Annotated in this window: 55 protein-coding genes (2 of these 55 cut by a window edge); 41 read left to right on the forward strand and 14 right to left on the reverse strand. The window is 44.8% G+C overall.

Going from position 1 to position 57,671, the window contains the following annotated elements; genetic code table 11:
• Positions 1 to 627, reverse strand: the 5' portion of a protein-coding gene (locus A9E74_RS02775; protein ID WP_342670160.1) for an SDR family oxidoreductase. Its footprint begins 66 nt before the window's first position; 627 of the gene's 693 nt are visible here — the first part of the coding sequence; the start codon lies at positions 625 to 627; its stop codon lies off the left edge, out of view.
• Between the two features lie 223 nt (positions 628 to 850).
• Between A9E74_RS02775 and A9E74_RS02780 the strand changes: the two genes are divergently transcribed.
• Positions 851 to 1,750 carry an AraC family transcriptional regulator gene (locus A9E74_RS02780; protein ID WP_069295128.1) on the forward strand — a complete coding sequence of 300 codons (900 nt, stop codon included), beginning with the start codon at positions 851 to 853 and terminating at the stop codon, positions 1,748 to 1,750.
• A gap of 10 nt (positions 1,751 to 1,760) precedes the next feature.
• Here the strand turns inward: A9E74_RS02780 and A9E74_RS02785 are convergent, their stop codons facing one another.
• Positions 1,761 to 2,222, reverse strand: coding sequence for a hypothetical protein (locus A9E74_RS02785; RefSeq protein WP_069295129.1), 462 nt, complete (start codon positions 2,220 to 2,222; stop codon positions 1,761 to 1,763).
• A gap of 309 nt (positions 2,223 to 2,531) precedes the next feature.
• Between A9E74_RS02785 and A9E74_RS02790 the strand changes: the two genes are divergently transcribed.
• Both A9E74_RS02790 and A9E74_RS02795 read left to right on the forward strand, forming a co-directional pair.
• Positions 2,532 to 3,446, forward strand: a complete 915-nt coding sequence (locus tag A9E74_RS02790) for a restriction endonuclease (protein WP_069295130.1) — start codon at positions 2,532 to 2,534, stop codon at positions 3,444 to 3,446.
• A 46-nt stretch (positions 3,447 to 3,492) separates the two neighbouring features.
• Positions 3,493 to 6,402 (forward strand): UvrD-helicase domain-containing protein, encoded by a 2,910-nt coding sequence (locus A9E74_RS02795; RefSeq protein ID WP_069295131.1) that lies wholly within the window; start codon positions 3,493 to 3,495, stop codon positions 6,400 to 6,402.
• 58 nt (positions 6,403 to 6,460) lie between these two features.
• Here the strand turns inward: A9E74_RS02795 and A9E74_RS02800 are convergent, their stop codons facing one another.
• Positions 6,461 to 6,970: a hypothetical protein gene (locus A9E74_RS02800; RefSeq protein WP_069295132.1), complete on the reverse strand. Its 510-nt coding sequence runs from the start codon at positions 6,968 to 6,970 to the stop codon at positions 6,461 to 6,463.
• A gap of 120 nt (positions 6,971 to 7,090) precedes the next feature.
• Positions 7,091 to 7,408 (reverse strand): HPF/RaiA family ribosome-associated protein, encoded by a 318-nt coding sequence (locus A9E74_RS02805; protein WP_069295133.1) that lies wholly within the window; start codon positions 7,406 to 7,408, stop codon positions 7,091 to 7,093.
• 228 nt (positions 7,409 to 7,636) lie between these two features.
• Between A9E74_RS02805 and A9E74_RS02810 the strand changes: the two genes are divergently transcribed.
• The 3 genes from A9E74_RS02810 (at position 7,637) to A9E74_RS02820 (ending at position 10,014) form a co-directional block, all read left to right on the forward strand.
• Entirely contained in the window at positions 7,637 to 8,959 is a 1,323-nt protein-coding gene (locus tag A9E74_RS02810; protein ID WP_069295134.1) for a PQQ-dependent sugar dehydrogenase, read from the forward strand.
• A gap of 178 nt (positions 8,960 to 9,137) precedes the next feature.
• Positions 9,138 to 9,329, forward strand: a complete 192-nt coding sequence (locus tag A9E74_RS02815; protein WP_069295135.1) for a hypothetical protein — start codon at positions 9,138 to 9,140, stop codon at positions 9,327 to 9,329.
• Positions 9,330 to 9,486: 157 nt separating this feature from the next.
• Positions 9,487 to 10,014, forward strand: coding sequence for a hypothetical protein (locus tag A9E74_RS02820; RefSeq protein ID WP_069295136.1), 528 nt, complete (start codon positions 9,487 to 9,489; stop codon positions 10,012 to 10,014).
• Between the two features lie 61 nt (positions 10,015 to 10,075).
• Here the strand turns inward: A9E74_RS02820 and A9E74_RS02825 are convergent, their stop codons facing one another.
• Entirely contained in the window at positions 10,076 to 11,230 is a 1,155-nt protein-coding gene (locus A9E74_RS02825) for a baeRF3 domain-containing protein (protein ID WP_069295137.1), read from the reverse strand.
• Positions 11,231 to 11,422: 192 nt separating this feature from the next.
• Positions 11,423 to 12,739: a mechanosensitive ion channel family protein gene (locus A9E74_RS02830; protein WP_069295138.1), complete on the reverse strand. Its 1,317-nt coding sequence runs from the start codon at positions 12,737 to 12,739 to the stop codon at positions 11,423 to 11,425.
• 211 nt (positions 12,740 to 12,950) lie between these two features.
• Here A9E74_RS02830 and A9E74_RS02835 point away from each other — a divergent pair, with 211 nt between their 5' ends.
• The 6 genes from A9E74_RS02835 (at position 12,951) to A9E74_RS02855 (ending at position 17,260) form a co-directional block, all read left to right on the forward strand.
• Entirely contained in the window at positions 12,951 to 13,526 is a 576-nt protein-coding gene (locus A9E74_RS02835; RefSeq protein ID WP_084002869.1) for a YqaA family protein, read from the forward strand.
• Between the two features lie 71 nt (positions 13,527 to 13,597).
• Positions 13,598 to 14,221: a LexA family protein gene (locus A9E74_RS02840; RefSeq protein ID WP_069295139.1), complete on the forward strand. Its 624-nt coding sequence runs from the start codon at positions 13,598 to 13,600 to the stop codon at positions 14,219 to 14,221.
• Between the two features lies 1 nt (position 14,222).
• The gene (locus tag A9E74_RS14630; protein ID WP_245652021.1) at positions 14,223 to 14,999 is read left to right on the forward strand and encodes a Y-family DNA polymerase; all 777 of its coding nucleotides are present in this window, start codon (positions 14,223 to 14,225) and stop codon (positions 14,997 to 14,999) included.
• Between the two features lie 5 nt (positions 15,000 to 15,004).
• The gene (locus A9E74_RS14635) at positions 15,005 to 15,493 is read left to right on the forward strand and encodes a DUF4113 domain-containing protein (protein WP_245652022.1); all 489 of its coding nucleotides are present in this window, start codon (positions 15,005 to 15,007) and stop codon (positions 15,491 to 15,493) included.
• Positions 15,494 to 15,565: 72 nt separating this feature from the next.
• Complete coding sequence (locus A9E74_RS02850) at positions 15,566 to 15,838, forward strand: glycine zipper 2TM domain-containing protein (protein WP_342670158.1); 273 nt, start codon at positions 15,566 to 15,568, stop codon at positions 15,836 to 15,838.
• Positions 15,839 to 16,018: 180 nt separating this feature from the next.
• A complete protein-coding gene (locus A9E74_RS02855) occupies positions 16,019 to 17,260 on the forward strand; it encodes an ArsB/NhaD family transporter (RefSeq protein ID WP_069295140.1) in 1,242 nt (413 codons plus the stop codon).
• A 3-nt stretch (positions 17,261 to 17,263) separates the two neighbouring features.
• Here the strand turns inward: A9E74_RS02855 and A9E74_RS02860 are convergent, their stop codons facing one another.
• Both A9E74_RS02860 and A9E74_RS02865 read right to left on the reverse strand, forming a co-directional pair.
• Complete coding sequence (locus tag A9E74_RS02860; RefSeq protein ID WP_069295201.1) at positions 17,264 to 17,590, reverse strand: BON domain-containing protein; 327 nt, start codon at positions 17,588 to 17,590, stop codon at positions 17,264 to 17,266.
• 62 nt (positions 17,591 to 17,652) lie between these two features.
• The gene (locus A9E74_RS02865) at positions 17,653 to 19,041 is read right to left on the reverse strand and encodes a diguanylate cyclase domain-containing protein (protein WP_069295141.1); all 1,389 of its coding nucleotides are present in this window, start codon (positions 19,039 to 19,041) and stop codon (positions 17,653 to 17,655) included.
• 376 nt (positions 19,042 to 19,417) lie between these two features.
• Here A9E74_RS02865 and A9E74_RS02870 point away from each other — a divergent pair, with 376 nt between their 5' ends.
• The 3 genes from A9E74_RS02870 to A9E74_RS02880 all read left to right on the forward strand — a co-directional run bounded on the left by A9E74_RS02870 (position 19,418) and on the right by A9E74_RS02880 (position 21,243).
• Entirely contained in the window at positions 19,418 to 20,137 is a 720-nt protein-coding gene (locus tag A9E74_RS02870) for a Crp/Fnr family transcriptional regulator (protein ID WP_069295142.1), read from the forward strand.
• 143 nt (positions 20,138 to 20,280) lie between these two features.
• A complete protein-coding gene (locus tag A9E74_RS02875) occupies positions 20,281 to 21,006 on the forward strand; it encodes a Crp/Fnr family transcriptional regulator (RefSeq protein WP_069295143.1) in 726 nt (241 codons plus the stop codon).
• Positions 21,007 to 21,084: 78 nt separating this feature from the next.
• A complete protein-coding gene (locus A9E74_RS02880; protein ID WP_069295144.1) occupies positions 21,085 to 21,243 on the forward strand; it encodes a DUF3309 family protein in 159 nt (52 codons plus the stop codon).
• Positions 21,244 to 21,286: 43 nt separating this feature from the next.
• On the opposite strand, the gene A9E74_RS02885 is transcribed toward A9E74_RS02880, so the two are convergent.
• Together A9E74_RS02885 and A9E74_RS02890 are read right to left on the reverse strand one after the other, a co-directional pair.
• Positions 21,287 to 22,387, reverse strand: a complete 1,101-nt coding sequence (locus A9E74_RS02885; protein WP_069295145.1) for an efflux RND transporter periplasmic adaptor subunit — start codon at positions 22,385 to 22,387, stop codon at positions 21,287 to 21,289.
• 10 nt (positions 22,388 to 22,397) lie between these two features.
• Positions 22,398 to 25,553, reverse strand: a complete 3,156-nt coding sequence (locus A9E74_RS02890; RefSeq protein ID WP_069295146.1) for an efflux RND transporter permease subunit — start codon at positions 25,551 to 25,553, stop codon at positions 22,398 to 22,400.
• Between the two features lie 156 nt (positions 25,554 to 25,709).
• Here A9E74_RS02890 and A9E74_RS02895 point away from each other — a divergent pair, with 156 nt between their 5' ends.
• Positions 25,710 to 26,381 carry a response regulator gene (locus tag A9E74_RS02895; protein ID WP_069295147.1) on the forward strand — a complete coding sequence of 224 codons (672 nt, stop codon included), beginning with the start codon at positions 25,710 to 25,712 and terminating at the stop codon, positions 26,379 to 26,381.
• Positions 26,368 to 27,720: an ATP-binding protein gene (locus tag A9E74_RS02900; RefSeq protein WP_069295148.1), complete on the forward strand. Its 1,353-nt coding sequence runs from the start codon at positions 26,368 to 26,370 to the stop codon at positions 27,718 to 27,720. Before A9E74_RS02895 ends, A9E74_RS02900 begins: the two co-directional genes overlap by 14 nt.
• Before the next feature lie 65 nt (positions 27,721 to 27,785).
• On the opposite strand, the gene A9E74_RS02905 is transcribed toward A9E74_RS02900, so the two are convergent.
• On the reverse strand, positions 27,786 to 28,799 hold the full coding sequence (locus A9E74_RS02905; protein ID WP_069295149.1) for a metal-dependent hydrolase: 1,014 nt from the start codon (positions 28,797 to 28,799) through the stop codon (positions 27,786 to 27,788).
• Between the two features lie 170 nt (positions 28,800 to 28,969).
• Here A9E74_RS02905 and A9E74_RS02910 point away from each other — a divergent pair, with 170 nt between their 5' ends.
• Complete coding sequence (locus tag A9E74_RS02910; RefSeq protein ID WP_069295150.1) at positions 28,970 to 30,562, forward strand: tetratricopeptide repeat protein; 1,593 nt, start codon at positions 28,970 to 28,972, stop codon at positions 30,560 to 30,562.
• A gap of 6 nt (positions 30,563 to 30,568) precedes the next feature.
• On the opposite strand, the gene A9E74_RS02915 is transcribed toward A9E74_RS02910, so the two are convergent.
• Both A9E74_RS02915 and bcp read right to left on the reverse strand, forming a co-directional pair.
• A complete protein-coding gene (locus A9E74_RS02915; RefSeq protein ID WP_176718899.1) occupies positions 30,569 to 32,632 on the reverse strand; it encodes a methyl-accepting chemotaxis protein in 2,064 nt (687 codons plus the stop codon).
• A 302-nt stretch (positions 32,633 to 32,934) separates the two neighbouring features.
• Positions 32,935 to 33,402 (reverse strand): thioredoxin-dependent thiol peroxidase, encoded by a 468-nt coding sequence (bcp, locus tag A9E74_RS02920; RefSeq protein ID WP_069295151.1) that lies wholly within the window; start codon positions 33,400 to 33,402, stop codon positions 32,935 to 32,937.
• Positions 33,403 to 33,520: 118 nt separating this feature from the next.
• Here bcp and dapA point away from each other — a divergent pair, with 118 nt between their 5' ends.
• From dapA to A9E74_RS03035, 23 genes are all read left to right on the forward strand, one after another.
• Positions 33,521 to 34,402: a 4-hydroxy-tetrahydrodipicolinate synthase gene (dapA, locus tag A9E74_RS02925; RefSeq protein WP_069295202.1), complete on the forward strand. Its 882-nt coding sequence runs from the start codon at positions 33,521 to 33,523 to the stop codon at positions 34,400 to 34,402.
• 18 nt (positions 34,403 to 34,420) lie between these two features.
• Positions 34,421 to 35,455, forward strand: a complete 1,035-nt coding sequence (gene bamC / locus A9E74_RS02930) for an outer membrane protein assembly factor BamC (protein ID WP_069295152.1) — start codon at positions 34,421 to 34,423, stop codon at positions 35,453 to 35,455.
• Complete coding sequence (locus tag A9E74_RS02935) at positions 35,455 to 36,222, forward strand: MBL fold metallo-hydrolase (RefSeq protein WP_069295153.1); 768 nt, start codon at positions 35,455 to 35,457, stop codon at positions 36,220 to 36,222. The genes bamC and A9E74_RS02935 overlap by 1 nt, the downstream gene beginning before the upstream one ends.
• Positions 36,223 to 36,233: 11 nt before the next feature.
• Entirely contained in the window at positions 36,234 to 36,944 is a 711-nt protein-coding gene (purC, locus tag A9E74_RS02940) for a phosphoribosylaminoimidazolesuccinocarboxamide synthase (RefSeq protein ID WP_069295154.1), read from the forward strand.
• Between the two features lie 629 nt (positions 36,945 to 37,573).
• Positions 37,574 to 39,079 (forward strand): O-antigen ligase family protein, encoded by a 1,506-nt coding sequence (locus A9E74_RS02945; protein ID WP_176718900.1) that lies wholly within the window; start codon positions 37,574 to 37,576, stop codon positions 39,077 to 39,079.
• A 158-nt stretch (positions 39,080 to 39,237) separates the two neighbouring features.
• A complete protein-coding gene (locus A9E74_RS02950) occupies positions 39,238 to 39,666 on the forward strand; it encodes a pilin (RefSeq protein ID WP_281198086.1) in 429 nt (142 codons plus the stop codon).
• 209 nt (positions 39,667 to 39,875) lie between these two features.
• Positions 39,876 to 40,373 carry an ATP-dependent zinc protease family protein gene (locus A9E74_RS02955; protein WP_069295156.1) on the forward strand — a complete coding sequence of 166 codons (498 nt, stop codon included), beginning with the start codon at positions 39,876 to 39,878 and terminating at the stop codon, positions 40,371 to 40,373.
• Entirely contained in the window at positions 40,370 to 41,275 is a 906-nt protein-coding gene (gene rimK, locus A9E74_RS02960; RefSeq protein WP_069295157.1) for a 30S ribosomal protein S6--L-glutamate ligase, read from the forward strand. The genes A9E74_RS02955 and rimK overlap by 4 nt, the downstream gene beginning before the upstream one ends.
• Positions 41,275 to 42,330: a succinylglutamate desuccinylase/aspartoacylase family protein gene (locus A9E74_RS02965; protein WP_069295158.1), complete on the forward strand. Its 1,056-nt coding sequence runs from the start codon at positions 41,275 to 41,277 to the stop codon at positions 42,328 to 42,330. Before rimK ends, A9E74_RS02965 begins: the two co-directional genes overlap by 1 nt.
• 109 nt (positions 42,331 to 42,439) lie before the next feature.
• Positions 42,440 to 44,389, forward strand: a complete 1,950-nt coding sequence (gene speA, locus A9E74_RS02970) for a biosynthetic arginine decarboxylase (protein ID WP_069295159.1) — start codon at positions 42,440 to 42,442, stop codon at positions 44,387 to 44,389.
• Between the two features lie 24 nt (positions 44,390 to 44,413).
• Positions 44,414 to 45,613: a saccharopine dehydrogenase family protein gene (locus tag A9E74_RS02975; RefSeq protein ID WP_069295160.1), complete on the forward strand. Its 1,200-nt coding sequence runs from the start codon at positions 44,414 to 44,416 to the stop codon at positions 45,611 to 45,613.
• Between the two features lie 345 nt (positions 45,614 to 45,958).
• Positions 45,959 to 47,125, forward strand: a complete 1,167-nt coding sequence (nspC, locus tag A9E74_RS02980) for a carboxynorspermidine decarboxylase (protein ID WP_069295161.1) — start codon at positions 45,959 to 45,961, stop codon at positions 47,123 to 47,125.
• Entirely contained in the window at positions 47,122 to 48,003 is an 882-nt protein-coding gene (gene speB, locus A9E74_RS02985; protein ID WP_069295162.1) for an agmatinase, read from the forward strand. Before nspC ends, speB begins: the two co-directional genes overlap by 4 nt.
• A gap of 347 nt (positions 48,004 to 48,350) precedes the next feature.
• Complete coding sequence (locus A9E74_RS02990) at positions 48,351 to 48,758, forward strand: ketosteroid isomerase-related protein (RefSeq protein ID WP_069295163.1); 408 nt, start codon at positions 48,351 to 48,353, stop codon at positions 48,756 to 48,758.
• Between the two features lie 84 nt (positions 48,759 to 48,842).
• Positions 48,843 to 49,430: a GNAT family N-acetyltransferase gene (locus A9E74_RS02995; protein WP_069295164.1), complete on the forward strand. Its 588-nt coding sequence runs from the start codon at positions 48,843 to 48,845 to the stop codon at positions 49,428 to 49,430.
• Positions 49,431 to 49,544: 114 nt separating this feature from the next.
• On the forward strand, positions 49,545 to 50,429 hold the full coding sequence (locus A9E74_RS03000) for a carbon-nitrogen hydrolase family protein (protein ID WP_069295165.1): 885 nt from the start codon (positions 49,545 to 49,547) through the stop codon (positions 50,427 to 50,429).
• A 138-nt stretch (positions 50,430 to 50,567) separates the two neighbouring features.
• Positions 50,568 to 51,650 (forward strand): iron-sulfur cluster carrier protein ApbC, encoded by a 1,083-nt coding sequence (apbC, locus tag A9E74_RS03005; RefSeq protein WP_069295166.1) that lies wholly within the window; start codon positions 50,568 to 50,570, stop codon positions 51,648 to 51,650.
• Between the two features lie 41 nt (positions 51,651 to 51,691).
• The gene (dcd, locus tag A9E74_RS03010; protein WP_069295167.1) at positions 51,692 to 52,258 is read left to right on the forward strand and encodes a dCTP deaminase; all 567 of its coding nucleotides are present in this window, start codon (positions 51,692 to 51,694) and stop codon (positions 52,256 to 52,258) included.
• 13 nt (positions 52,259 to 52,271) lie between these two features.
• Positions 52,272 to 53,303 carry a WD40 repeat domain-containing protein gene (locus A9E74_RS03015; protein WP_069295168.1) on the forward strand — a complete coding sequence of 344 codons (1,032 nt, stop codon included), beginning with the start codon at positions 52,272 to 52,274 and terminating at the stop codon, positions 53,301 to 53,303.
• 3 nt (positions 53,304 to 53,306) lie between these two features.
• Positions 53,307 to 53,624: a YqfO family protein gene (locus A9E74_RS03020; RefSeq protein ID WP_069295169.1), complete on the forward strand. Its 318-nt coding sequence runs from the start codon at positions 53,307 to 53,309 to the stop codon at positions 53,622 to 53,624.
• A gap of 4 nt (positions 53,625 to 53,628) precedes the next feature.
• Positions 53,629 to 56,280, forward strand: a complete 2,652-nt coding sequence (pepN, locus tag A9E74_RS03025; RefSeq protein ID WP_069295170.1) for an aminopeptidase N — start codon at positions 53,629 to 53,631, stop codon at positions 56,278 to 56,280.
• Positions 56,280 to 56,717: an HIT domain-containing protein gene (locus A9E74_RS03030; protein ID WP_069295171.1), complete on the forward strand. Its 438-nt coding sequence runs from the start codon at positions 56,280 to 56,282 to the stop codon at positions 56,715 to 56,717. Before pepN ends, A9E74_RS03030 begins: the two co-directional genes overlap by 1 nt.
• Before the next feature lie 25 nt (positions 56,718 to 56,742).
• Positions 56,743 to 56,922: a DUF2835 family protein gene (locus A9E74_RS03035; RefSeq protein WP_069295172.1), complete on the forward strand. Its 180-nt coding sequence runs from the start codon at positions 56,743 to 56,745 to the stop codon at positions 56,920 to 56,922.
• Here the strand turns inward: A9E74_RS03035 and A9E74_RS03040 are convergent.
• On the reverse strand, positions 56,919 to 57,671 hold the 3' end of the coding sequence (locus A9E74_RS03040) for a bifunctional diguanylate cyclase/phosphodiesterase (RefSeq protein WP_069295173.1). It continues 2,058 nt past the right edge of the window; 753 of the gene's 2,811 nt are visible here — the last part of the coding sequence; the start codon falls outside the window, past its right edge; it ends in the stop codon at positions 56,919 to 56,921. The genes A9E74_RS03035 and A9E74_RS03040 overlap by 4 nt on opposite strands.

Raw genomic sequence — 57,671 nt, forward strand, 5'->3', positions numbered from 1 at the left:
TTGCGAAATGGCATACAAAACGGCATCAGCAACGGCTTCGACATTTAACGATGTGTTGCGAAGCTGATCAACAAATTCAGCGGCAGATTCATCAGTAATATCGTGGCCAAGTTCCGTGGTGGTGACGCCGGGGGAGAGGACGGTTACCCGCAGATTGTTGGATTCCTGACGCAAGCCTTCGCTAATAGCCCGAACAGCAAATTTACTGGCGCAGTAAACAGCACAAGAAGGACCAACTGCACGTGCTCCAGTGGAAGCGGTGTTGATAATATGCCCGCTGCCTTGCTGATCCATGATTGGTAATACTGCAGCGATACCGTTCAATACACCTTTAATATTGATGTCGATGATGCTGTTCCACTCATTTGTTTTTAACGCCCGCATCGGTGCCAACGGCATAATGCCTGCGTTGTTAAACATCACATCAACTCGACCAAAAGTGTCTTTAGCAAAAGTCACAAACGCATTCACCTGTTCTGCATTGGCTACATCCAACTCATGATAGGCAGCCTGACCACCAGCTTGCTGGATGTCTCGGACAATGGATTCGAGGCGATCAGTTCGACGTGCACCAAGCACCACAATGGCACCATTTTTAGCCAGTACTCTGGCGGTGGCTTCACCGATCCCGCTGCTGGCGCCGGTGATTAAACTACTTTATTTTCTACGTTTTTCATTGGTTATCTCCATTTGAATTTGTCTGTAAGTGACGATTCAAATGGTAGAGACGAAGCTGCTTATTTTGGATACACAGAGCTACAAGAAAATTGCCTATTTCTACAAGTTAATGTATTTACAAAACATCATCAGCCTATAATCAGCATCAGTAACATATTGGGGTAATTAGGAAATGAACGAAACCCAACGCAAAGAGCTTGCGAGCCTGATTGATAAATTCTCCTCAGGGAACGGCATTCACAACACCGCAATAACCGGCGTGAACTGCATAAAGCTCAATGAAATAAATGACCGATTGCCCAGCGTTTATACACCTTCTTTGTGTGTCATTGTGCAGGGCAAGAAACGGGTGTTACTCGAAGATGAAATCTATCAATACCAGCCTTCGGAATATCTGGTGGCCTCTGTCGATTTACCGGTGATTGGGCAGGTGATAGAAGCGAGTAAAGACAAACCCTATCTATGTTTGCAGATTGAGTTGGATCTGCACCAACTTACCGAGTTAATGGCACAGACCCGTTTGCCGTTTAAAAACAAAATACCAAGCCAGCGTGGCATTTTTGTAGGCGATGTGGATGCGTTACTGGGGGATGGCGTATTACGACTTGCCCGGTTATTGGAAGCTCCACAGGATATTGCGTTATTAGCGCCCATGATTAAACGTGAAATTCATTACCGGTTACTCAACGGCCAATATGGCGATGTCATTGCTCAAATGGCCCAAACCGGTAGTCACATGCAACGCATTTCAGAGGCGATTCAAATTCTCAAAGCCAATTACGACCAGCCAATCAAAATTGAGGATCTGGCTACCCAGGTGGGCATGAGTATTTCGTCTTTTCATAGCCACTTCAAAGCGGTCACGGCGATGAGTCCGTTGCAATATCAAAAACGATTCAGGCTGCTTGAAGCTCGAAAAATCATGATGACGGAGACGCAGGATGCTGCCAGCACGGCTTACCGGGTGGGATATGAAAGTCCGTCACAATTCAGTCGTGAATATGTACGGATGTTTGGCCATCCACCTAAACGCGATATGAGCATGTTGCTACAGCAGCAGTCCATTGCGTGACTACGCAAACTTAGCTTAACGCCTGACAATCCGCTGCCACTACCTCAATACGTCCGACATCTTCACTGTTCTTGTCTGAATAGACATAAACAATTTTTGCACCGGCCTGCAGAACTGGCTGCATTTCCGCATTATTGCAAAGATTCGAGAGCAATTTTGGCTTGATATTCTCTAGCACAGCAGCCGAATCCACTTCTTCTATCGTCACCGTGGTCAAGGTATAAAAATAGGTGATCATCTCCCCAGGGCCCGCCAACGCTTTTTCCAATCGGGTTTGATCATCAATTTTGATCGGTGCTTGGGCGTTAATGAAAACCTCAGCTTCCATAAAGCCTTCTTCAATAGACTGCAATTCAGATAATTGCCGTTTACTGTCAGTTGCAGATGATGGAGCATTTCGATTATTGAAAACGATTGCCAAAATGATAACGAGCGGTATCAAGCCGATAGCTAAAAGTAACTTCTTATTCATTATGCTGCCTGGGTTTTAGTTGGAATTAGAGAATATCTGTAGTCGCAAGCATACCGGTGGCTTGGTGAAAAACACAATAATCTGTTGCGGTAACCTAATTTGAAAATGCTTTACTCGAGTATGGTGCAGAGCGATTTCGCTTTGATACCGGCCATCAATATGCACCTCAAATTTGTTCATGACCTGAATATAAAACTTGATCGGCTCATATTCTGAGCCGATTAATCCCACGAATGAACATATTGATTGTCGCCCGCAAATCACTTGTATTTGTTATCCTTGCCAACTGCACAAAAAGAGAGCGTAAGGATGCCGATACCTGATTTTCAAACTGTGATGTTGCCAGTTATCCAATGCCTGAAAAATGGCTCCGTTATCCATGCTAAAGAAATTCGTTCGCAGATTGCTGTGGATTTCAATCTGACCGATGAAGAAAGACAGGAATTATTGCCATCGGGCAAGCAGACGGTGATTAATAACCGTATCGGTTGGGCTATTACCTATATGAAAAAAGCCGGTTTGATTAAGTCTGCAGGTAAGGCCCAATATCAAATTACCGAACTGGGCAAAAATATTCTGGCGAGCCAGCCCCAACGTATTGATGTGAAGTTTCTCAAGCAATTTGAAAGTTTCAAAACCTTTCATCAGTCAAAGCCAACCGATAAACCAGAAGATAACGAGCCAGCCAAACCGCTGTTTGATGCTGAAACACCGGACGATATTCTTAACCAGGCTTATCAGGTGCTCAATAAAAATCTGGCTGAAGAGCTGATAGAAAACATCAAATCCCTGACCCCAGCGGCCTTTGAACAACTGGTTATCGAGTTAATGGTCGCAATGGGCTATGGCGGTGCTCGCAACGATGCCACATTGCAAACGCCACTTAGTAATGACAACGGTATTGATGGCATTATTAATGAAGACAAACTTGGCCTCGACACCATCTATCTGCAAGCCAAAAAATGGGAAGACACCGTACATCGCCCAGAAATTGACAAGTTTATCGGTGCATTAACCCGGCAAGGTGCTCGCAAAGGCGTATTTATCACTACCTCCGAATTCTCCCAAGGTGCCAAAGACGCAGCCCGTGGATTGAATATTTCAGTGGTGCTGATTGATGGTAAAACCCTTGCCAAGCTAATGATTGAATATGACCTTGGCGTCAGCATTCAGGAAACCTATCACGTTAAAACCATGGATTCAGATTATTTCGATCGTTTCTAACATAAAATCGAATAATCATGAATGACATCAACCAGACAAAACTAATTTGAGCATTCAAACGTTTACCTTATCCCGCATTCAATTGCTCGCTGGAAAATTTCGTCTTGAGTTGTCGCATGTCGGTTTGACAGTGAATCACCGACATTTCAATTTTCCTGGGCCGGAACAGATCTGTTCGCTGCGTGAAACAGGTTTGCTGGTCATTATTGAATGGGGCGGCAAACGGTTCTGTTTTTTCCGACAGTCTGGTTTACATGACTTTTTAACCACAGCGTTACACGAGCGGCTAGCGTTTTGGAAAGCAGAATATTTACCAATTTATCAGCGACTAGCTGAAGCAGAAGCATTGTTTCGTCGCGAAATCAAAAACCATCAACGCTATTTTCGAGCTTCACACAGCAACGCGCTATTGGAAAAATATCAGGTTTATAAGCCGGATTTTTCCCACTTACAGGCATTTGATGATCTGGGGTTGAATTGTTCTGCAGTAGAAGGGCAGTTATATGACTTTCTGTTTCACACCAAGGATTTTCAGCAGCGGTTTAATGACGGCTGGTATCAATGGCAATTAGGGAAAAATCAGCAGCTATTTGATCAACTTGAAGCGCATCCCTTAACCGATAAACAACGTTTGGCCTGTGTGACCGATGAAGATGCAGTGCTAGTGATTGCTGGAGCCGGAACAGGTAAAACCAGCACCATGATCGCCAAAGCTAATTATCTGGTTGCAAATGGGCTGGCTAGGCCCGAAGAGATTTTGATGTTGGCGTTTGGCAGCGATGCCCGTGACGAATTACAGCAACGCGCTGATGAATATGCAGCGTTAACAGGTTTAAAGGTGAGTACCTTCCACCAAGCGGGTAGACAGATAGTCAGTTTCTGTGAAGGTGCTACGACAGTTAGTGTCCTGGCAACAGATGAACGTGAATACCAGAAGTTTGTGAATTTGCAGATTGTGGAGTTATTAAAAACAGATGGCATTCGCGATGATTTGAAACTTTTTTTTGGGCATTACTTTTATCCACAGCCAGATAATATTGATGATAAAACGTATGGCCAGTATCTAAAATATGTAAAAGATAATGAAGTCAGAGCCTTATCAGGCGACCTGGTGAAAAGTTTTGAAGAGCTGGAAATTGCAAATTACCTGTTTAGCAATGGTATTGCATTTGAATATGAGGCCGTTTATCCCGTTGCTGTAAGTGAGCCGGGCAGAAAAGCTTACCAACCAGACTTTTATCTGACTGACCTGGATGTGCATCTGGAGCATTTTGGCGTGGATAAAAATGGCCAAACGCGACAGGACATTGATGCTGAAAAATACCAAAAGGGTATGCAATGGAAACGTCAGGTTCATCATGACAATGGCACGGTCTTGTGGGAAACCTACAGCTGGCAATCCAAGCAGTCGGGTGGTTTGCCAAAGGCAGTGGAAGCATTAATTAAACGACATTGCAAACAGCACCGCATCCCCATTGAAAATGTTATTAGACCGATTGGCTACGACGATTTTTTTGCACAGACTACCCAGTTTAAAATGGATAACGGGTTTTATACGTTGATGTCGCAGTTTTTAAGTTTGTTCAAAGCCTCTGAAACGGGTGTCGATACCAAACATTTAAAAAAGATGAGCCGATACAATCAGACCCGTTGGTCCTTATTTCAGAAATTATTTAACTGGGTTTATGAACGCTACGAATCTGTTTTGCAAGCCAACGGCACAATCGATTTTGCCGATATGATCAGTCGGGCCACGTTTCATGCTCAGCAAGACTATTTTCATTCACATACCAAAGAATCCTTTCGACTGAAGTATCTTTTAGTTGATGAGTTTCAGGACATCTCACCGATTCGGGCATCCTTTATCAAAGCGATTCGAGCTGCAAACCCTGGCTGTGGTTTGATGGGGGTCGGGGATGACTGGCAGGCAATTTACCGCTTCACAGGCAGTGATGTCAGACTGACAACGCAGTTTGAGCAATTTTTCGGTGACGCTGAAATTTTATCGCTGGATAAAACTTTTCGTTTCAATGATCGCATTGAAACAGTGGCATCTAGTTTTGTGCAGAAAAATCCTCATCAGATTGCTAAACGGCTCAAAACTCACAGCAAAAGTGACCAACGTGAAGTCCATATCATCACTACCGGCAAAGATTCGGCGATTGAACAGGCATTGGCACAGATACAGAATCAGTTGAAAGGGCAAACCGCTTCAGTGATGTTTTTGGCTCGTTTTAAAAATTCATTACCGCCACTTAATACCTATAAATCACAGCATCGTAATTTGAAATTTTCGGGTATGTCTGTGCATTCCGCCAAAGGCAAACAAGCAGATTTTGTGATTATTCTGGATGTCATCAAAGGGAAATACGGCTTTCCATCTGAAGTACAGACGGAACCCATGCTGGAAATTTTATTGCCAAGGCTTGAAGATTTTCAACACGCCGAAGAGCGACGTTTGTTTTATGTGGCATTAAGTCGGGCCAAAAAAACTGTCTTTATTCATACACAAATGGGAATGGAGTCCAGTTTTATCAAAGAGCTCAAAGACATGCGTGAGGATGTCAGTGTGTCTTTGACTACTATACAGAATCACTATTTTGAAGAAGTACGCTGTCCAAGCTGTCTGGAAGGTCAACTGGTGCCGATTGAAGGGCAGTATGGTTTGTTTTATGCGTGTTCGCTGGGCAAAAAATATTGCCCAACCATCGTGAAAACTTGTCCAGAATGCAGTAGTGCGCCGTTCGTGATGAATGATACAGATTATCTATGTGCCTCAACTGAATGTGGCTTTAAAGCAGAACGGTGTCCTGCTTGTGAAACGGGCATGCTTATACAACGATTTAATTCTAAAACACACCAGCCATTTCTAGGGTGTACGAACTTCAGTATGCGTGGTGATGAAAAATGCTCTTTTACACGGAATGTGGGAACACAAAAAGACATGGTTAGCTAAAAATAAAATTATTTAAGCTCGTTCCCACGCTCCTACGAGGGAATAGCAGCGATAAGTATTATTTTGTTACAGCAGAAAGTGCTTTATATTCCGCACAAGCTTTATCTCGTTGAGTAGCGTGTTGCGGACTTCTGGTTTGTCTGGCTTGTAGTGTGAGCATTGAGCATGCTTGTTGGGCTTCGAGTAGTTCTGCTTCTTTTGCTGTGGGGATGGATATTTGTGCAATGGTCGGCTCATAACTGACGGCCGCTGAGCAGTACATGTTTTCCAGCTTTTTATGTTTCCAGTGATTTCGCTTGTTATTGGTGAGATGCGAGCAGGTTTCAATGAAAAATGACTTGGCGGCAACAGTACACTGCGAATATTCAGACACCAATTCATGTTTTGTCGTTGAGCAGACAGAAGCGGGTTTTATTTTCCAGAATTGATAGTGATAATCGATTTTATGATCTTGATATTCAATAATCTGAGTTTCTAAATCCCCACCCATCACATCTGAAACATGTAGTTGCATACCACCGGTGATGCTACTAAGAAAAATCGAAAACGCGACGCTGATGGACTCCATGTGCTGACCTCTTCCAAATAGTATTTAAAGACTTTACTTGAAACCTGTTTGGATGTGATCAAAAAAGGCCAAACAAATCGTTTTGTTTGGCCTTTTTAGGTATCGATTATTAACGAGCTATTAGCGTGACTGCATACGCTCAATGGTTGTGGTCAGTACACGTTTCATTTTATCGGTTGCGCCGGTAAAAGCTTGTTTGATGGTCGCGGCATCATGGGTAACCACATTGGGTTGAAGGCCTTCTATCCGTGCTTCAATCAGACAACGGATGTCATCAGCACCGCCACGGTTTTCACTGTTTTGATCACTTAAATGCACTTCGACACGAGTGACGTGCTCATCGAATCGTTTTAGAGAATGCTGTAACTCCTCACGAATAGAGTCTGTAAGCGTGTCATCACCTGGAATGTGGCGATCGGTATTCACTTGAATTTGCATGTAACCTCCGTTGGGTGAAATAAAACATCTGAAACTATGACAATGTGAACTGGCAAACATTCATCATTAATAACCAAAACACATAAGCCACTATAAAGCCAATTACTTCGAAGGCCTTTAACCCAAAGCAAGCCGTCCCATAGCCCACCTTGTTAGACTCAGTGAGTGATTTTCTAATCGGAATCGGTTGGAAGCGAAATCTATCTTAATGATTATCAGGAGTACGCTATGCAACATCCTTATGTGTATGGAACTTTAATTGGCGTGTTGGCCGTGAGTTTGAGTGGTTGTGGCGATACCGCTAAGGTACCTCCGCAAGCAGATTATGGTCCTGAGCCGACCTTGGTTGCTCCTAAACAAGGCTTGTTACCCACGCTGAAAATTGCTCCGGCCAAAGGTTGGCCGATTGATGGTGAACCCATTGCAGCAGATGGCTTAAAGGTGAACCGGTTTGCCATGGATCTGGATCATCCACGATGGATTTATGTATTGCCAAACGGCGATGTGCTGGTGGCCGAATCAAATGCGCCTGAAAGCGAAAAACCTGATACAGGTATTAAAGATTGGGTAAAAGGTTTAGTAATGAAACGTGCCGGAGCTGCTGTTCCGAGCGCCGATCGGATTACGTTATTGCGTGATGAGGATGGCGATGGTGTAGCTGAAACCCGTCATGTATTTCTTGAAAAGCTGCATTCACCGTTTGGCATGGAGTTGATTGGCAATGATTTCTATGTCGCCAATGCCGATGCGATTGTGCGTTTTCCTTATGAAGAAGGGCAGACTGAAATTACTGCTGAGCCTGAGCATGTAACTGATTTGCCAGGTGGGCCGATTAATCATCATTGGACCAAAAATATTATCGCCAATGAAGATGGCACATTAATTTACGCCACGGTGGGTTCCAACAGTAATATTGCAGAATATGGCATGGAGAACGAAGAGAACCGTGCTGCGATTTTAGAGGTCAATCCCGAGACTGGCGAAAAACGACTTTTTGCATCGGGTTTGCGTAATCCTAACGGTTTAGCCTGGCAGCCTGAAAGTGGAGAGCTGTGGACCAACGTTAATGAACGCGATGAAATTGGCAGCGATCTGGTGCCGGATTATATGACCTCGGTGCAAGATGGCGGCTTTTACGGCTGGCCTTATAGCTACTATGGCCAGATAGTCGATACGCGAGTCGAGCCACCAAGACCCGATTTGGTTGAAAAAGCCATCAAACCGGATTATGCATTAGGTGCCCATACTGCCGTATTAGGCTTGGCTTTTTATCAAGCGGATTTACTCGATGAAAAATATCAAAACGGTGCGTTTATCGGTCAACATGGGTCATGGAACAGAAAACCGTTAAGTGGTTATAAAGTGATCTTTGTGCCGTTTAAAGATGGTGAACCGGACGGTATGCCACAAGATATTCTGACTGGATTTGTTGACGGTAATGGCGATGCTATGGGCCGTCCGGTAGGTGTCGTTGTCGATAAACAAGGCGGCATTTTGGTTGCTGATGATGTCGGTAATACCATCTGGCGTGTGAGCCCGGAAACGGAGTGATTTAGTTTGACCTATTCGGTCTGGTTCCCACGCTGCAGCATGGGAATTTAAACAGGTTTGAGAGATTATTAAATAATGAAGCATTTTTGAATTTGTTCAGCGGTAGTTCAGTTTCATAGGTCTATAACGGAATCGTGGCTATTAAGTTAGCTCCCGCCGAATTTAACGGAGTCATCCTATGAACAGATTAAAGACGTTTCTCTCTATCAGTGCGTTAAGCCTTGCCAGTTCCGTCAGTGTGGCCGTAGCTGAAAATAAAGAGTTTGAGCACAAAAAAGTAGACAATTTGTCGACTACCATCGTTGATAGTCAGCAAAATAATACGCAACCAACCGACGCGATTTTCTGCAAAGATACATCAGATAAATAAAACCAGATTCAACAACCGTTACCGATAGCGCAAGTTATCGGTAACGGTTTTTTATTGCCTCAATATAATCAAACTTTCATGAGTATATTTTGATTAGCCATTAGGGTGCGTTACTCGTTATCCTATACAGCCAATTTACTGACCCGTTTCTTATCTCATGTCACATATTCTGCTCGACAAAACCCATCCGCCTATTATTCAGGCCGCCATTAATTTAGGCGATTGGCTTTTTAGTCTGGAAAACTTAACAGATGAAGATAAAGCTGCAATCAAGTCAGTGCAGGATGCGTTGAAGAAACTGCCGGAAATTGATGATGATATTTTGGCGATGTATGGTTTCAGTATCGAACGTGGTGATGCCGATAATGGTTTGGTGCGGGGATGGGATATCTCACTGGAATACAGTGCTAATGATCCAGAGCAGCAGGGTGGCTTAGAGATTTTTAGTTCGTATATTCCGCTGCCAGAAACGACTGATCCAGCCGTATTAGCAGAAAAGAAACAGCGCGAAGTGTATTTCCACTGGCCGATTGGCGATATCTGCAGTTTTATCAAAGCCGAACAGGCACAGCAATGGATTGATGATGTCAGTCAGCCGTTGCAGTTTATCGAAGCCGGCGATCGGTTACGGATTGAGATTGTGTATCAGCAATTTTATGTCGAACACGAATACCCGTTGAGTTGAATCCAACATCAAACTCTGCTGCCTAGTTAAGGCAACAGAGTTTGCTGATATTGAAATGGTTTTAATGTCGGTAAATAGCGGCTAGACCTGTTTTACCGGGCATTTGATCTGGCGGTAAAATCCAGACTTCGCCACCCATTTTTTCCACAAGCTCACCCAAATCGTCCAAGACATCATCGACTTCAGGATGACTGAGTTCGGCAGTTTTCACTTCGCCTGTTTCGGGATCCAGCCGACCTTCAATGTGATGGCCTTCTTCAATCATTAAAGTATCGACACGTCCGCTAGCGGCGGCAACTGCGACTTGGCGAAGATTATCATCGCCAAGTTGATGGGCTTTTGCCTCAGAAAAAGCTTCGGCTAAAGCGGCTTGACGCGCTAGGTGCTGAGGTTCAACGATTTCCCAGATCCGTTTGCGTAATTCATCCAGCGTAAAACCATCGGCATTTGCAGCCAGACCATCTTCCATCAAAAACGGGTTATGGCTGACCTTGTGAAACAAATGATGATGTTCTGTTACCGATGCCAAAATCAGCGGCAATTGTGATTTTTTGGAAAAATGCTCGTGTACCTGACGATCGACAAAGCGGAAAAAACGCTCATCATCAACATCCAGTGCGTCTTTGCGACCGCCGTGACCATGATGCATTGAACCTTTCATGGCACCAACACCACCGTATGAGGAAACCGAATGACGCGGATCGGTTAAATCATCTCCCAAAGCTTCTTGAATGGTTTGAGGGATATCGTCAGCAATTTCAATTTCATCCAGCGTATCGCGACTGCCTTCAAATAAACGGAATTTATCTCGACTCAGGGCTAAGACCTGATAGCGATCTACTGATTGCAAGAAGCGGCGTAATGGTTTGATATGGAAGCTGTCTGCTGCGACTGCCAGTTCTGGCATGGATTGCTGCAACAAATAAACACGGAAAAAGCCTGGTGCGGCAAACACGGCCAGCCCGTCCTGAGTGTAATTCCAAAACAATGGATCGCGAGCCAGTTTTTCGAACGGCTCAAGCAGTTTTTTGATTTCAGTGGCTGAGTATTGTTGTTGTAATGACTTATCCAATACTTTAACGAGATTACGAAAGCGGATAGGGTCCTGCTGGTTATCCGGCATCGAGCGGTGAGTGGGCTGAAATAAAGACAAACAGGGTGCATCGTGTGATGCAGTTAATTCAGCTAATGATTCTATGGTGAGTCTATCAGTCATGACTTCTCCTAAAGCGTACGTGTTAGGTTTGGGTCTGAAATGTGCAGAGGTGGGACAACTTAGAGATTTGGCGAATGCCAATAAGTTGACTCCATCCTAACAACTGCAGAGGCACACTTCAAGCTGAAAAAAGCTTTATTCCAGATTAAAATAAAATTTAATTTATTTTCTAGAAAACAAATTAATAATTTGTTATTTAAGAAGATTTTCTTCTTTTGATGTGCTTATTTCTTTGGCGAGTTGTTTGGTCATGGTTGGATCAGTTGCAATATCAACCGTCGCAGAACTGGCCGTAACGGCAGGCTGAATCGTGGGTTGTGGAAGATCGGGTTGAGCCTTTTCTTCCTTCGCTACAGACTCGATTGGCTCGGCTAATTGAACACGCTGAATGGGTTCGGACATATTAATTCCAGCATTATCAAAACCGATTTTTACCAGTCGAATAGCTTCACTACGTGCTTTGGCAAAATCACTTTCATGCTGATTTATCCAGGCGGTAAACGTTAAATCGACCATGTTCTCTCGTAATTCTGCAATCAACACTTGTGGAGCGGGTTCGGCCAACAGCCCTGGCATTTGTTGCAGAATCGTCAAACCAAGTCGACGAGTCGTACTGAGATCGACATTCGCAGAAATCGTGATGTTAAATTCAAAACGGCGTAGTGGATTGCGTGAGAAATTGGTCATCACAGAAGTAATCATCGTACTGTTTGGAATGCGTAAATGATTGCCATCACCGGTCATCAGCACCGTATCGCGAGAGGTCAGGCGAACTACATTGCCAGTAAATTCACCTATTTTGATGGCATCGCCGATGCTGAAAGGATTGCGAGCACTAAGCAATACACCCGCCAGATAATTTTCGACAATATTGCGAAAAGCAAAACCCACGGCAAGGCCGAAAACACCGGCTACACCGAGTAAAGCTCCGACCAGGGCTGTCGCATCAAGGATCTGTAAGGCAATAAGAAAACCAATCCCGACAATCAGGATACGAATAATCCGTTCACCCAGATCTGCCGCCAATTCGGTAAAACCCAGCCGGTGCAACCATGTGCCACGATTGCCAGCCCATTGACCAATCAACCAGAAAACAATAATGGTGAGAATTGCCACCAGCACAATCGGCAAACTGCGGATCAGCGAATTGAACATCTCCTGAATTTTTTGCGTGGTCGGTTGAACACGGGTGGAAATGTCCATTTGTTCGCTGAGCAGATTTTGCACATAGATAACACCTTCAACCCGACTGGCCAGCGCTACCAGATCACGTCCGGCACGAGCACTGGGAACACTGCCGCTCAAAATAACAACACCGGAACTGACCTGCACCTCAACGTCTTCATAACTCTCTATAACATCGAGAATGTCAGTCAAACGCGATTCAATAGCCTGATCTTGAGGAACATCAGTAACCTGGATTTCGGCACCAGGGTCGACTAATTCCTGACTGTGAATACTGGGTAGCCAAAGAAGCGTGATTATGAATACTATGAGAGGGTAATGCATTTACAGTCTCCAATGCCTGAGTGTCTTCAAACATACACAAATTCAGATGAAAGAATAGTGTTAGATCGCTTTACTGATTCATTTTTTCAGTTTGAACCCATGTTATATACAGCTGCCTGGCACTGGTTGAACATACGTTTTTTTGATGTCCTGAACAGTTACTTAGTGTGCACATCAAATTTGTGCATCTCAATAATGGAAGTTAATTCGCTTGGAAAGATTCAAAAAACTGGGTTCGCGTTTAGTAAATTCAAAGCATATGTTGTGGGGTGTGGCTTTTGCTTCTTTCATGGAGTCGCTGATTGTGCCGATTCCTTTGGAAACGATTCTGATTCCTTTGATGCAGGCTCGCCGGGAAATGCTCTGGGCGATTAGTGCTATGGCGCTATGGGGTTGCATGGTTGGAGCGGCGTTGGGATATGCGATTGGCTATTTTGTGTTTGGTCTGATCGGAGAGCAAATTATTGCTCTGCTGTCGACGCCAGAGCAATTTGAATCTATTCGCCAGCAAATTCATTTACATGGTTTCTGGTATGTCTTGAGTGTGGGTATCACGCCGATTCCATTTCAGATTGCCATGCTGGCGGCCGGGGCGACCGGCTATGCATTTTTGCTCTATATGCTGGCGACCACCATTTCGCGTGGCTTGCGTTATTTTGGGCTTGGTTTGCTGGTGTGTCTGTTTGGCAATCAGGCGCAAAATTTGTTTGAAGAACATAAAATCGGTGCATCGATTTTTATTATTTTGGTGATTGGCCTTATCTGGAGCGTGTTGTTGTTTAGCTAGTGAATTTTTCCTTGCTTGCATGGGAAGCGATTCGTACACTTGATTAACTGTTTCAATTAATCAAGTGGTTTATGACAACTCGCTCAAATGCTCATGGTGGTCGTCGCGTTGGTGCCGGACGCAAAAAAGGTACGGTGATCAAAGAACCAACTGCGGTAATGCGTATTCCTCAAAGTCAAAAGCCAATCATTGCTGATTTTCTGGCCACCTATCGACTTAATCAGTCCACCGATAAGCAAACTAATCATTTAGCAGACCAGCCCACGGTATTTGAACGCCCGGTTGTTGCACCAGCTAAACGCAGCTGGCCATTATTCAGTTCCAAAGTCGCAGCAGGCTTTCCATCCCCAGCTGATGAACATGTTGAAAAGCGGCTGGATCCTAATGAGTTTTTGATTGATGACGAAGAGGCAACATTTTTTGTCACCATTCAGGGCTATTCAATGATCGACAGTGGTTTATTGCCCGGCGATAAAGCGGTGGTGGATCGTTCTAAAACTGCCACTATCGGCGATATTGTGCTGGCGGTAGTCGATGGCGAATTTACCATTAAACTGCTGGCGAAAACCAAACAGGGTGGGCCACGATTACTGCCATCCAATCAGTCAGGTGAATATCAGCCGATTGAAATCAAAGACGGTATGCAGTTTGAAATCTGGGGTGTGGTCACCGGTTCGTTTCGGCGGTTTAAATAAGATGTCACACAGTATCGCCCTGATCGACGTCAATAACTTTTACGTTTCATGCGAGCGTGTATTTAATCCGAAACTGCTCGGAAAACCAGTAGTGGTACTCAGCAATAATGATGGTTGTGCTGTGGCGAGAAGTAACGAAGCCAAACAGCATATTCCGATGGGGGCACCGTGGTTTAAGTTTCAGCAAATAGCGAATGAGCAACAGATAGTCGCTTTATCATCCAATTATGCGTTGTATGCCGATATGAGTAATCGGGTGATGCGAATTCTCAATCAGTTTTCGCCGGATCAGGAAGTGTATTCGATTGATGAATGTTTTCTGGATCTGAGCGGTTTCCAGCATCTTGATTTACTGCAATATGGGCAGCAGATTCGTCATCGGGTAGGGCAATGGACTGGATTGCCGGTCAGTGTCGGTATCGGTGCCAGTAAAACGCTGGCTAAGCTGGCCAATCACTGTGCCAAAAAACGGGCTGAATTTGATGGGGTCTGTGATTTTAATCAGTTAAGTCCTGAACAACTTAACCATTTACTTGCCGATCTGGATGTCGGTGAGGTGTGGGGCGTTGGCCGTAAACTGGCAGTGAAGCTGAAAACGCAGGGCATTCACAGCGTTTTGGATTTAAAACAAGCCAATGCTGAAACCCTGCGGCGCCAATACAGTGTGGTAATGGAAAAAACCGTGCGCGAACTTAACGGTATCAGTTGTCTGGAGCTGGAATATGCCATCAGTGACAAAAAGCAGATATTGAGTTCGAGAAGTTTGGTATTCCGGTGACTGATATGAACAGTCTGGCCGAGTCCATCAGTCTGTATACCAGCCGTGCGGCAATGAAACTACGTCGACAGCACTCGGTGGCAAGGATTATTCAGGTTTACATTCGCTGCAGTCCTTATCGCAGTGGAGACGCTTTTTACGGCAATAGTTTGATGGCGGCGTTACCGATGGCTACTGATGACACCAGAGTGTTAGTTAAACATGCCCTCGCTGCGCTGAAACGAATGTATCGCCCCGGATTTAACTATGCCAAAGCCGGCATTATGCTCACCGAACTGCAGCCGAAAAGTGGGCAGCAGCGGGACTTGTTTGCACCGAATCAGGATGCCAAATCCGGACAGTTGATGACGGTGATGGATATCATTAATAACACGATGGGCAGAGACACGTTACAGCTGGCCAATCAGGGCTTTAAACGTCCGTGGAAAATGAAGCAGGAACATAAAAGCCCGAGTTATACGACAAAGTGGGAGGATGTGTTAACTGTCAGCTAAGTAAAAGATTTTTAAAAACTTTTTATTGGCAATCTAAAAAAACTAAACACATGCCAATAAACAAAGGCGAGTATGCTGATTGGTATCGCGCCAGATATGTTTTGGCCGAACTCAGAGATAACTATTATGAACATTATTCGTCAAACATCATTTATCGCCCTTTTAGCTACAGCTATGCTGGTAACAGCCGGTTGCGGCAATATGTCCAGCCGCGATAAGAACACAGCAGCAGGCGCAGGTATTGGTGCCGTGGGCGGTGCCATCTTAACCGGTGGCAGCGCAGTCGGTACTGTTGGTGGTGCTGCAGTAGGCGGCGTAATTGGTAATCAAGTCGGTAAAGATTAATTACCAGAAAGTAACAAAGCAAAAGCCCCGTCAGTGATGACGGGGCTTTTTTGTTTTAGACCGTGTGAAATACAGCGGATAAAACAGTTTTCTCTTAAAATTGCCTGTGCAGACGAACTCACCGATAAATTGTGTTCATCCGTTTAAATAATTACTAATGTCGGCCACAAGGAAAAAAGAATGCCGTTGCCAGATATATTGGTGTTAAGCGTTTTTTTAATAGTTTATTACGTGATGGCGGTCGGTAAATTGCCTGGGCTGAGTGCCGATCGTACGGGCATTGCCATGGCTGGTGCATTTATGTTGATCGCCCTCGGTGCGGTGGGAGTCAACGAGCTACCGGAAATTATCGAGTTTCCAACCTTATTAATGCTATTTGTTTTAATGCTCTTGGCAGCCCATTTTGCAGCAGCGAATAGCTTTAATGTCTTAAGCCAATGGTTAAGTTATCGAGCTGATAGACCAAAGCTATTGTTGGCTGGCGTGGTGATAAGCGGCGGTGGGTTATCGATGGTATTGGTTAACGATATCGTTGTATTCGCCTTTACACCGGTATTGTGCATGGCATTAATGCGTCAGGGCCTGGATCCACGTCCTTATTTGTTGGCGCTGGCCGGGGCTGCAAATGCTGGCTCAGCGGTCAGTTTGATTGGCAATCCACAAAATATTCTTATCGGAAGTGTGGGGGCTTTGTCCATTCACGACTATTTCCTATTAACCATCGTGCCTGTGTTGCTTGCGTTAGGAGTCGTATATGCAGTGGTGAATCGAGTGTGGTGTAATCAGTTACAGCAAGCCACGACTATTCGCTACTGGGAAGATGATCACACTGCCGATCGCTGGCTGTTTATCAAAAGCCTGTTAGCCACAATGATATTAATTGTGCTGTTGATTTTGTTTTCTCAGTTTCGTTATCAAATTGCACTTGGCGTAGTACTGTTTCTATTATTGGGTCGAGTTATTAAAACCGATAGATTGCTTAAAGAAGTAGATCTGCCATTGTTGGTATTAATCGCATCATTATTTGTGGTGACGGCGGCGTTCAGTGCGTTGCCAATGACAGGTTCAGCAGTGAGTTATCTGGAAACACAGGGTTGGCTACCGGATAGACTGGCCGTGTTAATTCCATTTTCATTAATTGCCAGCAACACAATTGGCAATGTGCCTGCTGTGATGTTGTTATTGGGGGTAACAGAAAACCTTTCGGTTATTACCTTACAAGGATTGGCGTTGTTTTCAACCCTAGCCGGCAACCTTTTATTGACCGGTAGTTTGGCCAATATCATTGTCGCCGAACGTGCATCGAGTCAGGGAGTAAAGCTCGGATTTATGGACTTTATGCGGGTAGGTATTCCCATCACTGTTCTCAGCATGGTTCCAGCCGCCCTCTGGTTTAGTTGGGCGACTGGCATGCCTTGGTGAGTTTTATTTAACCCGCATATCGTTTTTTACTGATTTCACGCCGGCAACGCCGCGTGTCACAACAACAGCCCGATCAATATCTGCCTGTGAACTGACAAAGCCACTTAGTTGAACAACACCTTTAAAGGTTTCAACGTTGATTTCGGCGACTTTCAGAGTTTCTTCATTGAGGATGGCTGCTTTAACTTTGGCAGTAATCACACTGTCATCAATATATTCGCCAGTACCGGATTGAGTGGATGTAGAAGCACAACCACTGATTGACACTACTGCCATCAGCGGAAAGGCTAACAGCGTGATAAATAGCATTGATTTAGTAATAGATTTCATAATATTTGTCCAGAAAAGTCGTTTAAAACTGGCTTGATCATTAAAGTAGATGCCTAACGACATTAAGGCTTAACTTTTCCAGTGTGGGGAGGGCCGGAATAATAAAATTGATTCGGCCCGCTTTGTTTAGCGAGATACATATATCTATCAGCACATGTCATTAGGGTCGTGGCATCCAAGCCGTCATCAGGATAAACACTGATACCGATACTGGCGGCTAAGGTAATGTCGTTGTCATTTACACGCTGCGGCACGGCAATAGCTGAAAGAATTTGCCTGGCGACGAGAGTGGCATCTTCCGGCAATTCTATTTCGCCCAATAAAATCAGAAACTCATCACCGCTACGCCGGCAAACAATGTCTGTAACTCGGATACATTTAGTGACACGATCGGCAACCGATTTTAATAAATCATCACCAGTTAAATGACCGAAGCTGTCATTTATTTTTTTGAAATCATCCATATCTAAAAACAGTATCGCCACTCGTTTGTTATGCCGGTACGCCATACCAATCGATTGTGATAGAAGTTCGGTAAACAGAGCCATATTAGGCAAGCCGGTCAGATGGTCATACCATGCCAGGCGGTTGGTCTTTTCCATCATCGCAGCAGATTTGGTGACATCGTGAAACACAATAACAGCACCTGAGACTTGTTGATCACGGTTATGAATAGGCGCGGCCGAATCTTCAATTTCAACCTCAGTTCCATCCTGGGTAATTAAGATGCAACCAATGGCTAACTCGACGGTTTGATTTTCCTGCATGGCTTTTTGGGCAGGATTCGGAGCAGTGTCACGCGACCCACCATCAATGATATTGAATACTCTCAACAGAGGTTTACCCATGGCCTTAAGACGATCCCAGCCGGTTAATCGTTCTGCCTCACGGTTGAGATAAGTAATATTGCCTGCTAAATCGGTGGTCAGCACAGCATCGCCAATTGAATCAAGCGTGACTTGAGCACGTTCTTTTTCTTCAAATAAAGCGTTTTCCACTTGTCGCAATATTTTTTCCAACGCCTTGCGTTCGGAGATATCTTCAACCATCAGCAGACTAGCAAAAGGATAGTCTGCAATATCCAGCATGGCGGCATGGAGTCGAGTCCAGATCATCGTGCCATCAGCACGTATCAGACGCACATCATCCTGTAGAGAACTGCGGCTGGATATGGCTTGTTTCCATTTAGCATTCAGTGGAACAGCGTCTTCACTGTAGAGGCAAGTGTGCCAATCCAGATCGAGAAGCTCTCCCGGCGCATAGCCAAGAATGTTTGTATAAGCTTGGTTTGAATACAAACAACGACCCTGTTCATCACACAGAATGATGCCTAAAGGGAATTCATCGCACAGTCGTTTCAGATTTTCGTAATCTAGTTTATCCCCTTGATTCTTTGGAAGAATCTGCCAGATTGATCCGCGGTCGGTTATACGTGTACGTAGAGTACGCATAGTGTTTCTCAACCATTCCGAGATGTATCATGAGACATCTTGGTTGAATCACAATTAACAGGTTTTTTTAGTGAAAAGCTTGAATTTTCAAAAGTAAATTGGATGAACATTATTACTTTTCCTCCTATTAAATTTTTGCCAGCGTAGATTTCAGCATAAAGACAACAGCAGGATCCGTATGTACGGTTTCGTACAAATGATGTGAATGTGGAATATTGTTTTTTCTGATGTTATGTGCGGTACCGTACAAACAGTTGAAGAGTGTTTATGCGTTAATAAAATATTTAATCAAATTTGTGAAAGTTGAAAGACTGACGCCGAAGGTGTGAGGTTGAATGCTAATAAACAGATATTTGTGGAATATTAAGTAGAGCGTATGAGTTTAGAAAACGATCCCTGTCATAATCACCTGCTGGCAGCACTGTCAGAAGAAGAGCGCAAACGCGTTTTTCCGGATTTGGAGCTGATAGAAATGCCTTTGGGAGATACGCTTTATTCTCCTGATCATCTAATTAAACATGTGTATTTTCCCACTACAGCAATAGTGTCTTTATTGCATGTAATGGAAAGTGGCGCTTCTGCCGAAATTGCTGTGGTTGGTAAAGAGGGTATTGTCGGCATCTCTTTATTTATGGGGGGAGAAACGACCTCGAGTTGGGCAGTGGTGCAAAGTGCAGGATATGCTTATCGCTTAAGTGGACAACGGTTGAAAAACGAGTTTTTTCGAGCAGAAACTTTACAACGTTTATTGTTGCGTTACACACAAGCGCTGATGACACAGATGGCCCAAACGGCGGTATGCAATCGGCATCATACAGTCGACCAGCAATTGTGCCGATGGTTATTGTTAAGTCTGGATCGTTTGCCATCAAATGAACTTACTATGACTCAAGAACTGATCGCCAATATGCTAGGGGTGCGTCGTGAAGGGGTTACCGAGGCGGCGGGACATTTACAGCGAGATGGTTTGATTCGTTACGTCCGCGGCAAAATTACCGTGCTGGATCGTAAAGGTTTGGAACAACGCGTCTGCGAATGTTATCGGGTGGTTAAAAAAGAAACCGACAGATTAATGGGCGGACACCCAACTTTATAGATTAAGACCATTTACCGTGTGTGTGGGCTGGCAGACAGAGACAAGCAAACAATAAGACTAAGCTTCGCTAATGTGCGTAGAGTACAACTCCGAAATGGCACAATCGTTTTAGTGTCCTTTTATCAGAATAATGGAGTGTCAACTTGCTTAATCCTGATAGCAAACCAATTAATCGCCTGATTGCTGATTTACCTGTCTTTGAAAGAAAACGGCTATTGGCCCAATGTGAGACGGTGGAATTGGAGTTTAATGACACGCTTACTGAACCGGGTGATCTATTGCAATACGCTTGGTTTCCCAGTCAAAGTTTCATTTCGTTAATCGCGCCGGTCGATGCAAGTTCAAACCTCGAAGTGGGAATGATTGGTAATGAAGGCATGCTGGGAAATACCATTGTATTAGGCATGACCACCGCACCATTACATGCATTGGTTCAGGGGGCTGGTCCGGCTTTACGAATCTCAGTGGCCAATTTGCAGCAGCAGATTAAACAGAGTCCGGTACTGGAGACGGTATTAAAAAAATATTTGTATGTATGCATGGTGCAATTATCACAAACTGCCGCCTGCACGCGATTTCATCTTGTTGAAGCTCGACTGGCACGTTGGTTGTTAATGACTCGTGATCGAGCAAACTCCGATGAGTTTCGCATTACTCAGGAGTTTCTGGCCTATATGCTGGGAGTGCGTCGTGTTGGCATTACACGAGCGGCCACGGCATTACACAAAAAGCAGTTGATCAATTATCACCGCGGCAATATCACCATTCTGGATGGTGAAGGTTTGGAAGCCTCCGCCTGCAGTTGCTATCAAATTGATAAACAGACTTATAAACGGGTTATGCAGATATTTAACAAAAAAGTTGTTTGAACAATGATGAGTACGCTAACGAACAGACTTAGCTGATGTTTGTTTATATCGTGATTATTTCAACGAGAGGTAATAGCCATGACGATAAGTACGATTTTACTAGTAATTCTGATTTTGTTATTGATTGGCGCAATGCCATCATGGCCACATAGCCGAAATTGGGGTTATGGTCCGACCGGTTTAATCGGTGTGTTGGTAATTGTATTGTTGGTTTTATTACTGACTGGTCGAATTTAAATCGCTGTGCACAGGCCCACTTCTTCAAGTGGGCCTAACTATTTTATTCTGAAACAGTTACCTTAACACCTTCAGCTAATCTGGCATTAGGATTAAGAATCACCCGATCTTCGGTGATAAGTCCAGACAATATCTCCACTTCACTATTATCCAGTCGACCTACACGAACGGTTTTGACTTCAACCTGATTATCCGCGTTGACCAGCATCACAGATGGTTTGCCTTGAATGGTTTTCAGCGCATTGACCGGAATACGTACTGCATCAGCTCTTTCCTGAACCTGTATTGCCAGTTCACCACTCAAACCAGCCGGCAGATTCAGCTCGGCATTTTCCAGTAGATATTCCACCCGCATGGTGCCAGTTTCGCGATTTACTTCACGCGAAACACGTGAAATAGGCACATCAATTTGCTGATTTCCCAAATCCGGCAAGGTCAGTTGTGCAGCTTGTTGCTGGTCAATAATAAATAACTGGGTTTGCGGAATATCTACAATTACGCGTAACTGGTCAGTGCGACTGATACGAAATAAAGGCATCGCATCATTACGGGTAATACGATTACCACGCTCGGCCAGACGACGGGTGATAATGCCATCAAACGGTGCCACGATTTCGGTGTAGGCAAACTCATTTTCCAATTGCTCAAGACGTGCTTGATAAGTGGCTAATGTCGCTTTGGCAACCGCTAATTCAGCTTCTTTTTCATCGACTTCAGTCGCATTGACGGCACCCGAATCCCGCAGATTGGTATAACGCTTAGCCACTTTCTCAGTCAGATCCAACATGGCTTTCTGCCGATTGATTTCGGCTTTGGCCTGCAGAATTTCCTGTTCCAACTCAGGAGAAGACAGTTTGGCTAACAAGTCGCCTTGCTTAACTTCATCACCAATATCCACGTGGCGGCTTTCAACATAACCATCTGCCCGGGCAAAAATATCTGATTGTTCAATGGCTTCCACGCGAGAGTTAAATACTAATGGTTGATAGCTGGATATTGATTGTGGTTGTGCTACACGCACTGAGAGAATCTCCGGGGCAGTGGCGGGTTGTTCAATATTCGCTTCGGTTTCGGGCTGAACATAAAACCACAAAGGCACAGCGATGACGGCGGCAACTAAGATTGTCTTGGTTAAGTTTGGCATCGTGAGTTCCTCAAATTGTCGGCAGCTTGATAGGCTGCGGACGTTTAATAAATTGCATGATCATGCTGAAAGTCCATGGCACTAAAAATAGTGAGGCAAAGGTGCCCAGCATCAAACCACCGATAACAGTACGGGCCAATGGCGCGTTTTGTTCACCACCTTCACCTAGTGCCAGAGCCATCGGCAACAAGCCGATAATCATGGTAAGTGCCGTCATCAATACCGGTCTTAAACGTGTTGATGCAGCTTCGCGGGCAGCTTCAAATGCCGATTTACCGGCCACCCATTGATCACGGGCAAATGTGGTGACCAATACGCTATTGGCGGTTGATACACCGATGACCATAATAAAGCCCATTAATGCCGGGACGCTGATGGTTGTTCCAGTGAGCATTAAGCCGATAATCGCCCCGGAAATGGCAATCGGTGCGCCAGATAACGCGACCAAAGGCATGATCCACGAGGCAAAGTTAAACAGCATGATGATGTAGATGAAAAACACCGCCAGTAAAAAGCCGAATAACAAATCACGGTAAGCTTCATCCATGGCGGCGGCTTGTCCCATAATTTCGATATCATTGCCTGGCACGATGTCTTGTTTCAGTTCATTAACGATCTGTTGGGTGGCTTTGTAAACCGAGCCCAAATCTGTGTTTTCGGTGTTAATTAATACGTTGACCGTGGGCCGCAGCATGGTTCGGCCGATACTGCCAGCCACATTACGTGGCGTGATACTGGCAATACTGGCGAGTGGTACGGTGATATCCGGATCACTGGTTTGCACCTGCAGATTCATCAAATCGTCGGTTGTGCGTAATTTATGCAGTGGGGTACGGGTTTGCACTTCATAGGAAAAACCAAACACCGGATCGGACCAGAAACTCGGTGCGACGGTACCAGCTGACCCCAATGCGCCCAGTAAACTGTTGATTGCTCCCTGAGTGGTTACACCGAGCTCAGCTGCCCGTTTACGATCCAGATTCACATAATATTCCGGCAACGCAAACACCTGCTGAAAGCCGATATCCACCGCACCTTCAACATCCTGCATTTTTTCTATCAACGTTTCTGCCTTAGCAATGCTGGCGGGCAGGTTACGGCCGGTAAATCGCACATCCAATGCAGTCGGCGTGCTGCCAGACAACGTTTGGTTAGTGGTATCGGCAGCTTGAGAGAATAAGGTGACTTCTGGGAATTTTTCTTTAAGCATTTGCCGGATAGCAGATTCGTATTGGCTACTCGGCTGATGACCTTTGGCTAATTGAATTTGCAGCTCTCCGTCGTAGCTGCCAATGGTGAAACTATCGATCCAGGCACGGTTAATGGAATCTGGCATACCAATGTTTTCAAACATAAAATCCAATTCGTTTTCAGGAATAATTTGGCGTATTTCCTGTTGGATCTGGGCAAATTTTTCAGCTGTCTGTTCGATACGTGAACCGGTATCTACCCGCATATAAAAGCGCATTAAACCGGCATCAGTTTTCGGAAAGAAATCTCGGCCGATATCCTGTAAGGCAAAACCGGCGGCGGTAACAATGACAATGCCGATTAATGGGGCAACCAGAATATGTTTTTGCAATCGTCCGATGGTGTTTTGCAAATGTTGCTGGCCATTGTGCAGACGATGTTCCCAAGCCAGATGTAAATGCACTAAAGGATTTTTGGATTGTTTGGTCAGTACTTTTTCATTGGCCAGTAATAATCTTGCCAAGGCCGGCACAACCGTTCTTGATAACAAATAGGAAGCAGCCAAACAGGCAATAACCACAATCGCCATCGGCTGAAAGATATAACCCGCCACACCGGTTAATAAAAATATCGGCGAAAACACGATACAAGTTGACAGTGTTGATACTAATTCCGGAAAGGCTACTTCACTGGCGCTGGTGAGCACGGCGCGACTTGGTTCCATGCCGTCAGCCAGATGGCGTTTGATATTTTCAATTTCCACCAATGCGTTATCGACCAATATACCGATGGCTAATGCCAGTCCGCCAAGACTCATTAGATTCAGCGTATTGCCGGTTAGATTTAATACAAATATTGCAGTTAGCAATGATAGAGGAATTGAGGTCAAGACAATCAGCGTGGCGCGTGAAGAACCCAGAAACAATAAAACCATCAGTGCGACCAATGAGCCGACAATAAGGATTTCCATTTCGATATGATGCAACGCCGTGCTGACAAACACCGACTGATCAAAAATAGGTGAAATGGTAATGCCTTCCGGTGCTGCTGCTTGTATCGATGGCAAACGTTCCATCAGTTCATCGATAATGCCAACAGTGGATGCACCGCCCAGTTTAATCAGCGAAACCATAACGGCATTTTGTCCGTTAACACGGGCGATATTGGTTTGTAATGCCGTGCCATCCCTGACATTAGCCACGTCACGCAGTAATATCAGCTCACCATTTCGAGCCCGGATGGGTAAATCTTCAAAATCGGCCACTGCTTGGGGGCTGGCATTAACGGTAATTTGCAGTTCATTTTGCGCTTCACGAATACTTCCTGAAGGCAGGGTCAGGTTCTGTTCATTTATCGCCCGTGTTACATCATTGGCAGTCAATCCCTGAGCAAATAAGGCTTCCGGATCCAAATCCACCATGATCTGCCGGGTGGCACCGCCATAAGGCAGTGTCATCCGAATACCATTGATTGATTGCACCATGCCGCGTAACTGCAACCGGGCAAAATCCGCCAGCTGGCCATCGGTCAATGTGTCAGAAGACATCACCAGCTGAATAATCGGTGTACTGGATTGATTGTATTCGGCCACCAGTGGTGGAGAAGTGCCTTCCGGCATTCGCCGTCGTATGGTTTGTGAAACCCCGGTGACCTGCGCCATCGCATTAGCAATATCGACTTCAGGATGAAAATCGATATGAATAACCGATGTGCCGTTTAAGGTTTGTGAACGGATTTCCTTAAGATTATCAACGTTATTCATAATCGCCACTTCGCTGAAGGTGGTGATTTTGGAAGCCATTTCATTGGTATTAAGACCGTTATAGGTCCACACCACTTTTATCGAAGGTATATTGACGCTGGGCAATACATCGACAGGCAATTTAAGATAACTGATAAATCCCGCTGCAAAAATCAGCAGACTTAAAGCGGCCACAGAATAAGGTCGGGTTAGGGCATATCTCACCAGCCACATAGATAGCTTCTCTTGTTATTAATTTGGAGTGTCTGATTGCAGCGACGTTACCCAATCAGCATTGCTGCGTAGAATGCAGTGGCTAAGTTAAGACAATGTTAACGTTGTCTTAATTCAATTGAATGAAAATAATGTTTTTATCGCGGATACAGACCGATGTATGTACTGATTGTAGAAGATGATGCATTGATGGGGGAAGGCATTCAGACCGGCCTTAATGCATTGGGTATCCAGGCAGAATGGGTGATGAATGCCGGTGGTGCCGAAACCGCAATGTCTACCGCCAGTTTTGATGCGGTCATCCTGGATTTAGGCTTACCCGATGAAGATGGTATGCAGTTACTCAATCGTTGGCGGGAACGTGGCGATAATGTTCCGGTGCTTATTTTGACAGCACGGGATGCTGTTCCCGATAGAGTCAGTGGACTGCAGGCCGGTGCTGATGACTATATGAGTAAGCCATTTGATTTGACTGAACTTGCTGCCCGATTACATTCACTGAGTCGCAGAGCTGCAGGAAGAGCGACGCAGGCCATTCAACATGGCAGTTTGCAATTTGATCCATCCACCTTGCAAGTCACCTTGAATAACAAAACTCTAACCTTATCGCGACGTGAAATCACTGTGTTGGAAACCTTATTGCAACAGCCCGGCAGAGTAGTCACTGCTGCGCAGTTACAAGATAGGCTTTACGGATGGGCAGAAGGCATTGAAAGCAATGCTGTTGCAGTACATATCCATAATTTGCGTCGCAAATTAGGGGATGATTGGATCGAAACTGTTCGTGGTGTGGGCTATCGTTTAGGAGCGGTCAATGAGTCCGGCTAAAGCCAAAGATTATCTGCGTTGGCAATTATTGTGGCGTATCGGTATTGCAGTGTTATTGATGTGGCTGCTGTTGGCACCTTGGTTGCTGATGAGCGTTCAGAAAGAAATGCAGAATACGCTGGATAACCGTCTTGCTGCTTCAGCCAAAATGTTAATGTCGTTAATGTCTCAATATGATTTGGACCCGCTGGTCAAAGGTGTGCAACGCGGTCCATTATTTGATCCTGCCCATAATCCAGATTTACCGCCAACACTGGCATGTAAAGTCGCAAATATAGCGGGCGATATTATCGCCGTGTCACATGACGCGCCACATAATGTATTGACCACCACACAACAGGGCTATCAGAACCGGATGCAGGATGGCGAGGCATGGCGGGTCTTTAATCTTTCTCAAGGCGGCTTAACCATCACCACGGCTGAACGACTCGAAACCCGCGATACTTTGATGCGATCAGTGGTGATTGCTGCCGGAGTGCCATTTTTCTTGAGTCTGGCAGGCACATTGGCAGTAGTCTGGTTTGGCATCTTGCATGGTTTTAAACCGCTACACAGCCTAAGTCAAAATATGGCGAAACGTAATACTGAAGATTTGACATCACTGGTCTGGGAGCAACGTCCGGCCGAAGTAAGGCCGCTGGTCGATGAAATAAACCGTTTATTACAACGTATGCAGCAATCTTTACTCAGGGAACGCCGCTTTACCGGAGATGTAGCGCATGAGTTACGCACGCCATTAGCCGGGATCAAAACCCAATTGCAGGTGGCCAGATTGACTGATGGCGGCAAGGCTATGCATGCCTTGTTACAAGCTGAAAAAGCCACTGACAGATTGCAACGTACATTGGATCAACTGTTATTACTGGCTCGGGTAGAAGGCGATGGACAATTAACCGAATCAACACGTTTACCGATTGCTGAAATCAACAATATGGCGTTGAGTGATGTACAGCACCTTGCCAAACAACAACAGGTGACCTTGCGCTGTAATGATGATGTGGATGAAAAACTTCAGGCCTCAGCGATTTTATTGTCAGCCGCTTTACGTAATTTGCTGGAAAATGCCATTCGTCATGCCCCTGTAAATAGCGTGATTACACTTTCGGCAACGCAGCAGGATGACTTCTTACTGTGGACAGTAGAAGACGAGGGGCCGGGCGTTTCTGAAAAATTACTTTCAGAATTAACCCGACGTTTTGTGCATGGCCATCACAGTGATGGCAGCGGACTTGGTCTTGCCATTGTTGATGCCATTGTCAGACGTTTTAAAGGCGAATTACAGATTAAAAATGGTGCAACAAAAGGTCTAGTAGTCACTATCAGCATTCCGATGCAATAAGCCATAAAGCACAAAAGTCTTATCCATGGGCAATAAAAAAGCGAGGGAAGAACACTACTGCCTTGCTAATTTTGCTGTAGCGTATTTTCTCGTTGCGGATCCCAGATCCGTTGCCAAACCCAAGTCAGACCCTCTCTGGCATTACGTGACATTGGCAATTGGTTGGGTGCTGTTTCAGTGACTTCATCATTACGAATTTCTGCCAATTGAAAACGGAAAAAATAATTGGGCTCCAAGCCCATGCGTAAATCTGTTGCAACAAGCCTGTGGTCTTGTTGTTCAAGTTTGTAATTGTTCTGGGTAAACCACTCAATACGTTCAACATCAGTCGTATCAGGTAATAATGCTTTTAGCTCACTGCCACGATCAAACCTGCTAAATTCAATTTTTGCATCGCCATCAAACACTGAACGAAATGCTTCGAAGTAGTCTGCTTCATCGATCACCACAATGCGCCATAACAATGTATTTAACGGAGCAGGGGTTACTTTAATATGCTGATATTCAATTTGTTGATCAGCTAAGGCCTGATGGGTTTGCTGGGTTATCCAGTATTGCGCACCAATACTCCAGACAAGATAAGCCGAGCTAAATAACAAACTACCGATCATCATCTTATGGCTTAACCGTTTAGCGGCAGCAAACAGAATCGCCACAAATCCAGCAGCAAGTGGCAGGCTGTAGATGGGGTCGATAATGAAAATACTGCCAATCGATACCGGCGGTGGCATAAATGGCCAGAAAAGCTGAGTTCCATAAACCGTCAACGCATCCAGCCCGCTATGGGTGACCCAAACTAGCCAAATTAATAAAAACCATCGTTGAAAATTTAGCCTGGAGTCCAGTTTGCACATCAGCAAGGCTACTATCGGTGCTAACAAACTTTGTACGATCCACGAATGTGTCCAGCTTCGATGTAACGTCATCGTATCGAGATCATTGGCGTGCTGAATAAAGATATCCAGGTCCGGCAGTATGGCAAATCCTGCACCGTATAAAACCGCGGCTTTTGGCGCTTTGCGTCCAGCAACGGCATAGGCGACTGCGCCACCAAGCAATGCCTGGGTAATCGTATCCATGAATTTTTAGCCTCTTTTTAATGAGTGTGTTAAGCAGACACGCAAGCTGTATTTAGGGTTCTTCAGTAGTTTTTTATTACAGAATATAAAAATTCAGGAAGATGTCTTGCATTGATAGGAAATTGTCCTGTAAATTGCAGGAAATATCTCCTGATTACTGGAACTGTGTTATGAAACAGCCGATGCCAAGCCCAACGCCGGGACAGGCCGATTTACAAGCAATTATTCAGGCCTTGAATACAGGGCAAGTCGGCTTTGCTGAATCTGCATCTAAAAAACTACTTAAATCTTACCCGCGTTCATTTCCTGTACTTAATCTGTATGGTAATGCTTTAGCGGCACAGAATAAATTCAAAGATGCCGTGGTTGTTTTTCGCAAGGCAACTGAGATTGAACCTAATGTACCTGAGATTTACTTCAATATGGGTATTCTGCTCACCAACCTGAATCGCGTTGATGAGGCGATAAACAGCTATAAAAAGGTTCTGCGATTAAAACCTGATCTGACAGATGCGTTATACAACTTGGGATACGCTTTGCAATCGCAGAGCCGGTTTGAAGAAGCTGGTGAATATTATCAAAAAGCGATAGCACAACAGCCGAACTTTCTGGAAGCGATTGCCAATCTTGGCGTTTGTTTACAAGAGCAGGGCAGGCTGGATGAGGCAGTCGCGGTATATCAACGTGCTTTAACTATTTCGCAAGATGCCAAACTGTATTTTAATTTGGGAACCGCTCTGAAAAATCAGGGGAAACTGGCTGATGCTATTGCCACCTACAACAAGGCGCTTGAACTGAAACCTGACTATGCCGAAGTGCATAGCAATATTGGTGAAGTATTACGTGATCAAGGGCGTTATGACGAATCGGTTGCCGCTTATAAGCAGGCACTTGAGTTAGATCCATCATTACCGTTAGCCAATTACAGCCTGGCAGTTTATCTCTACGATAGCGGTGATTTACCCCAGGCGCTCAGTTATTTCCAACGATCACAATATGCTGACTGGCAGGAACGTTCTTTATATTGTTTGTATAAAACCGAACAGTTCGATGAATTCAAACAAGGCTTGGATCAACTAAAAAAAGCCCGTCACAGTTCACCATTTTTAGCGACTTTAGCGGGGCATTATGCTGAAAACTTCGGTACGGTGAATGACTACAATTTTTGTAAAAATCCGCTGGATCTGGTCTGCCATGTGCAGATCCCAGAGTTAAAAGGTGACAGTGAATTATTAAAACAATTGCTGGCGGATATAGAGCAAGCCGATATCGAAGAGAAAAGTCAGGGTCGTTTACATAATGGCGTGCAGTCAGCCGGCAATTTGTTTAAACGCTCTGAAGCCAGTTTTCAGCAAATTGCCAAACTGGTAGCACGAGCCATTGATGAGTATCGTGAAAACCTCAAAGGTGAAACTGGTATTTTTGCCAAAGGTTTTCCCAAACAGACGGTGTTTGCCAGCTCCTGGTACGTCAAAATGAAAACCGGTGGACATTTAACCTCGCATATTCATGAAGAAGGCTGGGTGAGTGGTGCGTTATATCTGGCACTGCCCAAGCAGAAAACGCATCCTGATGAAGGCAGTATCGAGCTGAGCACACACGGCGACGATTATCCGAAACAACACGACAATTTCCCCAGCAAAACCATTGCACCGGAAGTTGGGGATATTGTTATGTTTCCATCATCAGTGTTTCACCGCACCATTCCGTTTAATTCGAATGAAGAACGCATCTGCATTGCCTTTGATTTGAAGCCTGCATAGGCCATATTAACGTGTACTTACCTGAAACACGCCTACCAATTGTGAAAGCGTTTGAGCAGTGTTTCGAACCATTGTGGAACGATCCTGCAGGGCACTAACAGCTGATTTTAATTGCTCGGCGGAAACACCAACCTGTCTGGCCGTGTCACCATGAATATGACTGTTATTTGCCAATTGTTTGATGGTTGAAAACATCTGCTCGACCAGAATATGCAGATCGCCATTGTCATTGGAAGCCTGTTCGGTGAGTTTCAGGCTGCGATCAACATTTTCGACACCGGCTTCCATCAAGCGCATTGCTTCTTGTGTTTCTTGTTGCATACCTTCAATCATGCGCTGAATTTCATCGGCTGAATTGGCTGTACGGGATGCCAGATTTCGAACTTCGTCAGCGACTACTGAAAAACCACGACCATGTTCACCGGCACGGGCCGCCTCAATAGCCGCATTTAATGCCAGCATATTGGTTTGATTGGTAATTTCGGTAATAACATTGATGATCTTACCGATTTCGCTGGTGCGATTATTCAAAGATTTAACAGAGTTAGCCGTGTTTTCAACGACATTACGGATCTCTTGTGTGCCTTGGCGAGCGCTTTCAAATTGAATGCGGGCTTCATCAACAACCCGATCCATTTCTAATTTCATCGTTTCAGCTGTTTGATTGGCTTGACCGATATCGTCAATTTGTTCTTTCAGCAGATCCAGCATTCTGGATATGGCATCAGTTACTTCAGAAGACACCTGAAATGCTTCCCGGTTGGTATGCAGCATGGATTTATTGGTTTGATGCACATCCTGGCTGGAATGAATAACTTGGCCGACAATACCATCCAGATTATCAATAAAACTGTTAATCCAGCGTCCCATATCGCCTGTTTCATCGGCGACCATTTTTTCTGTGTTTAGCCGTTGGCGTAGGTTGCCTTCACCTTCAGCAATTTCCTGGATAACTCGAGTCATCTCATTCATACGATCAGCGAGTTTTTTTGTGCTGAAACGACGAATCATTAACGCAATAAGTATCATCATACTAAAGGAGATAACATCAATGGCGGGGAGTGGTAATGCTGTGAAGTAATGCAAAGCGCTGTTTACTGCCACCAGTGCAGACATGCCTAAAAAAATGCTTTTCATTAAACTGATATTGACCGAGCGACGGCGATAGACTTCCTCCAGATCACCTTCACACATCATGCCCCAGCGATCTGGTGAGCCTTTTAATTGAAAAGTAACACCCTTACCAATCACCGGAATATGCCGGTAATCCGAATAACCCGGGTAGGTAACAAACAGGTTTTCACCATTGCGAATGGTTTCGCGTACCCCAGGGTGTAATTGTCCGGTAGCTGGATCTATAAAACGAATTTCAAACTCGGTATGCCGATTTACTTTAACCACACCCCACTGGGTATGAATGCCGGATTTAAGGTTCTCGCCATGAGAAAACGTATTATCTTCAAACCGGGAGCGGGATAAGGCGACGCCTTGTTGAATTTGCGGATCAAACTGCGAATCGACCATGAAAATATAATTATCACCGGACTCGGGATAGACATGACCCGCTTCACGTTGAATCAAATCACCCAAAACATCATTTGGAACACGACCGCATAACACGCCGATAATGTTATTGTCGGTATTCATTAAAGGCTGATAAAACATCAGTGTGACTTCATCATGAAATTTGGAACTTGATGGACCAATTTTCAGTGTTAATGGGTCACGATAAGGGCCATGTAAAAACGCTTGCTTTAAGCCTTGCTCAACAGCATTGGCATTTAAATCATATTTATCGATATGTGCTGGGTATGTTGATTGAACAATACGACCAGTGAGATCAATGATAAACAGCTCAGAAAAATCTTTAGCAGATTCCAGTCGCTGGGCAAGCAGATTGGCGTCAATACTGGTAAGCGGTTCTTTTAGGTGTTCAGCTAACAGATTGAGTTGACTCCATTGTGCATTAACCCATTGTTGTAACAATTTGACGCGAGTTGCTGCAATTCCTTCAAATGTATGCTCAACCGCTGGATAAGTATCACGGTTTAGATAGCAGCTCCATGCCATGCAAGTTTTCCCGTCGAACCCATCCAGGGTAACCAACGCCGTTCGGTATTACTCAAGTTCATGGAAAGGCTTTTTAAAGACATTGTGATGGTACCTGTAGTGATGAAATACGCCAAAGGTAGTAGGCAATATCTACACCAAAATAGGTATGCATTAAAAAACAGAAACTTAGTAATTTGGATAAAAAAATACCGCACCTTAAGAGTGCGGTATATGCTTGTGCGAACCGTTACAGTGCACGTTAATAAGGTATTGTAAATACCTGTTTTATTTGAAATTTATATGTGCTAATTGATACTGAATTACAAGCTTTTAATGGCTGCTAAAACTTCATCAATATGTTGTTTTACTTTGACATTTCGCCATTCATTAATCAGTTTGCCTTCGCTATCAATTAAAAATGTGCTGCGTACGATGCCCATATATTCCCGACCATAATTTTTCTTCATTTGCATTACACCAAATAACTGGCAGACGGTCTCATCGACATCAGAAAGCAAATCAAATGGAAACTGCTGTTTCTCTTTGAAGTTTTCATGGGCACGCAGACTGTCTTTTGAAACACCAAAAATGACCGTGTTGTGCTGATTAAATGTCTCAATATGATCGCGAAAATTCTGGCCTTCCAAAGTACAGCCAGGGGTATTATCTTTGGGGTAAAAATAGATAAGCACGTTTTTGCCACGTAGCTCGGAAAGACGGATGGTTTTATCGCCAGTGGACGGTAATTCAAAATCCGGTACGATTTGCTGCAAAGTTACTGTCGTCATTAAACGTTCTCCATTAGTGATTATTATGTTGCCAGTACCTTACCCAAGGTAGTCCGGTCTTGTCATCTACTGGCTGGCAAAGTACCATGCCAGTTTATTTTCGCGGAGTCTGATGAATATGTTCAGCGGCAGTATGGTAGCTCTGGTAACACCCATGCGGGCGGATGGCTCGTTAGACGGTGAAAGCCTGCGCAAGCTCGTTGATTTTCATATTCAGAATGGTACCAGTGCCATTGTCGCTGTGGGTACCACCGGCGAATCCGCTACCTTGAGTATTGATGAGCACACTGATGTGATTCGTCAGGTCGTAGAACAAGCTGCTGGTCGCATTCCCGTTATCGCGGGAACGGGTGCCAACTCCACTGAAGAAGCGATTGAACTATCGCTTTATGCCAAACAATTAGGCGTTGATGCTGTTCTGCTGGTAACTCCTTATTACAATAGACCGACTCAAGAAGGTCTGTATCTGCATTTCAAAGCCATCGCCGAAGCTGTGGAGATTCCGCAAATCCTGTATAACGTACCCAGCCGCACGGCTTGTGACTTATTACCTGAAACCGTCGCTCGACTGGCTAAAATCGGCAATATTGTCGGTATTAAAGAAGCCACAGGTGATGTGAGAAGAGTAAAGTTAATTCAAGATCTGTGCGACGATAATTTTGAACTTTATACTGGCGAAGATGCCAATACCGTGGATTTTATTTTGGCGGGGGGCAGAGGTGTTATATCGGTAACAGCTAATGTAGCACCTGCATTAATGAGTCAAATGTGTGAGTCCGCGTTAAATGGCGATGCCGATACTGCTCGTGAAATCAACGATAAATTATCTTTGTTACATCAGCGGTTATTTTCTGAATCCAACCCGATTCCCGTTAAATGGGCACTCCATGAAATGGGCTTGATACCGGGTGGGATACGTTTACCAATGACAGTTTTGTCAGAACAATTTCATCAACCGGTTCGTGAGGCGCTGGTCACCGCCGGTGTTTTGAATCCATAAGTGAGTGAATGTAATTAAATGAACACTAATCGTTTTAAGTTGAAAGCCTGTGGTGTACTGGTAGCAGTCAGCGTTACAGGTTGTGGACTGTTGCCATCACTGGATGAGGTTGCTCCAGATAATACTCAGAAATATCGTAAGGCAGAGACTATGCCTCCACTGGATATACCACCTGATCTGAGTACTTCACGCATAAACGACCAAATTGTTGGTAATGTTCAAAGCACCGCAACCTATTCCGAATATGAAGAAGCCGGAACCAATCCTTTAGCTGCTCGCTATAACGTAACCCCAGAATCTAAACCCGCTTTATCCGGTGAAGGCGTTAATCGTCATTTAGTGGTCCCAGGCGATCGTGATGAAACATGGCAGCGTATTGAAGCGTTCTGGGCCGATATCAACATGGACATTCACCGTAAAGATCAGCGTATCGGTTTAATGGATACACGGCCTGATGTTGATGGTTATGCTTATCGTATTCGTATGGAACGTGGTGATGTAAATCGTTCTGCCCGTGTATTTATCACCGGCATTGATGAAACCAACCGCAGCAACCAAAAAGACGAAGCCATGCTGCGTCAGTTGGCAGAATACCTTGGTGGTTTATATCAACAGGATAAAGCGCGTGCAGTTGCAGCCATGCCAACGTCAGCCGCTCAGCAAACTGATGCGCGTGTAATTCTGATTGATGAAGCAGAAGGCCAACAAGCTCTGGTTGTTGAACAAGAATTTACCACTGTGTGGGATCGCGTTGGCCGGGTATTGGATAGCCGTGGCTTTGCGGTTGAAGACCGTGACCGTTCACGTGGTACCTACTACGTACGTTATCTGGATCCATTCAATGAAGCTCAAAGAGAAGAACGCGGTTTCTTTGGTCGGATGGCTTTCTGGAAAGGTGATGATGAGGTTGCTCCGGAAGAGTATTACTACATCAAACTGGTTTCAGATGCATCAAATACACGTATTACCGTATTAGACGCTGAACAGGTTCGTACCGGTTCAGATACTGCCAAACGTTTACTTGGCTTGATTCAGGAACAATTGACTCAATAATGCGCTTTGCATCACTTGGCAGCGGTAGCCGGGGCAATGCAACACTGATTTCGCAGGGAAAAACCACAATCCTGGTGGATTGTGGTTTTTCTGCTCGTGAAACTGAAAAACGTTTACGACGTTTCGGGCTGACCAGTTCGGATCTCTCTGCCATCCTGGTGACGCATGAACATGCCGATCATATCGGTGGGGTTCGAGTACTTTCACAAAAATTCAATATTCCGGTCTATGCCACTCCTGGCACAGCAGCGTGTTTACCCACTGAGGTTATGCCGCATATCCATGAATTCAGTTGTCATGAAACCTTTGTGGTCAATGATATTGAAGTGTCACCGTTTCCAGTACCGCATGATGCACGCGAGCCCAGTCAATTTGTGTTTCATAACGGTGATTTTCGTTTAGGCATACTCACTGATGTCGGCTTTATTACTCCGCTAATTGAGTCAGCATTAACGCTGTGTGATGGTCTAATGCTAGAAGCTAATCATGATATGGCGATGCTCGATCAGGGCGAATATCCCGAATATTTGAAACAGCGGGTCGGTGGTCGTTTCGGTCATTTAAATAACGTGCAATCTGCCGAATTACTTGCGAAAATTGACACCTCGCGATTGCAGCACATCGTTGCCATGCATATCAGCGAAAAGAATAACTCCCCGGCATTAGTGAAGCCTTTGTTTGCTGATGCCCTGAATTGCACACCAGACTGGATTGGCATTGCTGAACAAGATGCCGGATTTGACTGGCGTGAACTTAAAAAAGCCTAAGAGAAAACACCATGCAAAAATTACAGCAACTTTATGCCGGTAAAGCCAAAAGCGTCTTTGCAACTGACGATCAGGATTATGTTGTACTCAGTTTTCGTGATGACACATCTGCGTTTGATGGTGAGCGCATCGAACAGTTAAGCCGTAAGGGTGAGGTTAATAATAAGTTCAACGCCTTTATCATGGAGCAGCTGGGTAAGGCGGGCATTCCAACACATTTTGAAAAACTGCTGAATGCCAATGAAGCGTTAGTCAAAAACATGAAAATGATTCCGGTTGAGTGCGTGGTACGTAACGTCGCTTCCGGCAGTCTTGTACGTCGTCTCGGTGTAGAAGATGGCATGGAACTCAATCCACCGGTATTCGAGTTTTTCCTGAAAAACGATGCCTTGCATGATCCGATGGTCAATGAATTCCATATCGCCACCTTTGGCTGGGCCACTGATGAACAAGTGCAACGGATGAAAGCGCTGACTTTTGAAGTGAATCAGGTGCTGAAAAAACTGTTCGCTGATGCAGGAATGATTCTGGTCGATTACAAACTGGAATTTGGTGTGTTTAAAGGTGAAATTTATCTCGGTGATGAGTTCAGCCCGGATGGCTGCCGTTTATGGGATGCCGAAACCCGTAAGAAACTCGATAAAGATCGCTTCCGTCAGGGGCTGGGCGGTGTTATCGAAGCCTACGAAGAAGTTGCTCAGCGGATTGGAGTGCCTCTCTAGTCATTTCTGCGGTTTGGTATAAATAATTACCCTCACAGACACAGAGAGTGTAGAGGTTTAAAAAGAATCTATCCGCAGGTTACGCAGATCTTCGCACATTTTTAGAGAAACATTTTTAAGCAAAGGTTTTTAACAAAATACCAAGCCTCGGATTAAGCAGTTATTTTGCGTAGGTTGGCGCTGAGCTTGCGAAGCCCAACACTGAATTATGTTGGGTTACGCTGCGCTAACCAGACCTACTTTATTTTTAATCTCTGTGCTCTCTGTGTCTCTGAGGTTAGTTTCTTTTAATCTGCGTCCATCTGCGTAATCTGCGTATAAATCCAATGACCATGAAATAGTCGTCGTTTATATTAACTCCGCCTTGCCACTGCATCAGCCAGTCGACATAATCCGGTCAGTTAATTACTAAGACAGGGAAGATTATGTCTCGCTATCTATCGAAATACCCATTATTGCCACAGCATCGTATTGAATGGTTTTTGGCAATACTTTTCTTGATATCTCCCTTTTATTTAGTACCTAGTCTTGGCGGTACCGGTTTTGATCTGCCATTTAATATCACTGTCTGGGTTGCCGCCACCCTCGTTATTGCTTATTCAGTCTGGTATTTCTGTGGGCAGGATACGTTGATTCTTCCGGCAAATTACAAAGGATTACTGGCGTTACCTGTTGGTATTCTTTTAGCTGCAGCATTAGCAGGCGTAGAAGATCCAATCACTTGGCTGTTCCGTATTACTTACGTAATGGCAGGTGTGATTTTTCTGTTTGGTTTATTTCAGTTTCGGCTCAAAAATACCGACAGAATTTTACTACTGATTGCTATTGCGACCTTGCTGCATAGCGTCGTTGGTATTCTTCAATTGTTCCAATTACCTGTTTTATCAAGCTGGATAACCAGAACTGATAATGCAATAGCCACTGGGGTATTTCAGCAGGTTAATGTTATGGCCAGTTTTCTGACTACCGGCATATTGATTTCGGTTTATCTGTGCTTGAGACCCATAAGTTATAAGCGACTATATTTAAGAGCATTTTTGTTGGTTACTATCAGTGTTGCAACTTACGTGATGGTGGCGACAGGCTCAAGAGTAGGGCTGCTATCAGCAATATTGGGTTTGCTAATGTTATTGATAGCTTATCGAAATCAAGTTATCAAGAATTTGAAAACGATTATTGCTGCTTTCGTGTTAATTATAGTGGCTAGTTTGTTGGCAAAAGAAGGATTGCATCAGACGGTAGATAAAACCTATAAAGTGGTGGAAGCACAGTATTCCGATCAACGTGCAAGTATTTATCGAATCTCACTCGATGCTTTTACACAAGCTCCTATAAAAGGCCACGGCATTGGTACATTTCTTGGCCAGTTTGGTTTAGCTTCTTCTAAGTTTTATCACCAACATCCTAATGCCAAAATGCCTAGTTACCTTACTCATCCCCATAATGAGCTTTTACAATGGGCCATTGAAGGGGGATTGCTTGCTGTGCTGGGTATTCTGACAGCCATGTTTAGTGTGTTGTGGTTTGCGTTCAGCTATAAGCAGCAACGCCTCATAGTTTATTTGGCTATGTTATTGCCAATCACTCTTCATACTCAGGTGGAGCTGCCATTTTATCTTTCGTCTTTACACTGGTTTATCTGGCTAACTTTACTGTTTGTTTTACTCAATAATTATGCAGTTATTAAGCATAATTCACTGAGTTCGACAGCAAACAAAACCCTTCGTGGGTTAACTTTATTGTTGTTAACTATTTCGTTGGTTTTTTTATTGCAAACATCAAGAGCGCAACAACAGTTATATCAATATATAAGTCAGTCTCAGCAAACACCGCAACTCGACATAACATTAAGTAATCCTTACTACAAGACGTATGCACAGCAAATTGTTATGCGCTCGCATTTGCATGCTGCCATTGCCGCAGAAGATTCAGAAAAGATTATTCAGATTACATCATGGTTCGAAACTGAGCTCGGTAAAAAGCCTGAATTAAAATTATTTGAGGATGTTATCAATGGCTATATCGCGTTAGGCTTGGATCAGCAGCGCTGTGAGGCTATTAATACGAGTCTACAGTATTATCCAGGAAATAAAGTTTTACAGAATCTTCAAGATGAATGTTTAACAATAAACTGACAAAAATTGTCACAAGTTGACGTGGGTTGCTGCCAAATCGATGTTTTAAAAGAACTGGGTTTATTTAACTATTTGTTTTTAAATGTAAAAATAAATTGGCATGGACGATGCTCTAGTATTTATGAGCACATAGCTTGTCGTCTAATTACGGAGATTGAATGATGAAAAAAACACAACAGGGTTTTACCTTAATCGAATTAATGATCGTTATCGCGATCATCGGTATTCTGGCGGCAATTGCTTTGCCTGCTTATCAACAGTACACTCAAAAAGCCAAATTTTCTGAAGTCGTATTGGCAACTTCAGGCGTTAAATCGGCTGTAGAAGTCTGTGCACAGGTCACTGGTTCGATGGCAAGTTGTGACCCAACATCTGCAGGTGATGTTAATAGAGCTATTAATGGTGCTGCGGGTGGCCCTAACGTAGCAAGTGTTGCATTTGATGCTTCTACAGGAACTATAACAGCCGTTCCAAATATAACTGGTGTAGATGCGACTTCTACCTACGAGATCACCGGAACATTGTCTACCAACGGCGCAGTAACATGGAGTACTGGCGGCGGTTGTCTTGCCGAAGGTCTATGCTAGTACTTAACAGTTAAGTTGACTAAAAGTGAAAGCCCCGATTCGTCGGGGCTTTTTGTATTTGACTTCAGCATTTTTGTTTAAAGAAATTTACTAAACTCAATTGCAAAATAAATTAAAACTATTCATTAAGCTGTAATATCCAAAATCCTTTTTGACAGCCGTCCTTAAATTGCATTCAATTGCCCCATAATTCTTATTTGGGGAATCCCATGGAAAATCATTCGCAAAAAATTACCGTTGGCTGGCGAGAGTGGTTATGCTTGCCGGAGTTGGGTATCGACCGTATCAAGGCAAAGGTGGATACCGGTGCCAGAACGTCGGCGATACATGCTTTTTCGGTGGAACCGATTGAGAGAAACGGTGAACTGTGGGTCCGGTTTGGTGTGCATCCTAATCAAAACGATACCGAGACGGAAATCTGGTGTGAGGCGCCGGTTAAGGATGAACGTAACGTAACGGACTCAGGTGGGCATACCGAAAAACGTTATGTTATTCAGACTCCCTTAAGCGTTGGCGGTCTTACTTGGCCAATCGAAATTACCCTTACAAACCGAGACACCATGCTGTTTCGAATGTTACTAGGACGCACTGCCATGACGACTGGTAATATATTGGTGAATCCGGCATTGTCGTATCAGGCAAGCCCCCCCTCAAACAACACGATCCAAGCGCCCAAAGATGAAGCGCTTGATGGAGAATCTGCATGAAAATAGCCATTTTGTCCCGTAATGCGAAGCTGTATTCGACTCGACGATTGGTCGAGGCTGCGCAAGCGCGAGGACATGAGGTGGATGTGTTGGACGTGTTGCGTTGTTATATGAATATCACTTCAATGAAACCTGAAGTGCATTACAAAGGTGAAAATCTCAGCGGTTATGATGCTGTTATTCCGCGGATTGGTGCTTCGGTGACCTTTTATGGAACGGCCGTACTTCGCCAGTTTGAGATGATGGATGTCTATCCGCTGAATGAGTCAGTAGCCATCAGTCGTTCGCGCGACAAACTTCGCGCTTTGCAATTATTGTCACGTCGCGGCATTGGTTTGCCAGTCACTGGTTTTGCGCATCGTCCGGATGATGTCGATGACTTAATCAAAATGGTCGGTGGTGCACCGCTGGTCATCAAGTTATTGGAAGGAACGCAGGGGATCGGTGTGGTGCTTGCTGAAACAGCGGGAGCGGCGGAAAGTGTAATTGAAGCTTTTATGGGCATGAAAGCCAATATTCTGGTCCAAGAATTTATCAAAGAAGCCGGTGGTGCCGATATTCGGTGTTTTGTGGTCGGCGAGAAAGTGGTTGCCGCAATGAAACGTCAAGGTAAAGAGGGTGAGTTCCGCTCGAATCTGCATCGTGGTGGTACTGCTAACTTGATACGAATTACACCGGCTGAACGTGCCACAGCCGTCCGTGCTGCAAAGACGATGGGCCTGAATGTCTGCGGTGTGGATTTATTGCGTTCTAATCATGGGCCGGTGGTCATGGAAGTGAACTCTTCCCCTGGCCTTGAAGGCATTGAAGCGGCTACTGGTAAAGACATTGCCAGTTTGATTATTGATTTCATTGAAAAAAATTCTGTTTCTGGAACCACTAAAACCAAAGGCCGAGGTTGATGGCAGAAGAACTGATTATTGCCGGGCAAACTATCGCCCCAGGACAGAACAAAGTGGTCGATGTGCCACTGCCTGATTTGTATATGCACACCTCTTTAAGTATGCCGGTGCAAGTGATGCGCGGTAGACGTGACGGGCCGGTTTTATTTGTTTCCGGTGCTGTACACGGTGATGAAATTGTTGGCGTTGAAATTATTCGCCGCTTAGTAAGAAGTAAACGGCTAAAAGGTCTAAAAGGCACATTAATTACCATTCCGGTAGTCAATGTTTACGGCTTTATCAATCAAACACGTTATTTACCGGATCGCCGTGATTTAAATCGTTGCTTTCCGGGCTCTGAAGAAGGCTCTCTGGCCGCGCGTTTAGCGAATTTATTTATGAGCGAAGTAGTGCATAAATGCACCCATGGGGTGGATTTACATACTGCGGCTATTCATCGCGACAATCTCCCACAAATTCGTGCAGCATTGGATAACCCGGTTGTTGAGGAGATGGCAAGGTCATTTAATGCTCCGGTTATTTTGAATTCAGGTTTGATTGAAGGTTCGTTGCGTCATGCCTGCCAGCAGGTTAACGTACCAGTCATTGTTTACGAGGCAGGTGAAGCTTTACGCTTTAATGAACTGGCGATTCGTGCAGGTGTCAGAGGTGTGTTGGCAGTAATGCGTAAGTTGGGTATGTTAGCCGAATCCCGTACCAAACATGTAAAACCCGTCGATCCCTTTGTTGCACGTTCCAGTAGTTGGGTGAGAGCGCCGCAAAGCGGTATTTTTAGAATGTTGGTACCCATGGGGGCGCAGGTAACAAAAGGCGACATCCTGGGCATGGTAGCGGCGCCTTATGGCGATGAGAAATCTGAAACCAAAGTTGTCGCAATCTGCAGCGGTGTCATCATCGGCAGAACCAATATTCCACTAGTAAATGAAGGTGAAGCCTTGTTCCACATTGCGCGTTTCAACCGTCCTGATGAAGTCGCCGATAGCGTTGAAGCCTTCAATACCAATCTGGATCCTTCTACCGATACCAGTGCCCCAGAAGAACGACCGATTATCTAATTAGATCTTTCCGGTCAGATAGACTTGATACTGTCATAATATTTTTGCAATTTATCCTTAAAATAGTGACAATCCCGCGATTTAACTGAAGCCAAAGGGGGTCATACTGATGACACAAGCCCAAGCCAACCTTGATATCAACACACCTGAAAATGCGCCAGAAGAATGGAGTGCGCAACAGAGCAGTAAGCTCTATGGTGTGCGTGATTGGGGTGCGGATTATTTTGATATTTCCGCCGAGGGCAATGCGGTTGTCAGTTTGCAATTTGGTGAAAAGACCGTTCATGTACCATTAATCGATATTGTTAATGGCATGAAAGAACGTGGTCTAGATATGCCCGCAGTATTACGCATCGAAAACCTTTTGGATCTGCGTATAACACAGTTAAACGAGGCATTTGCCCGGGCTATCGAAACCGCTGGTTACAAAAATCATTATCGCGGCGTGTTCCCGATCAAAGTAAATCAGCAATGTCACGTTATCGAAGAAATTGCCGATTACGGACGTCGTTACCATCATGGTCTGGAAGCGGGCAGTAAAGCTGAACTGATTATTGCGATCTCTCAGCTGCGTGATCATGACAGCCTGATTATCTGCAATGGTTACAAAGACGAAGAATTTATAGATTTAGGTCTGTATGCCCGCCAAATGGGAATTCCATGCTTTTTTGTATTGGAAACCGCCACTGAATTATTCACTATTTTAGAACGCAGCAAGGCCTTAGGAATTGATCCATTAATTGGTGTACGTATTCGTCTGGCCTCGACGGTTGAAGGTCACTGGAATGGTGACAGCGGTGACCGTTCGATCTTTGGTTTGTCGACTAATGCGTTGCTGGAAGTGGTTGAACAGCTTAAAAAAGCCGATATGTTGCATTGTTTGCAGTTATTACACAGTCATCTGGGTTCACAAATCCCCAATATCCGTAATATTCGTAGCGGCGTGATGGAAGCCTGTCGTTTCTATACTGGCCTTATCGAAGAAGGCGCACCGATGGGCTATATGGACCTCGGTGGTGGTTTGGCAGTTGACTACGAGGGTGCCCACTCAAATAGCACGCACAGTATGAACTATGGGCTGGATGAGTATTGCTACAACATTATTGAAGCTTTGCAAGAATGTCTGGATCCTCTAGATATCGCCCATCCAGTACTTATTACTGAATCAGGGCGTGCATTAATTGCTTATTCTTCGATGCTGCTTTTCAATGTGCTTGAAGTGCGTGACCATAAACCCGGTGCGATACCTGATCAAGCACCGGAAGACAGCCACGATATGTTGTTCAATCTTTATGCGGTGCTGGGCAATGTTACGGTGCAGAATCTGCAAGAATGTTACAACGACGCCATTTATTACCGGGATGAATTACGCGAGTTATTCCACCATGGTCAGGCGACATTACGTGAACGTGCTTTAGCTGAAAACGTATCACTCGCTATTCTGGAAAAAATCTCCGAATTATTGCCTCAGGCTCGCCGGGTCTCGGCTGAATTAGAAAGCCTGCCGGAATTACTGTCAGATATTTATTACGGCAATTTCAGTTTGTTTCAATCGTTACCAGATATCTGGGCGATTGATCAGATCTTCCCGATCATGCCGATTCATCGTTTAAATGAAAAACCGACTCGCTCTGCCGTAATCGCTGATATGACCTGTGATTGTGACGGCAAAATTGATTCGTTTTCTTATGAAGATGGCATCTGTAAAACCTTGCCGCTGCATCCGCTTAAAGAGGGTGAGGAATATTATCTAAGCGTATTTCTGGTGGGGGCCTATCAGGAAACATTAGGCGATTTGCATAATCTGTTTGGTGATACCAACGTGGTCAGCGTGCACATTAGCGAAGATGGCAGCTTTAACTTTGTGCGTGAGTTTCATGGCGACAGCATTGCCGACGTACTCAGCTATGTGGAATACGACCCGAAAGTGATGCAGGAACAATTCCGCAAACTGGCTGAGCAAGCCGTTCGGGATGGCAAAATTTCCGTACCCATGCGTCAACAAATGTTACGTGCCTTCAGCGACAGCATGAATGGCTATACCTTCTTTGAAAGATAATCTCAGGTTTAAGGACTCAGCTCTATGTCAAAAGTGATCATTATTGGCGCCGGTGGTGTTGGCGGCGTCGTTACCCATAAATGTGCACAGTTACCGGAAGTGTTTTCAGAAATTATTCTGGCCAGCCGAAATGAAGATAAATGTAAGGCGATTGCTGCCCAGCTGGATCGACCAATTCGCACTGCCCAGGTTGATGCGGATAATGTGCCTGAGTTGACCGCATTACTGGAAAAAGAAAAACCGGATCTGGTTATCAACGTGGCATTGCCATATCAGGACTTGCACATCATGGATGCCTGCTTGGCTGCTGGTGTGGATTATCTGGATACAGCCAACTACGAACCTTTAGATACCGCCAAGTTTGAATACAGCTGGCAGTGGGCTTATCGTGAAAAATTCGAAAATGCCGGTTTGATGGCTTTGCTTGGCAGCGGTTTTGATCCAGGTGCCACCAACGTATTTACCGCCTATCTTGCCAAACATTATTTCGATGAAATCCATGAGCTGGATATTATTGACGTCAATGGTGGCGATCACGGTTATCCGTTTGCCACCAACTTCAATCCAGAAATCAATATCCGTGAAGTTACGGCAGAATGCCGTCATTGGGAAAATGGTGAGTTCGTCACTACGCCAGCCATGTCGAAAAAAGCCAGCTTTACCTGCCCAGAAGAAGTCGGGAATTACAACATTTACCGTATGTACCACGAAGAGTTGGAATCACTGGTAGTAAATTTCCCTACTTTGAAGCGTGCCCAGTTCTGGATGAGTTTTGGTGAAAGCTATCTGAAACACCTGGAAGTACTGGGTAATGTCGGCATGACTGGTATTGACCCAATTGACTATAACGGTCAACAGATTGTGCCTATTCAGTTTCTGAAAGCATTGTTACCTGATCCTTCAACGCTTGGACCACGCACTAAAGGTAAAACCTGTATCGGTTGTGTAGTGAAAGGCGTTAAAGATGGTAAACAGAAAATTGTTTATCTCTACCAAATCAAAGACCATCAGGATTGCTACGCTGAAGTTCAATCTCAGGCGATTTCCTATACCACCGGTGTACCGGCGATGATTGGTGCCAAGATGATGTTGGAAGGCAAGTGGAAAAAACCGGGCGTCTGGAACATTGAGCAGTTTGATCCGGATCCGTTTATGGAAGATATGAATAAATACGGACTGCCTTGGGAAGTGATTGAACTGGATGATTTCAATCTCGACGGTTGACCTTTATAAAGTAAGAAAAAGCTAACCACAGAGACACTGAGGGCACAGAGTTTTTTATCCGCAGATTACGCAGATGGACGCAGTTTTTTAATTTTAATATGAATGTAGGTTGGGTTGAGCTTGCAAAACCCAACATCATCTATTCTTCTGGGTCTTGTTGGGTTTCATAAATTCAACCCAACCTACATTGTTTAAAAAACGTAGTTCGTGTGAGCGTAGCGTAACCCGTCAAAAATAATCTGCGTAATCTGCGGATGATTTATTTTTTTCTCTGTGCTCCGTGTCTCTGTGGTTAATAAGCGTTAACAATATAAATTAACTATCATTTTCAGGTATTTGAAAATAATGCAATTTACTGATTTTACCAAGCTTGATTTATCTCGATTGCCGTCGCCGTGTTTTGTGGTCGACGAGGTTGCGGTTGAGCGTAATTTACGCATTTTGAATCATCTGCAAACCGCCAGTGGTGCAAAAGTTTTGGCTGCTCTTAAAGCATTTTCAATGTGGTCTTTAGCACCGTTGACGGCCAAATATCTGAACGGCACCTGTGCCAGTGGGCTGCATGAAGCGCGGCTTGGTTTTGAAGAATACGGTGGCGAAGTGCATGTATTTGCTGCAGCTTTCAGCCAGCAGGATATCGATGAACTGCTGACTTTTGCTCACCACATTGTGTTTAATTCCTGCGGCCAATGGCTGCGGTTTCGTGAGCAATGTCTTGCAGCGCAAAAGCAACGTCCGGATCTGCATTTTGGTTTACGTATCAACCCTGAACATTCAGAGGGTGCGGTGCCAATTTATGATCCGTGTGCGCCCGGTTCACGTTTAGGCATTCCGTTATCGCAATTAGATGAAACTGCTTTGGAGGGGATCTCTGGTCTGCATTTTCATACCCTATGCGAGCAAGGTTTTGAACCATTGCAACGGACTGTTGCAGCCATGGAGGCCAAGTTTGGCCATCTTTTGCCACAAATGCAGTGGGTGAACTTTGGTGGTGGCCATCATATTACGGCCGATGGCTATAATATCGACGGTCTTATTGAAATGATTCAAGATTTTAAACAACAGCATCAGGTCGAAGTTTATCTGGAACCGGGCGAGGCGGTAGCAATCGGTACCGGTATTTTAAGCTGTGAAGTGCTGGATATCACTTGGAATCATCTGGATCAGGCCATTCTCGATACCTCTGCCACCTGTCATATGCCTGATACCTTGGAAATGCCATATCGTCCAGATATTACTGATTCAGGATTGCCAGATGAGAAATCACATACCTATCGATTGGGCGGTTTAACCTGTCTGGCCGGTGATGTGATTGGCGATTACAGCTTTGATAAGCCACTGGAAATTGGTCAACGGCTGGTATTTGAAGATATGAGTCATTACACCATGGTTAAAACCACGACGTTTAATGGCACCAAATTACCGTCACTGGCTATCTGGAATTCCGAAACCGATGAATTACGTGTAGTCAAAAGCTTTGGCTACAGCGATTTTAAAGAGCGACTGTCATGACTGCTGAATTGAACGAAGAATTTCCGATTTTCCTGGGATCCGAGATTGACCAGGCTGATCCAAAGCAGGCGATGTTTCATGTATTACCTGTGCCCTATGAAAAATCAGTTTCCTATGGTGGTGGTACAGCAAATGGACCATCAACGATCTTGAATGCTTCGTGGCAGCTGGAAAAATGGGATGGTAAAAGCAATCCATGCGATTTGGGCATCTATACCTGCCCGCCAGTCGATTGCAGCGTCAGTTCACAACAGGTGATTGATAACATTGCCAATGCTACCGCTGAAATCATCCGTAACGGTGGTATTCCTGTGGTGTTAGGTGGTGAACATACCGTGACTTACGGCGTCATCAAAGGTTTAAAAGATGCCGGAATTGATGACTTCGGTATTGTGCAGATCGATGCCCACGCCGATCTGCGTCATGCGTATGAAGGCGATATTTTGAGCCATGCCTCGGTAATGAAACGCGCAGTGGATATGGGTATTCCGTTATACCAACTGGGGATTCGTGCGTTTTGTGAAGAAGAAATGCAGGTGCGTGAAGAGTTTGGTGTGTATTACCAGGATGCCGATGAACTGGTCCCGAATAACATTAACAGCATTACCTTGCCCGATGATTTTCCGCAAAAAGTGTTTTTTACAGTCGATATTGATGGCATGGATCCCAGTGTGTTTCCATCAACCGGCACACCAGTACCCGGTGGCTTGAGTTGGTATCAAACTTTGAACTTGTTTGAATCTGTCGCCAAACAACGTGAAATTATTGGTTTTGATGTAATGGAATTTGCACCAATTGAAGGTTTCCATGCTTATGACTTCGCAGCATCAATGCTGACCTATAAGTTGATGGGGATCACTGCTCGTAGTCGCCAATGATTTTTGCGGTTAAAAAAATTAACCACAGAGACACAGAGCGCACAGAGACAAAAGAAAAATAGATCCGCAGATTACGCCGATTTTCACAGATTAATATTTCAGGTAAAAAATCTATTGGTGTGATTACAGGTTGAACAAACTTTGAAGATGTCGTGTGATAAATGATGTAGGTAGGGTTAGCGTAGCGTAACCCGACAAAAATAATCTGTGAAAATCGGCGTAATCTGGGGATAACTTTAAAACCTCCGTGCCCTCTGTGTCTCTGTGGTTAATTAGTAGTTTCTGCTTTTCTTTGAAGCGTTTACACGTTAAAATTCGCGGTTTTTTTACTCTCTGGGGTCTGCGACATGAGCCAAGCTACAATTACATTGCTGCAAAACTACTACGATGCGTTCAACCGTCAGGATATGGATGCGTTTTTGAATATGCTGACTGATGATGTTATTCATGACGTAAACCAAGGTGGTCGTGAGGTTGGTAAAGAAAAATTCTCTGCATTTATGGATCGCATGAATGCACATTACAAAGAACAAATCGTTGATATTTCCATCACCAGCAATGAAGCAGGCGATCGCGCTGCCGTGGAGTTCACTGTATTAGGTGAATACCTGAGCACCGATGAAGGTTTGCCAGAAGCTAACGGCCAAAAATACAACCTGCCAGCCGGGGCGTTTTTTGTGATTCGTGATGGCAAAGTGGCTCGCATCACTAACTACTACAACCTGGAAGACTGGGTTAAACAAGTCGTCGGTTAAACTGCAGCACAATCAGCCAGTCTGGAATGTATTTTCCAGTCTGGCTTTTTTATATGCCTTTCCATTGCACGGATTGAAATAACTATGCTGGAGTTGAAACGTTTATCAGGCGAAGCCCTGAATCAGTTTATCCCGGAACTGGCCAAATTACGTATTCAGGTTTTCCGTGATTTTCCTTATCTCTATGATGGGGATCCAGATTACGAAGCTCGCTACCTGCAAACTTATATTGAAGCGCCTGACAGTGTGATTGTTTTAGCGTTTGATGGTGATAAGGTGGTCGGCGCATCGACTGGTATTCCACTGAAATATGAAACGGATGAAGTCAAAGCACCGTTTATCAAAGCGGGCATTGATGTCGATAGCGTGTTTTATTGTGGTGAGTCGGTTTTGTTGTCGCAATATCGAGGGCAGGGCGCTGGCGTAGCGTTCTTTGATCATCGTGAACAGCATGCCCGTGAGTTAGGTGGATATGAGTACAGCTGTTTTTGCGGTGTACAACGCCCTGACGATCATCCCCGTCGTCCAGCAGGATTCAGACCGTTGGATAATTTCTGGCGTAAGCGTGGCTACGAGAAACACCCTGAACTTCACACCACTTTCAGCTGGAAAGAACTGGATGAAGAGCATGAATCACCCAAACCAATGACTTTCTGGATGAAGAAACTCTAGAGCTTATCTGCAATGCAGCAGATAAGCTGTTACAAATAAACTGTTTGGCATTGAAATAAGGCTGAAATGCCCAATATTTAATGTCCCATTAACGATTTCCCGAGTTTGGTGTAAATGAGCAAAGTTAAAGTCGCTGCAGCACAGTACGATATCGGTTTTTTCAAAGACTGGTCACAATTCACTGATAAATTGACGCAGTGGGTAGCTGAGGCTGTCGAAGAAAAAGCCAAACTGCTGGTGTTTCCTGAATATGGCAGCATGGAACTGGCCTCGTTATTTGGCGAAGCAGTGTATAAAGATCTCGGCAAGCAATTGCATTCGATGCAGGATGTGTATGCTGACTGGCAGGATCTGCATCATCAGCTCAGTAAACAATATGATGTGATGATGTTGGCCAGCACGTTTCCTGTGCTACAGGAAGATGGCACTTTCCGTAATCGTGCCAACCTGTATGGCCCAGATGGCCTGATTGGTTTTCAGGATAAATTGATCATGACGCGCTTTGAAAATGAGCAATGGTTAATTCATCCCGGTCAGCAGATCAAAGTGCTGGATACCGATGTGGGTCGAATCGGCATCAACATTTGTTATGACAGTGAATTCCCGATGATTGCCTATCAGCAGGTAAATGCTGGCGCAGATTTGATTCTGGCACCAAGTTGTACTGACACACAGGCTGGTTTTCACCGAGTACGGATTGGTTGTCAGGCACGTGCGTTGGAAAATCAATGCTATGTCGTGCAATCGCCAACATTTGGTGAAGCACGCTGGTCGGAAGCCGTTGATGTAAATACTGGTCGTGCCAGCATTTATACCCCGGTTGATTATGGTTTTCCGGATAACGGTATATTGATTGAAGGTGTCGCAGATAAGCCGGGTTGGGTGTGTGCTGATCTGGATTTAGCGGAAATCGCCCGCGTACGTCAGGAAGGACAGGTATTTAATTACCGTGACTGGCCGCTGCAACACAAATTATCTGGACCTGACCAAACTCGCTAAGCACTTTACACACCGCTGTTATGGCGGTGTTTTTATTTGTAGCAGTCAATAGCCCTGCAACCTGTGTGGATGCAAGGGTTTCCGGCAGAGTATAAAATGCTCGGTCTATCTTGCTTTAAAAAATTACAGGAGTCATGCATGACTAGCCCCGCGCAAATTGAGGAAATCGTCAAAAATTATCAGGATCCCTCAACGCTGATCACGTTCGGCGATACTCGCGCCACGGTCAAGGTTTTGCAGGACGATAATCAGACCCAGGTTGATGTTGTGCTGGGCTATCCAGTCAAAGGTTATGCGGCTGAACTGGCCCAAAACCTCAAACAATTAATCGAAGCCGATGGCGCAACCAATGTCAGCGTTAACATCACTACTAAAATTGTTAAACATAAAGTGCAGCAGGGCGTTCCAGCACTGGAAAATGTTAAAAATATTATTGCAGTAGCTTCTGGTAAAGGTGGGGTAGGTAAATCGACTACTTCAGTCAATCTGGCATTGGCTTTGGCAGCTGAAGGCGCCACAGTAGGTATTCTGGATGCTGATATCTATGGTCCAAGCCAGCCGCGTATGCTTGGCACCACGCAACGTCCTGAATCCATTGATGGCAAATCAATCGAGCCAATTGAAAGCTATGGCATTCAAAGCATGTCGATTGGTTTTTTAATCGATGAAGAAGAGCCGATGATCTGGCGTGGCCCAATGGTCACTCAGGCTTTGCAGCAAATGCTGGGCGACACCAACTGGAAAGAACTGGATTATCTGGTTATCGATTTACCACCTGGTACTGGCGATATTCAGTTGACCTTGTCGCAAAAAGTCCCAGTGAGTGGTGCTGTTATCGTGACAACTCCACAGGATATTTCATTGCTTGATGCCCGTAAGGCATTAAAAATGTTTGAAAAAGTGAAGGTTCCGGTATTAGGTGTCATTGAAAACATGAGCACACATATCTGCAGCCAATGTGGTCATGAAGAGCATATCTTCGGTGCGGGTGGCGGGCAGTCAATGGCTGATCAATATGGCGTGAATATGCTGGGCAGTTTGCCTTTAGATATTCATATCCGTGAAGATGCCGACAATGGTCAGCCGACGGTAGTAAAAGATCCGGATGGCGATATCGCGATGGCGTATCGTGGAATAGCTCGACGGATTGCTGCTAATCTGGCGATGCAGGGTAAAAATTATGCGGCTGCCTTCCCGAATATAGTTATCAAGAACGATTAATCAGGCTATCATCAACATCTTTTGAGCTTAACTGACGGACTATGAGCATAAAATCAGATAAATGGATCCGCCGTATGGCAGAACAGCACGGCATGATCTCGCCGTTCGAGCCAGGTCAGGTTCGTGAACGTGAAGGACAGCGCATTATTTCCTATGGTACATCCAGCTATGGCTATGATGTACGCTGTTCCACTGAGTTTAAAATCTTTACCAATATCAATTCAGCGATTGTTGATCCGAAAAATTTTGATGCCAGCAGTTTTGTGGATATCACTTCTGACGTTTGCATTATTCCGCCGAATTCATTTGCTTTGGCCCGTACAATTGAATCGTTCAAAATTCCCCGCAACGTGTTGACGGTCTGTTTGGGTAAATCCACTTATGCCAGATGCGGCATTATTGTGAATGTCACGCCGTTAGAGCCTGAATGGGAAGGTCAGGTAACCTTGGAATTTTCCAATACCACGCCGTTACCTGCAAAAATTTACGCTAATGAAGGTGTGGCGCAAATGTTGTTCTTTGAATCTGATGAAGTCTGTGAGACCTCGTATGCTGACAGAGCTGGTAAATACCAGGGTCAGCAGGGCGTGACTTTACCGAAATCCTGATAGAGGCTTGACCGTGCAAAGCATCAGCAGATTCATTTTACCGGGGCTGCTGCTATTGCTTAGCGGTTGTGAAGGTCAGCCTCAACAAACTTATCAATGGCAACACAGCGATGGCAGTTATGCCGCGACCTTTTCAGCTGATGGACAGTTTCTGTTATCGGCCGATGTAGATGCAGCGGCCAGACTTTGGAATCTGCAGAATAATCAGGTCAAATACAGTTGGCAAAGCCAACAGCAAGAAACGGTTCGCAGTACCTCAGTGGCATTAGCCAAATCCAGTCCGGTTGCTGCAACTGTTGAGTTCGATACCGTCATGTTATGGAACACGCAAAGCGGTATGCCTGAAAACCGCTTAACCTTTCCATTACGAATCAAATCACTAGATATATCGCCTGATGGACGATTTCTACTATTAGCGTTAGCTGACAGTACGGCGGTGTATTTTGATATCACTGCCAATCAGGTGCGCCATGTGTTTGAACATGATGGTGCAGCGGTAGATTCCCCGGTGAAACATCCGATTAACACGGTGGCAATCTCACCAGATGGAAAAACAGCATTAACCGGTGGTGACGATCGCACGGCTCGCTTATGGGATTTGCAAAATGGCGAACAACTACAGAATTGGGTGCATGGTAATAATGTGAATCTGGTGAAGTTCGATCCCCAAAGCCGATTTGTTTTCACGGCTGCAGACAATGATCATTCCTATCTCTGGTCGTTAGCCGATGGCAGCCAACAATCACAATTACGCAGTTCAGCCTGGCCGAAATCAATGCCGATACCGGATTTTCCAGTATTTACCACAACGACGACAGCCGTTAACTTTTCTCAGGATGGCATGTTATTAGTTACCGGTCATGCAGCAGAACGCCTCTGCGTCTGGCAACTGCCTCAGGGCGATAAACTACGTTGCTGGAAAGTAACCAGACAAAATCCACTTAATCCCGGCATGGTTATCCAAGCGGTGTCTTTTGTTGCTAACGACAGTGCGGTTTTAAGCATTGCCGGTACAGGTGAAGCGCAGCAATGGCAGTGGAGGTAAAATATGTACAAACTGGTGTTTTTTGTTCCGGAAAGCCATAAAGAATTAGTCAAAGAAGCCATTTTTAATGCGGGCGCCGGTCAATTTGATGGCTATGAGTTTTGCAGTTGGGAAACGTTGGGCACTGGTCAGTTCCGTCCTTTATCTGGCAGCCAGCCATTTATCGGCGAAAGCGGAAAAATAGAGCAGGTCAATGAATATCGCGTTGAAACAATCTGTACGAACGACACTATCAAAGCTGCTGTCTCAGCTTTGAAACTTGCCCATCCATACGAAGAGCCTGCTTATCAGTACTGGCTAGTAAATCAAGAGGATTTTTAATTTAATGAACGCACCTGCGTCTCCACAAACGATTCGTCTCGCGGATTATACGGTTCCATCCTATCTGGTCGACAATGTTGATTTACATTTTGATTTGGATGCGTCAACCACTCAAGTTACCAGCATTCTCAATATGCGACGCAATCCTAAAGGACCAGGTGAAGACTGTGTGTTGAATGGAGAACATCTTCAGCTGGTCAGTATCAAGTTAGATGGTCGATTGTTAACCGCTGCAGAATTTCAACGTTCCAATACACAATTGATTTTGCCGCAATTGCCGGAAAAATTTCAGTTGGAGATTGTCACCGAAATTCATCCGGATCAAAACACCGCACTGGAAGGGCTTTACCACTCAGGTACTTTAGTTTGCACCCAATGTGAAGCTGAAGGTTTTCGGCGGATTACCTATTATCCGGATCGCCCGGATGTGATGGCGGTGTTTACCGTGACCATTACTGCTGATAAACAGCAATGGCCGATTCTATTATCTAACGGTAACTTGCAAGAGCAGGGTGAACTGGAAGATGGACGTCATTGGGTTCGCTGGCATGATCCCCATCCGAAGCCTTGTTATTTGTTTGCTCTGGTTGCTGGCGATTTATATATGCAACAGGATAGCTTCACAACCATTAGTGGCCGTGACGTGACTCTGCAGATTTATGTGGATAAAGAAAATCACGATAAGTGTGATCACGCTTTGATGTCATTAAAACAATCCATGCGTTGGGATGAAGAAGCCTATGGTCGTGAATACGATCTGGATGTCTTCATGATTGTAGCGGTCAATGATTTCAATATGGGCGCAATGGAAAACAAGGGGTTGAATATCTTCAATGCCGCTTGTGTTTTGGCCAGCCCGCAGACAGCGACGGATAACGATTTTTATACGATCCAAAGTATCGTCGGACACGAATATTTCCATAACTGGTCCGGCAATCGAGTGACTTGCCGTGATTGGTTCCAGCTTAGCCTGAAAGAAGGCTTCACGGTAATGCGTGATCAATCATTCAGTGCTGATTTGAACTCTGCAGCCGTGCAACGAATTGATGATGTGGATCAGTTACGCAGCTTGCAGTTTGCTGAAGATGCCGGACCGATGGCGCATCCTGTGCGTCCTGATAGCTATATTGAGATTAGTAACTTTTATACCGTCACTATTTACGAGAAAGGCGCCGAAGTTGTTCGCATGATCAAAACCCTGTTGGGCGATGAAGGTTTTCGTAAAGGCACCGATTTATACTTCGACCGGCATGATGGTCAGGCGGTGACCACCGATGATTTTGTTAAAGCCATGGAAGAAGCCAATCACTATGATCTGACGCAGTTCAAACGTTGGTATACCCAGGCGGGAACACCCGTCATTACAGCTTTTTATAATTATGATGCCATAAAGAAAATATTTACCTTAACCCTGCAGCAATCATGCCCAGCAACGCCTGGCCAGACTGAAAAGCAACCGTTCTTAATTCCGGTTGCCATGGGACTATTGGACTCTGCAGGCAATAGTTTGCCATTGCAATTGATTGATGAAGCTCAACCCTATGATAAAGACACTCGCGTATTAGAGTTAAACGAATCAGAACAGACATTCCGCTTCATCGGCGTAGAGCAGAAGCCGATTGTTTCATTACTTCGTGGATTTTCAGCGCCGGTTAAATTGCTGATTGAACGTGATAATGAAGAACTCGCGTTCTTAATGGCCAATGAGAAAGACAGCTTTAACCGCTGGGATGCAGGTCAAAGTTTGTTTATTCAAATCATGCTGTCGTTAATTGCAGATTATCAACAGAACACTGCCTTACAACTGCCCGAGATCCTGGTAAAGCAGTGTGCTGCCGTGTTGCAAGATAAAGCTGCCGATCCGGCATTGGTTGCGCGCATGCTGACATTGCCTTCTGAGAATTATCTGGCAGCGCAGATGAAGGTTGCCGATGTCGATGCCATCCATCATGTGCGTAAGTTTGTAAAAGATAGCTTGGCAATGCAGTTGAAAGCGCAATTTGATGCGTTGTACCAACAACATAATCTGCCAAACGTGGCTTATCAGTTTAACTCTGAGCATATGGGACGACGTAGCCTGAAAAATGTTTGCCTGGGGTATCTGATGGCAACTAACGATCCGATGCAGACGCAGCGTTGTCTGAAGCAGATGAAACAAGCCGATAACATGACCGATACCCTTGCGGGCTTAAGGTTGATGGTTGACCAAGCTGGAATCGAACGTGAGCACGCCTTACGGGCATTTTATGAACAATGGCAACATGACCGTCAGGTAGTTGATAAGTGGTTGACGGTGCAGGCGCTATCGAGCTTGCCTGATACATTGATACGCATTAAAGGTTTGATGAAGCATCCGGCATTCAGTATTAAAAACCCGAATAATGTCAGGGCATTGATTGGGCAATTCTGTCGTAATAACCCTGCGTTATTCCACGCAAAAGATGGCAGTGGCTATCGTTTTCTGGCCGAACAGATTCTGGTTTTGGACAAACTCAATCCACAAGTGGCATCAAGACAGTTAGGGGCATTTAATTCATGGCGTCGATATGATGAAAAACGTCAGCAAATGATGCGGGAAGCCTTACAAAGCATTGCGCAACAGCAGGATCTCTCGTCTGATGTTTATGAGATCGTTAATAAATATCTGGCGGACTGATGAAATTTCAACTGCATGCTCAACTTGAGGCAGATACGTTTGTAGTCGGAGACTTGCCGCTGTGTCGGCTGTTATTGATGAATGACGCGCGATTTCCATGGGTGATTCTGGTACCGCGTCGATTGGACGTCAGCGAAGTCTACGATTTACATATGCAGGAGCAACAAATGCTGTGGCAGGAATCTGCCCTGGTTGCCGAAAAATTGATGCAGCTGACCAAGGCAGACAAAATGAATCTGGCGGCGCTGGGTAATGTGGTTCCTCAATTACATGTGCATCATGTAGCGCGCTTTAAAACCGATGCAGTTTGGCCAAAACCAATTTGGGGGCAGGGCACTGCCGAGCCCTATAGTGAGTCGGATAAACAGCTTATGCTGCGTAACTTAAGTGAGATGTTTAGAGGATTTCTCATTAGTGGACAAAGTCTTAACGTTTAGACTTAATGTCGATAGGGAAGAGGCAATGCGCTATTATCGCGGCGAAGCCTCTGCCGTTGTTGCCAGAACGGATACCGGACAGTCATTACAGTTTCCGGCTTTACATGTTAGGCGTTTTATTACACAAAACGGTATTCATGGACGATTCCGGATTCGTTTTGATGATAAACATAAATTGCTTAATCTGGAGCGTTTAGGCGATTAATCCGAAAGATTTGCATCGTCCAATAAAGCCGGTTTTGGACGACCGATATGATAACCCTGTGCGTAATCGACGCCGATGGTTTTCAACATTGTCACAATAGCTTCATCTTCAACAAATTCGGCAATAGTCTTTTTGCCCATACCCTTGGCAACATCCACCAAAGCTTTTACAAACAAACGATCATCCGGGTTATCACAAATATGGCGGATGAATGCGCCATCAATTTTAACAATGGCCACTGGCAACTCTCGCATATAACGGAACGAGGCAAAACCGGTACCGAAATCATCCAATGAAAACTGGCAGCCGAGTTTATTAATTTTCAACATCATTGTTTTGGCTTGACCATAATCCGCCACCGCCGCAGTTTCTGTAAGTTCAAAAATCAGGTTGCCTGGTTTGGCACCAGTTTCTCGAAGTAAGCGCTTTAAGCGTGGCAATAACTCAGGATCCGAAGTGGCATGCGCCGATAAATTTAATGACAGTGAAATTGGGGTAGGCAGCTGATCAAACTCAGCTTGCTTGTGTACACCCATTTTCAAAACATGATGATCTATTTGATGAATCAAACCTGTTTGTTCGGCAACTTCAATAAAGCTGCCAGGCATATGCAAAGTACCATCAGCATCCTCAAGTCGCAGCAACGCCTCGTAATGACTGACCTTATTGGTAGTCAAATCAAGAATAGGTTGATAGTGAAATATAAAGCGTTGGTTTTTTTCAGCCAGTGCATCGATGATTTTTTGTTT

This window comes from Methylophaga muralis (assembly GCF_001720165.1).
Classification (GTDB): Bacteria; Pseudomonadota; Gammaproteobacteria; order Nitrosococcales; family Methylophagaceae; genus Methylophaga; species Methylophaga muralis.

Excerpts from the sequence above, each read along its gene's own strand:
- A9E74_RS02780 (WP_069295128.1), top strand. The coding sequence starts at position 851 with ATGAACGAAACCCAACGCAAAGAGCTTGCGAGCCTGATTGATAAATTC.
- A9E74_RS02785 (WP_069295129.1), bottom strand. The coding sequence starts at position 2,222 with ATGAATAAGAAGTTACTTTTAGCTATCGGCTTGATACCGCTCGTTATC.
- A9E74_RS02790 (WP_069295130.1), top strand. The coding sequence starts at position 2,532 with ATGCCGATACCTGATTTTCAAACTGTGATGTTGCCAGTTATCCAATGC.
- A9E74_RS02800 (WP_069295132.1), bottom strand. The coding sequence starts at position 6,970 with ATGGAGTCCATCAGCGTCGCGTTTTCGATTTTTCTTAGTAGCATCACC.
- A9E74_RS02805 (WP_069295133.1), bottom strand. The coding sequence starts at position 7,408 with ATGCAAATTCAAGTGAATACCGATCGCCACATTCCAGGTGATGACACG.
- A9E74_RS02810 (WP_069295134.1), top strand. The coding sequence starts at position 7,637 with ATGCAACATCCTTATGTGTATGGAACTTTAATTGGCGTGTTGGCCGTG.
- A9E74_RS02815 (WP_069295135.1), top strand. The coding sequence starts at position 9,138 with ATGAACAGATTAAAGACGTTTCTCTCTATCAGTGCGTTAAGCCTTGCC.
- A9E74_RS02820 (WP_069295136.1), top strand. The coding sequence starts at position 9,487 with ATGTCACATATTCTGCTCGACAAAACCCATCCGCCTATTATTCAGGCC.
- A9E74_RS02825 (WP_069295137.1), bottom strand. The coding sequence starts at position 11,230 with ATGACTGATAGACTCACCATAGAATCATTAGCTGAATTAACTGCATCA.
- A9E74_RS02830 (WP_069295138.1), bottom strand. The coding sequence starts at position 12,739 with ATGCATTACCCTCTCATAGTATTCATAATCACGCTTCTTTGGCTACCC.
- A9E74_RS02840 (WP_069295139.1), top strand. The coding sequence starts at position 13,598 with ATGACAACTCGCTCAAATGCTCATGGTGGTCGTCGCGTTGGTGCCGGA.
- A9E74_RS14630 (WP_245652021.1), top strand. The coding sequence starts at position 14,223 with ATGTCACACAGTATCGCCCTGATCGACGTCAATAACTTTTACGTTTCA.
- A9E74_RS14635 (WP_245652022.1), top strand. The coding sequence starts at position 15,005 with ATGAACAGTCTGGCCGAGTCCATCAGTCTGTATACCAGCCGTGCGGCA.
- A9E74_RS02850 (WP_342670158.1), top strand. The coding sequence starts at position 15,566 with ATGCTGATTGGTATCGCGCCAGATATGTTTTGGCCGAACTCAGAGATA.
- A9E74_RS02855 (WP_069295140.1), top strand. The coding sequence starts at position 16,019 with ATGCCGTTGCCAGATATATTGGTGTTAAGCGTTTTTTTAATAGTTTAT.
- A9E74_RS02860 (WP_069295201.1), bottom strand. The coding sequence starts at position 17,590 with ATGAAATCTATTACTAAATCAATGCTATTTATCACGCTGTTAGCCTTT.
- A9E74_RS02865 (WP_069295141.1), bottom strand. The coding sequence starts at position 19,041 with ATGCGTACTCTACGTACACGTATAACCGACCGCGGATCAATCTGGCAG.
- A9E74_RS02870 (WP_069295142.1), top strand. The coding sequence starts at position 19,418 with ATGAGTTTAGAAAACGATCCCTGTCATAATCACCTGCTGGCAGCACTG.
- A9E74_RS02880 (WP_069295144.1), top strand. The coding sequence starts at position 21,085 with ATGACGATAAGTACGATTTTACTAGTAATTCTGATTTTGTTATTGATT.
- A9E74_RS02885 (WP_069295145.1), bottom strand. The coding sequence starts at position 22,387 with ATGCCAAACTTAACCAAGACAATCTTAGTTGCCGCCGTCATCGCTGTG.
- A9E74_RS02890 (WP_069295146.1), bottom strand. The coding sequence starts at position 25,553 with ATGTGGCTGGTGAGATATGCCCTAACCCGACCTTATTCTGTGGCCGCT.
- A9E74_RS02895 (WP_069295147.1), top strand. The coding sequence starts at position 25,710 with ATGTATGTACTGATTGTAGAAGATGATGCATTGATGGGGGAAGGCATT.
- A9E74_RS02900 (WP_069295148.1), top strand. The coding sequence starts at position 26,368 with ATGAGTCCGGCTAAAGCCAAAGATTATCTGCGTTGGCAATTATTGTGG.
- A9E74_RS02905 (WP_069295149.1), bottom strand. The coding sequence starts at position 28,799 with ATGGATACGATTACCCAGGCATTGCTTGGTGGCGCAGTCGCCTATGCC.
- A9E74_RS02910 (WP_069295150.1), top strand. The coding sequence starts at position 28,970 with ATGAAACAGCCGATGCCAAGCCCAACGCCGGGACAGGCCGATTTACAA.
- A9E74_RS02915 (WP_176718899.1), bottom strand. The coding sequence starts at position 32,632 with ATGGCATGGAGCTGCTATCTAAACCGTGATACTTATCCAGCGGTTGAG.
- bcp (WP_069295151.1), bottom strand. The coding sequence starts at position 33,402 with ATGACGACAGTAACTTTGCAGCAAATCGTACCGGATTTTGAATTACCG.
- dapA (WP_069295202.1), top strand. The coding sequence starts at position 33,521 with ATGTTCAGCGGCAGTATGGTAGCTCTGGTAACACCCATGCGGGCGGAT.
- bamC (WP_069295152.1), top strand. The coding sequence starts at position 34,421 with ATGAACACTAATCGTTTTAAGTTGAAAGCCTGTGGTGTACTGGTAGCA.
- A9E74_RS02935 (WP_069295153.1), top strand. The coding sequence starts at position 35,455 with ATGCGCTTTGCATCACTTGGCAGCGGTAGCCGGGGCAATGCAACACTG.
- purC (WP_069295154.1), top strand. The coding sequence starts at position 36,234 with ATGCAAAAATTACAGCAACTTTATGCCGGTAAAGCCAAAAGCGTCTTT.
- A9E74_RS02950 (WP_281198086.1), top strand. The coding sequence starts at position 39,238 with ATGATGAAAAAAACACAACAGGGTTTTACCTTAATCGAATTAATGATC.
- A9E74_RS02955 (WP_069295156.1), top strand. The coding sequence starts at position 39,876 with ATGGAAAATCATTCGCAAAAAATTACCGTTGGCTGGCGAGAGTGGTTA.
- rimK (WP_069295157.1), top strand. The coding sequence starts at position 40,370 with ATGAAAATAGCCATTTTGTCCCGTAATGCGAAGCTGTATTCGACTCGA.
- A9E74_RS02965 (WP_069295158.1), top strand. The coding sequence starts at position 41,275 with ATGGCAGAAGAACTGATTATTGCCGGGCAAACTATCGCCCCAGGACAG.
- speA (WP_069295159.1), top strand. The coding sequence starts at position 42,440 with ATGACACAAGCCCAAGCCAACCTTGATATCAACACACCTGAAAATGCG.
- A9E74_RS02975 (WP_069295160.1), top strand. The coding sequence starts at position 44,414 with ATGTCAAAAGTGATCATTATTGGCGCCGGTGGTGTTGGCGGCGTCGTT.
- nspC (WP_069295161.1), top strand. The coding sequence starts at position 45,959 with ATGCAATTTACTGATTTTACCAAGCTTGATTTATCTCGATTGCCGTCG.
- speB (WP_069295162.1), top strand. The coding sequence starts at position 47,122 with ATGACTGCTGAATTGAACGAAGAATTTCCGATTTTCCTGGGATCCGAG.
- A9E74_RS02990 (WP_069295163.1), top strand. The coding sequence starts at position 48,351 with ATGAGCCAAGCTACAATTACATTGCTGCAAAACTACTACGATGCGTTC.
- A9E74_RS02995 (WP_069295164.1), top strand. The coding sequence starts at position 48,843 with ATGCTGGAGTTGAAACGTTTATCAGGCGAAGCCCTGAATCAGTTTATC.
- A9E74_RS03000 (WP_069295165.1), top strand. The coding sequence starts at position 49,545 with ATGAGCAAAGTTAAAGTCGCTGCAGCACAGTACGATATCGGTTTTTTC.
- apbC (WP_069295166.1), top strand. The coding sequence starts at position 50,568 with ATGACTAGCCCCGCGCAAATTGAGGAAATCGTCAAAAATTATCAGGAT.
- dcd (WP_069295167.1), top strand. The coding sequence starts at position 51,692 with ATGAGCATAAAATCAGATAAATGGATCCGCCGTATGGCAGAACAGCAC.
- A9E74_RS03020 (WP_069295169.1), top strand. The coding sequence starts at position 53,307 with ATGTACAAACTGGTGTTTTTTGTTCCGGAAAGCCATAAAGAATTAGTC.
- pepN (WP_069295170.1), top strand. The coding sequence starts at position 53,629 with ATGAACGCACCTGCGTCTCCACAAACGATTCGTCTCGCGGATTATACG.
- A9E74_RS03030 (WP_069295171.1), top strand. The coding sequence starts at position 56,280 with ATGAAATTTCAACTGCATGCTCAACTTGAGGCAGATACGTTTGTAGTC.
- A9E74_RS03035 (WP_069295172.1), top strand. The coding sequence starts at position 56,743 with ATGCGCTATTATCGCGGCGAAGCCTCTGCCGTTGTTGCCAGAACGGAT.